Origin of the sequence: Anthropogastromicrobium sp., assembly GCF_037349415.1 — a bacterium.
GTDB classification, from domain to species: Bacteria; Bacillota; Clostridia; order Lachnospirales; family Lachnospiraceae; genus Anthropogastromicrobium; species Anthropogastromicrobium aceti.
Genome location: NZ_JAXWCK010000007.1, coordinates 1 through 42,283, shown reverse-complemented (window position 1 = coordinate 42,283; position 42,283 = coordinate 1). Strand labels below are relative to the sequence as shown.

General features: G+C 40.5%; 35 protein-coding genes, 5 tRNA genes and 2 pseudogenes. 5 read left to right on the top strand and 37 right to left on the bottom strand.

Translation table 11 applies throughout. The annotated features are described in order from the left end of the window. The 3 genes and pseudogenes from WJP93_RS00530 to thrC all read right to left on the bottom strand — a co-directional run. Positions 1-429, bottom strand: a pseudogene (locus tag WJP93_RS00530) (hypothetical protein); the annotation flags it as partial. Further along, positions 416-526 (bottom strand): annotated as a pseudogene (locus WJP93_RS00525) (winged helix-turn-helix domain-containing protein); the annotation flags it as partial. The pseudogenes WJP93_RS00525 and WJP93_RS00530, both read right to left, overlap by 14 nt. 145 nt (positions 527-671) lie before the next feature. Continuing rightward, positions 672-2,159: a threonine synthase gene (gene thrC, locus WJP93_RS00520; protein ID WP_227099992.1), complete on the bottom strand. Its 1,488-nt coding sequence runs from the start codon at positions 2,157-2,159 to the stop codon at positions 672-674. 240 nt (positions 2,160-2,399) lie between these two features. Between thrC and WJP93_RS00515 the strand changes: the two genes are divergently transcribed. Continuing rightward, the gene (locus WJP93_RS00515) at positions 2,400-3,293 is read left to right on the top strand and encodes a M15 family metallopeptidase (RefSeq protein WP_337546246.1); all 894 of its coding nucleotides are present in this window, start codon (positions 2,400-2,402) and stop codon (positions 3,291-3,293) included. Between the two features lie 50 nt (positions 3,294-3,343). Here the strand turns inward: WJP93_RS00515 and WJP93_RS00510 are convergent, their stop codons facing one another. From WJP93_RS00510 to WJP93_RS00415, 20 genes are all read right to left on the bottom strand, one after another. Next, positions 3,344-5,128, bottom strand: a complete 1,785-nt coding sequence (locus WJP93_RS00510; RefSeq protein ID WP_337546245.1) for an aminopeptidase P family protein — start codon at positions 5,126-5,128, stop codon at positions 3,344-3,346. A gap of 65 nt (positions 5,129-5,193) precedes the next feature. After that, positions 5,194-6,531: a replication-associated recombination protein A gene (locus WJP93_RS00505; RefSeq protein ID WP_337546244.1), complete on the bottom strand. Its 1,338-nt coding sequence runs from the start codon at positions 6,529-6,531 to the stop codon at positions 5,194-5,196. A gap of 110 nt (positions 6,532-6,641) precedes the next feature. Further along, a complete protein-coding gene (locus WJP93_RS00500; protein WP_337546243.1) occupies positions 6,642-7,277 on the bottom strand; it encodes a polysaccharide deacetylase family protein in 636 nt (211 codons plus the stop codon). Between the two features lie 209 nt (positions 7,278-7,486). Next, complete coding sequence (locus tag WJP93_RS00495) at positions 7,487-8,908, bottom strand: trypsin-like peptidase domain-containing protein (RefSeq protein ID WP_337546242.1); 1,422 nt, start codon at positions 8,906-8,908, stop codon at positions 7,487-7,489. 182 nt (positions 8,909-9,090) lie between these two features. Continuing rightward, positions 9,091-10,392, bottom strand: a complete 1,302-nt coding sequence (locus tag WJP93_RS00490; RefSeq protein ID WP_337546241.1) for an LCP family protein — start codon at positions 10,390-10,392, stop codon at positions 9,091-9,093. Positions 10,393-10,442: 50 nt separating this feature from the next. Next, positions 10,443-11,858, bottom strand: coding sequence for an undecaprenyl-phosphate glucose phosphotransferase (locus WJP93_RS00485; RefSeq protein ID WP_337546240.1), 1,416 nt, complete (start codon positions 11,856-11,858; stop codon positions 10,443-10,445). Between the two features lie 154 nt (positions 11,859-12,012). Then, positions 12,013-12,990, bottom strand: coding sequence for a glycosyltransferase family 2 protein (locus WJP93_RS00480; RefSeq protein ID WP_227100005.1), 978 nt, complete (start codon positions 12,988-12,990; stop codon positions 12,013-12,015). Between the two features lie 24 nt (positions 12,991-13,014). Next, positions 13,015-15,174: a glycosyltransferase family 2 protein gene (locus WJP93_RS00475; protein ID WP_337546239.1), complete on the bottom strand. Its 2,160-nt coding sequence runs from the start codon at positions 15,172-15,174 to the stop codon at positions 13,015-13,017. 33 nt (positions 15,175-15,207) lie between these two features. Next, on the bottom strand, positions 15,208-17,340 hold the full coding sequence (locus WJP93_RS00470; protein ID WP_337546238.1) for a glycosyltransferase family 2 protein: 2,133 nt from the start codon (positions 17,338-17,340) through the stop codon (positions 15,208-15,210). A gap of 38 nt (positions 17,341-17,378) precedes the next feature. Further along, positions 17,379-18,116: an ABC transporter ATP-binding protein gene (locus WJP93_RS00465; protein ID WP_118612071.1), complete on the bottom strand. Its 738-nt coding sequence runs from the start codon at positions 18,114-18,116 to the stop codon at positions 17,379-17,381. A gap of 83 nt (positions 18,117-18,199) precedes the next feature. Beyond that, positions 18,200-19,228 (bottom strand): ABC transporter permease, encoded by a 1,029-nt coding sequence (locus WJP93_RS00460; protein ID WP_118612070.1) that lies wholly within the window; start codon positions 19,226-19,228, stop codon positions 18,200-18,202. Between the two features lie 29 nt (positions 19,229-19,257). Then, a complete protein-coding gene (gene rfbC, locus WJP93_RS00455; protein WP_337546236.1) occupies positions 19,258-19,815 on the bottom strand; it encodes a dTDP-4-dehydrorhamnose 3,5-epimerase in 558 nt (185 codons plus the stop codon). A 36-nt stretch (positions 19,816-19,851) separates the two neighbouring features. Continuing rightward, a complete protein-coding gene (locus tag WJP93_RS00450; RefSeq protein WP_337546234.1) occupies positions 19,852-20,772 on the bottom strand; it encodes a glycosyltransferase family 2 protein in 921 nt (306 codons plus the stop codon). Positions 20,773-20,852: 80 nt separating this feature from the next. Further along, positions 20,853-22,238, bottom strand: a complete 1,386-nt coding sequence (locus WJP93_RS00445) for an O-antigen polymerase (RefSeq protein ID WP_337546233.1) — start codon at positions 22,236-22,238, stop codon at positions 20,853-20,855. Beyond that, positions 22,222-22,485, bottom strand: a complete 264-nt coding sequence (locus tag WJP93_RS00440; protein WP_066562415.1) for an HPr family phosphocarrier protein — start codon at positions 22,483-22,485, stop codon at positions 22,222-22,224. The genes WJP93_RS00445 and WJP93_RS00440 overlap by 17 nt, the downstream gene beginning before the upstream one ends. A gap of 69 nt (positions 22,486-22,554) precedes the next feature. Beyond that, positions 22,555-23,976 (bottom strand): CdaR family protein, encoded by a 1,422-nt coding sequence (locus WJP93_RS00435; RefSeq protein WP_337546230.1) that lies wholly within the window; start codon positions 23,974-23,976, stop codon positions 22,555-22,557. After that, positions 23,966-24,832: a diadenylate cyclase CdaA gene (gene cdaA / locus WJP93_RS00430; protein ID WP_227100011.1), complete on the bottom strand. Its 867-nt coding sequence runs from the start codon at positions 24,830-24,832 to the stop codon at positions 23,966-23,968. The genes WJP93_RS00435 and cdaA overlap by 11 nt, the downstream gene beginning before the upstream one ends. Positions 24,833-24,852: 20 nt before the next feature. Beyond that, entirely contained in the window at positions 24,853-25,854 is a 1,002-nt protein-coding gene (locus tag WJP93_RS00425) for a hypothetical protein (RefSeq protein WP_227100012.1), read from the bottom strand. Continuing rightward, entirely contained in the window at positions 25,817-26,254 is a 438-nt protein-coding gene (locus tag WJP93_RS00420; RefSeq protein ID WP_227100013.1) for a hypothetical protein, read from the bottom strand. The genes WJP93_RS00425 and WJP93_RS00420 overlap by 38 nt, the downstream gene beginning before the upstream one ends. Before the next feature lie 162 nt (positions 26,255-26,416). Beyond that, entirely contained in the window at positions 26,417-26,692 is a 276-nt protein-coding gene (locus tag WJP93_RS00415; RefSeq protein WP_118612063.1) for a DUF6465 family protein, read from the bottom strand. 266 nt (positions 26,693-26,958) lie between these two features. Between WJP93_RS00415 and WJP93_RS00410 the strand changes: the two genes are divergently transcribed. Then, positions 26,959-27,621: a DUF308 domain-containing protein gene (locus WJP93_RS00410; protein ID WP_227100014.1), complete on the top strand. Its 663-nt coding sequence runs from the start codon at positions 26,959-26,961 to the stop codon at positions 27,619-27,621. 61 nt (positions 27,622-27,682) lie between these two features. Here the strand turns inward: WJP93_RS00410 and WJP93_RS00405 are convergent, their stop codons facing one another. The 3 genes from WJP93_RS00405 to WJP93_RS00395 form a co-directional block, all read right to left on the bottom strand. After that, a complete protein-coding gene (locus WJP93_RS00405; RefSeq protein WP_066562633.1) occupies positions 27,683-28,813 on the bottom strand; it encodes an aldo/keto reductase in 1,131 nt (376 codons plus the stop codon). A gap of 126 nt (positions 28,814-28,939) precedes the next feature. Further along, complete coding sequence (locus tag WJP93_RS00400) at positions 28,940-29,173, bottom strand: DUF896 domain-containing protein (protein WP_118612061.1); 234 nt, start codon at positions 29,171-29,173, stop codon at positions 28,940-28,942. 36 nt (positions 29,174-29,209) lie between these two features. Beyond that, positions 29,210-30,484, bottom strand: coding sequence for a glycosyl hydrolase family 28 protein (locus WJP93_RS00395; RefSeq protein WP_337546222.1), 1,275 nt, complete (start codon positions 30,482-30,484; stop codon positions 29,210-29,212). A 157-nt stretch (positions 30,485-30,641) separates the two neighbouring features. On the opposite strand from WJP93_RS00395, the gene WJP93_RS00390 reads away from it, so the two are divergent. After that, on the top strand, positions 30,642-31,727 hold the full coding sequence (locus WJP93_RS00390; RefSeq protein ID WP_337546221.1) for a hypothetical protein: 1,086 nt from the start codon (positions 30,642-30,644) through the stop codon (positions 31,725-31,727). A 62-nt stretch (positions 31,728-31,789) separates the two neighbouring features. Next, on the top strand, positions 31,790-32,080 hold the full coding sequence (locus WJP93_RS00385; protein ID WP_337546219.1) for a cysteine-rich small domain-containing protein: 291 nt from the start codon (positions 31,790-31,792) through the stop codon (positions 32,078-32,080). 23 nt (positions 32,081-32,103) lie between these two features. Here WJP93_RS00385 and WJP93_RS00380 read toward each other — a convergent pair whose 3' ends face one another. Next, on the bottom strand, positions 32,104-32,511 hold the full coding sequence (locus WJP93_RS00380) for a LytTR family DNA-binding domain-containing protein (RefSeq protein ID WP_337546217.1): 408 nt from the start codon (positions 32,509-32,511) through the stop codon (positions 32,104-32,106). Between the two features lie 261 nt (positions 32,512-32,772). Here WJP93_RS00380 and WJP93_RS00375 point away from each other — a divergent pair, with 261 nt between their 5' ends. Next, positions 32,773-34,209 carry a helix-turn-helix transcriptional regulator gene (locus WJP93_RS00375; protein WP_337546215.1) on the top strand — a complete coding sequence of 479 codons (1,437 nt, stop codon included), beginning with the start codon at positions 32,773-32,775 and terminating at the stop codon, positions 34,207-34,209. A 47-nt stretch (positions 34,210-34,256) separates the two neighbouring features. Here WJP93_RS00375 and WJP93_RS00370 read toward each other — a convergent pair whose 3' ends face one another. The 10 genes from WJP93_RS00370 to WJP93_RS00325 all read right to left on the bottom strand — a co-directional run bounded on the left by WJP93_RS00370 (position 34,257) and on the right by WJP93_RS00325 (position 42,108). Next, the gene (locus WJP93_RS00370; protein ID WP_337546214.1) at positions 34,257-35,447 is read right to left on the bottom strand and encodes an SLC13 family permease; all 1,191 of its coding nucleotides are present in this window, start codon (positions 35,445-35,447) and stop codon (positions 34,257-34,259) included. Further along, positions 35,429-36,703: an MBL fold metallo-hydrolase gene (locus tag WJP93_RS00365; protein ID WP_337546213.1), complete on the bottom strand. Its 1,275-nt coding sequence runs from the start codon at positions 36,701-36,703 to the stop codon at positions 35,429-35,431. The genes WJP93_RS00370 and WJP93_RS00365 overlap by 19 nt, the downstream gene beginning before the upstream one ends. A gap of 79 nt (positions 36,704-36,782) precedes the next feature. Beyond that, entirely contained in the window at positions 36,783-37,859 is a 1,077-nt protein-coding gene (locus WJP93_RS00360) for an LCP family protein (RefSeq protein WP_337546211.1), read from the bottom strand. A 22-nt stretch (positions 37,860-37,881) separates the two neighbouring features. Continuing rightward, complete coding sequence (locus WJP93_RS00355) at positions 37,882-38,379, bottom strand: RNA polymerase sigma factor (protein ID WP_337546209.1); 498 nt, start codon at positions 38,377-38,379, stop codon at positions 37,882-37,884. Between the two features lie 179 nt (positions 38,380-38,558). Further along, positions 38,559-38,630, bottom strand: a tRNA-Glu gene (locus WJP93_RS00350). A gap of 29 nt (positions 38,631-38,659) precedes the next feature. After that, positions 38,660-38,733: transfer RNA gene (locus WJP93_RS00345), tRNA-Pro, on the bottom strand. A 7-nt stretch (positions 38,734-38,740) separates the two neighbouring features. Continuing rightward, a tRNA-Glu gene (locus tag WJP93_RS00340) sits at positions 38,741-38,812 on the bottom strand. 29 nt (positions 38,813-38,841) lie between these two features. Next, positions 38,842-38,915, bottom strand: a tRNA-Pro gene (locus WJP93_RS00335). A 7-nt stretch (positions 38,916-38,922) separates the two neighbouring features. Continuing rightward, positions 38,923-38,994: transfer RNA gene (locus WJP93_RS00330), tRNA-Glu, on the bottom strand. Positions 38,995-39,210: 216 nt separating this feature from the next. After that, positions 39,211-42,108 carry an insulinase family protein gene (locus WJP93_RS00325; protein ID WP_337546207.1) on the bottom strand — a complete coding sequence of 966 codons (2,898 nt, stop codon included), beginning with the start codon at positions 42,106-42,108 and terminating at the stop codon, positions 39,211-39,213. Between the last annotated feature and the right edge of the window lie 175 nt (positions 42,109-42,283).

The window sequence follows — 42,283 nt, the reverse complement described above, 5'->3', positions numbered from 1 at the left end:
CATTGTCCGATAATTGCAAAAAGTTTCTTGGCTTTCCCGCCCGACTTTTGTAAAACCGCCTCCATTTTCCTTTGCCCGTTTGTAAAAGCCCTGATAAAATTGCTTTGGAAGTGTATTCTCATACATGCGAAGCGAGCTGTAAAGAAGTGTACCATCCTCCCCAGAAATTTGTATATCAATATCATATTCTGCGGTAAGTTCATCAAGCTGCTGCTCCATCACACTTAGATTTCCCAGCTGATCATCCAAAATCTGCTCTACTTTGTCATTCGCATTGTTAAGTGTATTCTTTTTTGCTGCCTTATAGATATCATCCAGATAAACTGTCTGCAACAAAAACAGCAAAAGCAGGAGAATTGCCAAAAAGACAAGAAGTCCGGCAAATATCCCCCACTTAATGCTCAAATGCTTTCTTTTAAATATGATCATCGAAACGATACCCCACTCCCCTTAACGTTACGATACAGCTTCTATATTCCTCAAGACTGCTTCCAAGACGTTTAATATGTGTATCCAACGTTCGGTCATCTCCGTATCGTCTACCACAAGAAGCCTCGCCATATTAAACCTCCCTGAGTGATCTATATAATGAAATGATACCTAGGGTCTCAAGATCGCAAGCTTTTCATGCAAGCATGATCAGCTTGTGACTTTTCGACCCTAGTATCATATTACAGTCCAAGAAACTCAAGCACGGTCTGCTTCATCTCATCTCTGTCTACAACAGTATTGTGAAGAACGGCTGCGCTGCGAATCTCTTCTACTGCGGCTGGAATCTTTACACCAGAAATGCGGCAAAGCTCGTCAATCAAAGCAAAATCCTCGCCGTTTTCATACTTGCTGTCAATTGCGGACATAACGCTTCTGGCAAACTTATATGGGCTTGCGGTGGAGGCGATCAATGTCTTTGTTGTATCGCCTGTCTCAGCCTTATACTTTTCATATACGGCAGAGGCTACTGCAGTATGGGTATCCATCACATAGCCGTCACTCTCATATACGCTCTTGATCTGTGCTGCAGTCTCGTCCTCATTTGCATAGTTTCCATAGAAATCGCCAAGTCTCTCTGCCATTTCCTCTGTGATGGTATATTTTCCGTTCTTAGACAATGATGCCATAAGCTCTGCATTTACAGCTGAGTCATCACCTGCAATACGATAAATCAATCTCTCTAAGTTGCTTGAAATTAAAATATCCATAGATGGAGATGTTGTTAAAATAAACTCTCTGTTTCTATCATAGCTTCCGCTTCTAAAGAAGTCAAATAAGACCTTGTTATCGTTTGATGCGCAGATCAATTTTCCAATCGGCACACCCATGTTCTTTGCATAGTAGGCAGCTAAGATATTTCCAAAGTTTCCAGTCGGAACAACTACATTTAACAGCTCGCCATCCTTTAACTCACCGTCACGAAGAAGGTTTGCATAAGCGTATGCATAATAAGCAACCTGCGGAACAAGACGGCCAATATTGATGGAGTTTGCAGATGAGAACTGGAAGCCGCCTTCTGCAAGCTCTTTTTCGAGTTCCTTATCACCAAACAGTGCCTTTACACGGCTCTGTGCATCATCGAAGTTTCCGTGAATGCCAACTACCTTTACATTCTTTCCCTTCTGTGTTACCATCTGCTTTTCCTGAACAGCGCTGACACCGCCCTTTGGATAGAATACAACAATTCTGGTGCCTGGTACATCTGCAAAGCCTGCCATAGCAGCCTTTCCGGTATCACCGGAAGTTGCAGTCAAAATAACAATTTCTTTATCACAATTGTTCTTCTTTGCTGCCGTTACCATTAAATGAGGAAGGATTGAAAGCGCCATATCCTTAAATGCAATTGTCGGACCGTGGAACAGCTCAAGATAATATGCGCCTGCCTTCTTTACAGTCGGTGCAATTGCCGGTGTATCAAAACGATCATTATAGGCATTCTTAATACAAGTCTTTAATTCCTCTTCTGTATAATCTGTCAAAAACTGCTTCATAACTTCGTAAGCCACTTCCTTATAATCCATGGCTGAAAGTTCTTCCATTGTCTTATCGAGCTTTGGAAGTGCGTCCGGAACGAACAATCCACCGTCCTTTGCCAATCCCTGCAGAATTGCCTGTGATGCTGTATATGCCTGCTTGTCTCCTCTGGTGCTATAGTATAATACTCCCATCCTTCTCCTCACATTCTGCTGCAGAAGCAGCCTTTTTTGCTATGTTAGACGGCTAACCGCCGTTGCTCACAAGTATATCAGACTTTCTTTACCGCGTCAACACTCTACTATACAACAAAAATGAGACTTTCAAAACTCTTTTTTAAGATTTCTATAAGGTTTTGGCTCTCCCCTTTTTTTCCCTGTTTCTGTCTGCTATACTGGTCGCATCTTACACTTTTCAGAAAGGAACAATATCATATGACTACTGCAACTATATCGAAAAAAAAGACGCGCCGTCCCAGACGCATCCTTTTCATCCTGCTGCCGATTCTCCTTATTCTGGTTCTCGGCTTCAGTATTTTATTCTTTTTAAGTCACCAAAATCTTCTCTTCCAGTTTAGGAATAATCTCGCTGCCACGTTTCATCAACGCAGCCTCCCACAGACCGTTTCCGTCTCCTCATACACCGTCCAGCTTGATGATCTTCTTTCTGATCCGAACTGCACAAAGAATCAGGCGCTGATGCTTATCAATGACGAGTATCCGCTTTCCGATTCTTTTCAGCCGGAAATCTCTTACTATAAAGATACGGATGTACAGATGAATTCATGCATTCAGGACGCTTACGCAGCCATGTCTGCCGCCGTGCGAAAGCTATTTGACGTACCGCTTTATGTGCGGGAAGCATACCGTACCGCCAAAGAACAAGAAGAGAAAACAGAGGAAAACAGCGCGGTTGCCGCTGAAGTCGGCGCAAGCGAACATCAGGCAGGTCTTGCGCTCGATCTTTATGTCCCACAGTTCGGCGGATGGGCTTTTACAAAATCGGCAGCCGGACGTTTTGTTGATACCAACTGCCGGGATTATGGTTTTATCGTCCGCTATCCGTCCTACGGAGAAAAGCAAACTGGCATCCCTTACGAACCGTGGCATCTGCGCTATGTCGGCCTTCCCCATTCCCAGATCATCATGGACGAATATCTGACTCTCGAAGAGTATATTGACTTGTTGGAACCAGGTTCCTTTTATCAGTATGGTTCTTATCTAATTTCCCACCAGAATGGCAGGGTCATCGACGCGCCATCCGGCTGGAAACATGTAACCGTATCCGAAGATAATCTCGGCGGCTACTTATTTACGTGGGAGCTTTAACATCACAGCAAAATTTATGTAAACTTTATAGATTAGAAAGCAAGCAGTCCTTATATTTCTCTCGTGTACTCCTTCAGCCACTCATTCTCCTCTGGTGTCATGTATGGAGAAATCTTCTCATAAACCATCTTATGATAGTCGTTGAGCTGCTTTACATCCTCTGCATTTAAATACTGCTTGTCAATACCGTCAAGGTCAATCGGAACATATGTAATGTTCTCAAAGCCCATAAACTGACCGTACTGGTTCTTCTCACCCTTAACGCAGATAAGCTCATTCTCAGTGCGGATTCCGTACTGATCCTGTAAATAGATACCTGGCTCATCTGTTGTTATCATGCCTGCTTCAAATGGATTGTCAAAGCCTGGACGATACTGCCAGCGGAAGCTGTTTGGTCCCTCATGAACGTTTAACAGATATCCTACGCCATGACCTGTTCCACACTGATAGTCAAGATTCTCCTTCCAGATTGGCTCACGGCAGATTACGTCAAGACTGATGCCGTTGCAGCCGTAAAGAAATTTCACATTTGCCAGATTCAGGTTACTCTTAACTACCATGGTGAAGTGCTTTTTCTGGATATCAGAAATTGGTCCTAACACGAATGTTCTTGTAATATCTGTTGTTCCAGTGTCGTAATGACCGCCTGAATCAACTAAAAGCATACCCTGTGGCTCTAGCTTTGCTGCCGTATCCGGCTCTGCCTTATAATGCATCATTGCTGCATTTGCATTATAACCTGCAATTGTATCAAAGCTGATATCACGATATCCTTCCATCTGCTCACGAAGACTTTGCAGATAGTCTGATACACTAACCTCATCCATCGGAATCTTTCCGACATTCTTCTTTAACCAATACATAAACTTAGTTACGGCAATACCGTCAAGAAGATGAGCCTTTCTTGTATTTTCAAGCTCAATCTCGTTCTTGATAGCTTTCATCAGCTGAGATGGATTTGCCTTGCTTACAATATGAACAGTCTCAGACAGTGCATTTGTGATGCGATAATTTACCTTTCTCTTATCAAGAAGAACACTGCTGTGCTCAGGAATAGTCGCTGCATATGCATAGACGTCCTCATATGGGCGAATGGTAATGCCGCACTCTGCTGCCATCTCTTTAACTGCATCGCTTAATGCATTCTCCTCAACAAACCACATTGCATTTTCTTTTCCGATTACAAGGAAAGAAAGCACAACAGGAACGTGTGGAATATCATTTCCTCTGACATTTAAGATCCATGCAATATCATCAAGTGTACTGATGATGTGATACTGTGCCTCTTCCTTTTCCATCTGCTCACGGACACGTGCAAGCTTAGAAGCAGTTGCTTCGCCATTAAATTCGTCCTTTAAGACATCGGCTGGCTGATGAACAAGTGCCGGACGATCTGTCCACACCTCATCTAAAAGATCCTTATCAGTCTTAAGACTTCCATGCTTCTTTGCTGCGATCTTTGCAAACTCCTTTGCATCATTTGTATTGACTACTCTTGCGTCAAAACCGATGCACTGTCCTTCCTGCAGCTTTTCATCTAAATACTGCATAACAGTCGGAACGCCTTCCTGTCCCATCTTCATAAGGCCAAAGCCTGATCCTTCGATCTGAGCTGCTGCCTGAATAAAGTAGCGTCCGTCTGTCCAAAGCCATGCTTCTTCCTGTCCAATAACTGCTACACCTGCAGATCCAGTAAAACCAGTTATAAACTTTCTTGCCTTGAAGTACTCTACCACATATTCAGACTCATGAAAATCTGCTGTTGGAATGTAGTAATAATCAATTCCCTCTCTCTTCATGATTGCCCGCAACGCGGTAATTCGTTTGCTGTCCATTTTTTCTCCTTTTTCCTTTGCGTCTGTCCGTTCTCATTATTACAATCAGTCAATTTAGCCGATTCTTACTTATTATTTTTGTCTTCAGCCTCTGCATGAAGCTTAGTTAGATGCTGCACAATCGTTCTTTCATATCCATTCTCAGATGGGCGATAAAAATGCTCATTTTCAATGGTATCAGGCAGATACTGCTGTTTCACATAATGGTTTTTATAATCGTGCGCATACTTATATCCATCTCCATGACCAAGCTTTCCTGCACTCTTATAGTGTGTATCCTGCAAATGTGACGGCACTGGCGGTGTCTTATGATTCTGTACATAATTCATCGCCTCTGAAATTGCCATATACGCAGCATTGCTCTTTGGTGCACATGCCACATAAGTAGCAGCATGTGACAATATAATCTGCGCTTCTGGCATACCAATACGCTCAATGGCCTGAGAAGCCGCAACTGCTACGACAAGTGCCTGAGGATCAGCATTTCCCACATCCTCCGATGCACAAATCATGATACGACGTGCTATAAAGCGGATATCTTCACCTGCATACAGCATACGCGCCAGATAATAAACTGCGGCATCAGGATCAGAGCCACGCATACTTTTAATAAATGCACTGATCGTATCATAATGATTATCGCCGCTCTTATCGTAACGCACAGCACGCTTTTGAATACATTCCTGCGCCGTATCAAGTGTGATATGAATCATTCCATCGTCAGAGCGGTCCGTCGTCAGCACTGCAAGCTCAATGCCATTTAATGCGGCGCGTGCATCACCGTTTGCAGCATCACTTAAAAATTCAGCGGCATCATCATCAAGCATAGCATGATAGCTTCCCATACCACGAACAGGATCGCTCACGGCACGCTTAATCAGCTCTTTGATATCTTCCTTTTCCAAATTGTGCAGCTCAAAAATAATGGATCTGGAAATCAGAGCTGGATTTACTTCAAAATATGGGTTTTCTGTCGTTGCGCCAATCAAAATGATTGTTCCATCCTCTACAAATGGAAGCAGATAATCCTGCTGTCCTTTATTAAAACGATGAATCTCATCAATAAAAAGAATAGTCCTGCGTCCGTACATTCCCTGAAGGTCTTTTGCACGCTTTACTACGTCCTCCATATCTTTTTTTCCGGCTACAGTTGCATTAAGCTGTGTAAACTCAGAGCTTGTCGTATTGGCGATCACCATCGCAAGCGTTGTCTTTCCTGTTCCTGGCGGACCATAAAAAATAACGGAGCTAAGCTTATCTGCCTTAATTGCGCGGTACAGCATCGTATTCTTCCCGATGATATGCTTTTGACCAACAACTTCATCAAGTGTTTTTGGACGCATACGCGACGCAAGCGGTGATTCCTTTTGCTGAGTTTCTCTCATATAATCAAATAAATCCATACTCATTGTCCTGTCCATCTCTTACTATTCACGGTGGAGACTGGCAAATCACTTTGCAAGTTTCTTTGTGAACTGTATCCAATCTTAGCACGTTTAGCAGCAAAAAACAACTATGCAAACAGCAATTCCTCAACAGTAACAAATTCATATCCCTGACGCTGCAATTCATCAATCACAATAAAGGCAGCCTGCACACTTGTCTTATAAATATCATGCAATAAAATAATATCCCCCGGCTTAACCTGACGCAAAATATCTGCTGCGATCTGTTTCGTATCTGTGCGCTTCCAGTCAAGCGGATCAACATCCCAGTAAACTGCAATCATATTTTGCGGACAATCTTTTTTATGATCCCATTCTCCATACGGTGGTCTTAAGTAAATAACTTCCTGCCCTGTAATCTCCTTAATTACATCATTTGCTGCCTTTACCTGTGAACATGCCTGACTGCTGCTTAACATATTCAGCTGAACATGACTATATGTATGATTTCCAATTAAGTGACCTTCCTCACTCATACGGCAAATCAACTCTGGATTTTGCTCTGCCTTCTCACCAATCACAAAAAAGGTGGCACGCACTTTTCTTGCCTTAAGCCCATCAAGCAGTAACGCTGTTGTCTTAGCATCCGGACCATCATCAAATGTAATAGCAACCTTTTTTTCGTCCCTCTGCCAGACGATTTGCTCAGACTCTCCTTCTGCCAATACATAAAAGCAACAGGAAATAAGTACTGCTACGGACAAGAGCATTACTATACTCCGAATTTTATTTACTTGTGTTTTGTATATTTTTGACTGTTTGGACATACCAGACTCTTTCTTTATGTCTTACCTATTTTTATGTCACATTCAAGTTTCTAATGCATTGCACTCGAACCATTTGCCTAGATATCGGGACACATACAAAAAGGCACACCAGCCTTCTAAGCTGATGTGCCAATGTAAAATCAAATTTACTGTGCCTTCTGCATCTGAACCTGAGGTTCTTGAGTCTCTGCTTCGGAAGAACCCTCCTCTGTATCTGCCTCAGTCGTATCAGTAATAGTTGAACGATCTGCCAGTGTTACAGTAATCTGAGTCTCTGTATACTGGTTGCCGTTTGGTCTTTGGACTGTGATTGTAACACTCTCACCTGCTGCGTAGTAAGAAAGTGCAGATCTAAGTGTTTCAAAACTAGATACCTTCTGTCCATCAACTGCGGTAATGATATCATTCAGCTGCAGTCCCGCATCAGATGCCGGGCTTCCCTCTGTGATCTTCGTTACCATTGCGCCTTCTGGCATACCAAATCTCTGTACATACTCAGCCGGTACGTCAACGCCCTGAATGCCAAGATATCCTCTCTGATCCTCGTCTACCTGAACCTTTGTCTTCTGGTTCATCATGTTGTTGATCAGATCCTCTACGGAAGAAATCGGAATTGCATATCCCATGCCCTCTACGCCTTCACCTGAGCTCTTTGCAGAGTTAATTCCAATCAGATGACCGTTTGCATCAAACAGTCCGCCGCCGCTGTTACCAGCATTGATAGCCGCATCAATCTGCATCATACTTCTTGTTACATTATCATCAGATGTAGTTACGTCCTTGTTAAGTGCACTTACATGACCAAATGTGGTAGTCTGACCAAGACCAAGTGCATTTCCGATTGCCATGACACCCTGACCAACCTTAACATCATCAGAATTGTCAATAGTAGCAACAGAAATTGCATTTAAGGTATCCTCTGGAATGTCAGACAGCTTTACTGCCAAAACTGCGATATCTGCATCAGAATCGGCACCCTTTAAGTTTGCCTCTACCTCAGTTCCATCAACAAATGTGACTTTTCTTTCCTTGGTGGAAGCTGTATAGCTGTAATACATTGTGTTGCCTGATTTGTCATATACAGCAACATGGTTATTTGTGACGATCAGAAGCTCATCCTCTGTCTTTCCGATAATTACACCTGAACCATATGCCTCAGACTCCTGTGTTGATGTCTGGTTCTGATTCTGACCATTTCCATAGAAGAAATTAAAGAGATCAGAACCACCGTTTGATGTACTGGTAACTTCAATTACATTTGTTACAGAAACAACCTGCGGCAGGCACTGTGCGGCCAGATCTGAATAATCAGTAAGGGAAGATGCCACAATATCAGGTGTTGTCTCATCCTTTGAAAGATTCATTGTGGATGCTGCCTGAACGGTATTTTCTGTGTTCTGTGTCAGAAGTGATCCGCCCCAGAAGCTTCCGCCAATAACTGCAACACCTGCAAGAACTGCTGCTGCCTTGTGCAGATTTCTTCTTGACTTATTTTGTCTTCTCTGCTTTCTATTTCCTTTATTTTCATTATTGTTGTCATAATTAAAATTGGTTTCTGGATACATCATAGTAGAACCTCCTATATAATAAGCCTTGCATTTAGCTTGGCTTTGTTTCTTTGTTATGTCTATATACTATCAGTGATCTGTGTTTAAATTGTGTACTTTTCTTTAAGCATTCGTGAAAAAAAGCCCCATATACCACATATTTGTGATATACAAGGCTTTTTAACTTTATATCGTTTCTGTATTTACTGTCCGACTCCAAATGCTTTCTGAATGGTATAGCTAATGTCTTTTACTGTCTGGGATGGTTCATATCCATCATCGCCAAACAAATATGTGTGAAGCTTCTTTACATCTCCTGCCAGATCAGTGCAGACTAATGAATCCTTTACGCCAAAGACACCAAGCGTTCCAAGTGTCAGATCATACGTATACGGGAATCCTTCTGTATCAGTAATACTATAGCTGTTTACATCTGCTGCCAGAGCAAACAATTCATCATTCGACAGCGTTGTATTGATATTTGGACACGCATAGCGCACTGCTGTAAGAAGTGCTGACGGTGACGCTACCTTTGCCTGCTGAAGCATCTTATCGATTACTTCGCGCTGACGGCTTGTTCTTCCCATATCCATACCTGTCGTATAACGGTTACGACAATATGCAACTGCATATACACCATTACAAAGCTGATAACCTGCCTGTTCCAGCTGAGGCTGCCAGATACCTGTTGCCTCCTCGATCTCCGTGATGTAACCTGTAATATATCCCTTTTCAACTTCTTCCGGAGTGATATCAAGATAAATGCCGCCGATCGCATCAATAACACGAATAAGTGCTGCCCAGTTAACTACAACAACATCCTGAATCTGAAGATCAAGATTCATATTGATCATACTGATCATATCAGTGTCGCTTCCCTTTGCAAACTCAGAATTTGCAAGGTCAAATTCATCTCTTGAATACATCTTAAGAAGTGTATCACGATAAATAGACACCAGCTTAACTTCCTTTGTTTTTACATTGATGCTGCAGATCATCATAACGTCAGACTGAACACCATTTCCACCGCCAAGATTAGCCTGATCTCTTGCATCAACACCAACTAATAAAATATTCCAGTAACCATTTACTGTTTCCTGATGACTTAAAATATCATCGACTGTCGTAGCCTGTGTAACCTCACTTACATTGATCACACTTCCAGGCTTTGCAGATGAAGACTCTGGCACACTTTCCTGCTCACCAGATTTTTCAGACTCTTTTTCCTGTTCCTTGCTTTGCGGCTCCGTCGTGGCTGTCTGCGCCTCCTCCTGCTGATCATTATCTCCATTATTTGCAAACGTTGCTACGTAAATTTCTTTCTGATTAATTGTTGAACGCTGCATCGTGTTGAGAATACTAACTGCATAACAGCAAATAGAAAGTGCACAGACAAGAAGGAACTCTGTAATTACTAAAAGAGTTCGTCTGACTCTTCTTGCCTTAGCAGCCTTTTTTCTCTGCTGCTCTCTTTTGTTTTTCATTGAGGAACGTTTTTCAGCCATTTTCTTATTATGCCTTTCTGTAGCCTGCCATCTATACAGGTACTATTTTTTTAATATGCATTCTTATTGACAAAGCCTTTAAATACAGTCAAGAATAAAATCCGGATATCAAAGCTGACACTCCAGTTTTCAATGTAGAAAAGATCAAGTTCAATGCGCTTACGAATGGATGTATCTCCTCGAAGACCATTCACCTGTGCCCATCCAGTCATACCTGGACGAACCTGATGCTTAATCATGTAACGTGGAATCTCTTCCTTAAACTTATCGACAAAAAACGGTCGTTCCGGACGCGGACCAATCAGGCTCATATCGCCCTTTAAAACATTAAAGAGCTGTGGAAGCTCATCAATACTTGTTTTCCTTATAAAGCGGCCAACCGGAGTCACTCTCACATCGTTCTTTGTCGTCCATTTGCTTACCTCCTCGGAAGCCTTCTGAACAGTCATTGAACGAAACTTATACATTTTGAATGGACGATTGTGAAGCCCGACACGCTCCTGCTTAAAAATGAGCGGTCCCGGTGAGCTTAACTTTACTGCAATAGCAGCTGCCAGCATAATTGGTGAAAACAAGACTATGCAAAGCAGCGATCCTACAATATCCATCGCACGCTTTATAAATGCATTTCCTGCCTCCATAAGCGGTACATGGCGTATATGGATAAGCGGAAGGCCAAGAAAATCAACCGTATATGGCTTCGTGGAGATGATATCGTTATAATCTGGAACAAACTCGGTGTGAACACCTGATTTCTCACAAACATGAACTATCTCCTCGAGACGGTCGTATTCCTTTAGCTTCAATGTAATGATGATGCTCTCTGCAATATTTTTTGAAAGATATTCCTCCAAAGACTCTATTGGACCAAGAACTGAAATGCCCCTCACTGACTCATTTGTGTGTAAATGATCATCTAAGATACCTAGAATATCATATCCCCACTGCTTATGCGTCATAACACGTTCAATATAAGCCTCTGCTGCCTGACTGTAACCGACAATCAATACTGGTTTTCGGTTGAAGCGGCTGTTTCCAAGCTTCATCAGGATGAATCGGAATATATTTCTCCAGACAACCATAAATATTGTATTTAAAATGGTCATCCATAAAATCATCATTCGCGAAAAGCCAACAATCCAGTTGTAGCCATCTGTGTTTGAGATTACAAAGAATACGGCAAATAAAATCAATGCACCAATAATATTTACTTTGCCGATTAAAACTGCCTCTTTTCTTCTTCCTGTCATGCGAAACGAACCATATATATGGAAGAACGCATACAGCATCAGATAGCTTATAACAATAATCATAAGCGGCGGCCAGTAATTACGGCTGTCAAATGGCGCCAGATTATTTTGAAGTGCAAACTGGATCAGATAACTGATCACGTAAGATACGGTCAGCACAATTGCATCAATCACAACACTTACTGCCGTATAGGTTTGTTGTTTTCCTGTATTCATAAAAACCCTTTCAGGAACTGCTTTTTAAGCAGCATGTAAGCCTTTGATAAAGAAAAACTGTCAAAAGCCGTACCTATCATACTTGAAAATTGCCAAAAGTACAACCCCAAATTTCCTGTATTTTGAAATTGTAAGAAAAACGTAACTATTCTGCTTATAGCTTTCGCTTTGCCAGCTCTATAATATACGTAATTGTATTTTCCCACAGTTCCTTTTGTATCTGCCAATAATTTCGTATATCTCTTCCTCTAAAAAATACCTTTTTACATTTTTTTCTAGTTGAGATTCCTTCCTTTAATCCATCGACATAATCCTTTCCAAAGCCGATCTTCATAAAGAAACACCATTTTACAAAATATCCTGCTGCCAATGCCGGTGCATTTAAAATAAGCTGTGGCAGCGGCATATTCTTATAGTTGACATACACTGAATTTCGTGCAGAAAGCTTTACCTTGAAACTATTATATTTAGAACCGCTTGTTCCACTGCCCACATGGTATACCTTTGCTGTCGGACAATATACATTTCGATATCCCTGAATCTTCGCCCTATAGCCAAGATCTAGATCCTCTAAATACGCAAAATGCAGTTCATCAAATAATCCTACCTTTGCAAACAGTTCTCTTCGGTACATAGCAGCACCTGCACAAGCTGAAAAAACTTCAGCCGGCTCACGATAGTCACCAACTGGCTGACCCACACCTCGCTGAAATGCCCAGCCAAGACAAGTGTAAAGATCACCAGCATCATCCATCTTTTCATGGTCATGAAACTGAATCATCTTGCAGCTTACAGAAAAAATATCATCAGCTGATTCCATTGTCTTTATCAGTTCCTCTACCATCTTCGGGAAGGAACGTGTATCGTTATTTAACAACAGTACATATGGTGTCGTGCACATGCCAATTCCCACATTGACACCTCCGGAAAAGCCAAGATTGTGTCTCATTACTGCAATCTTTACCCACGGATAATGTTCTCTTATATAAGAAACACTGTCATCCTGCGATGCATTGTCAATCACAAGCGTCTCAAAATCCTTGCTTGTCTGACGCTCCAATGAAGAAAGGCAATCATCTAAAAAACGCTTTCCATTATAGTTCGGAATGACAATCGTTACTTTCTTTTCCATTCTGCTACCCATGCCTTTCCACAATTATTTTTTTGATACTGAATATTCTCCTCGCGCAATCAGCTGCTGCTTACGCGCTTCTTTTATAGTATGGTTAATTTTGTAATACTCCAGATAAGACAAATTCGGGTTATAATATGGATCAACAAAAGTTGACAAAATATCCCACTTTGAATTTAAAAGCATCATCTCGTTTCCAAAACGAATGAAACGCTCTGTCGTATCTTCCATACCTCTTGATTTTGACTCATAGTGGAAAAGTTTTACATCGGCATCATATACAATAAGATAACCAGCTTTTCTTACCTTCAGACAAAAATCAACATCATTAAACGCAACCTGGAACTCATCTTCAAGTCCGCCTACTTCCTCATATACTGATCTTTTTACAAGAAGACATGCTGCTGTAACTGCTGACACATCCTGTGAAGAAATAGCTCTTCCCATGTAACCTGGATCATCCTCATGAATACCCTTAAAGACATGATCTGCCAGTCCGCCAGCGCCTACCAAAACACCGGCATGCTGAACGGTATGATCATTGTATAACAGTTTTGCACCAACAATACCAACCTCAGGACGCATGCAAAAGCCTAACATACTCTGGAAAATATCAGGTGTTATAAGCTCAACATCATTATTCAGCAGCATGATATAATCACCCTTTGCAAACTTAAAGCCAAAGTTGTTGATTGCAGAGTAATTAAAGCCAGCTTCCCAATACACAACCTTTACGTTGTCATGCTCCTTTTCAATCTTTTCATAGTAAGCAAAAGTCTCCGGCAATACACTATTATTTTCAATGATAATAAACTCATAATTTTGATAGTCAGCACGCTCAAAAAATGAATTTAGGCATACATCTAAATCGTCTGTGTGGTCCTTATTAGGAATCAGGATAGATACAAGCGGTTCTTCTTTTAATGTAAACTTTGTCTGATACCAGCCATCAACAGCACCTTCCTGTGCACGTGCGTTCCATCCAATACGCTTATAATGCGCATTTAATGCTGCCTTTCCTGCATGAATTGCATACATCTTGTTTCCCTGATTTGCTGCGGTTGACTGATTTGAGCAGCGCCAATGATACAAAATGCGCGGACAGTGATAGATTTTTTTGGTGTTCTCCGTCAGACGAAGCACAAAATCATAATCCTGTGCGCCATCAAATTTCTCGTTCAGTCCTCCTACAGTGTCTACAAGTGATTTTCTCACTGCAAGAAAATGGCACATATAATTATTTGCATGGAGCAAATCGATATTAAAATCAGACTTGAAATGCGGATAAAAATAATGAGCTGCATACTCATCTGTCTTATCCTCATCACTGTAGAATACATCAATCGTCTTGTCTTTATTTAGTGCATCCGCATAGCAAAATAGTGCATCTGGCTCCAAAAAGTCATCATGATCCAAAAAAGCAATAAACTCACCTGTTGATGCGGCAATACCAGCATTTGTGTTTTGTGCAATTCCAAGATTTTTTTCAAGACGAATCACCCTGATACGCTTATCTCTCATTGCCCAGTTTTCTAATAGTGATGTCAGATGTACATCCTCTGGAGATGCATTTACAAGACACAGCTCCCAGTTTGCATAGCTTTGGTACATCATAGAACGCACCAAATCCTTTAAAAATTTTGCCGGAGTATGATAAAGCGGAACAACAACAGAGAACTTCGGTGCATACGAAAACTTTGTTTTCCTCTGCTCAAAAAGCTCCTGTCTGCTTACACGCATAATACGAAGCCATGTATCGTAATCCGCATACTCATTTCCTGTCAGCTTCTTTTTCAGCCAAATCAGACTTTTCTTTGTACTTACGTACTGTGCCTTGCTTTCCTTTAAAAACTTTCTTGCTGCAATCAATGCTGGGTTTAATGGAAGGCTCTGCTCAGAAATAACATTTCCCTGTGCATTCTTTTCCTTAAAATAAACTGTTACCAGATGCTGACCATGAAATGGAATCTCAAGAAAGATTCCAACATGGCCTGCCTTTGGATCGCCATATTTAGCAAGACCTACATCTGGTCTTGCTGCCCATGTAACGATTGCATCAACTGGTGTCTTTTTCTCATCGGTAACTGTAATTTCAATTTCATTCTCCGCAACAGATGACACAGCCCAACCAGTTGCAAATATTTTTCCGTTTTTTACAAATATCGAATCAAAACAATATTCCATTGCTTTTCCTTTCGCGTTTGATACCATCCTGCCTTATGGCAGCTTGTAATAACCGTTTTTCAGTGAAAGATTTCTATTGTAATAAGGATCAGTGCCCATTACATGCTTCCACTTATTTTTCATATATTCTGCTTCTCTTGCCAGTCTTGCCTGCTTCTGCGGTGAATCCTCATAGCCTCTTGAACGTGACTCATAATGATACAGATGTGCAAATGCATCATACACAACAAGATATCCTGCCTCGCGAAGCTTCAGACACAGATCAACATCATTGTAGGATACTGCAAGATGCTCGTCCATACCACCAACTTCTTCATACACCTTCTTACGAATAAGAAGACATGCTCCGGTTACTGCAGAAAGATCCTGTGAAAATGAAGCTCGTCCCATATAGCCTGGATCATGCTCTGGGTATTCCAAAAACTGATGGAATGCCACTCCCTCAACACCAACTATAACACCAGCATGCTGGACTGTATCATCCTCATATAACAGCTTTGCACCTACAGCACCTACATCTGATCTTCTTGCATAGCCAACCATGCTTACAAGAAAATCTGGATCAATTACCTGTGTATCGTTATTTAATAAAAGAAGATATTCTCCATTAGCTTTTTTAGCTGCAAAATTTTGAATTGCTGCATAATTAAAGCCATGCTTCTCAGAATGACGTGCATCATCCATCTTCCAGGTCTCTACACGTATGCGCTCATCCTGTTTCTTTAACTTTTCATAATAGTCAAAAGTTACCTGATCCTCACTATTATTTTCGATAATAAGAATCTCAAAATTTGTATATTCTTTTGTAGCAAGAAGTGATCTCACACAGCGATCAAGATCCTCTGTATGGTCTTTATTAGGAATCACAATTGTCACAAGAGGACGCTCTGTATACAGATACGTTGTCTTATAATACCCTGGTAAAAATGTATTGTCAACCTTCGCCTCAATTCCATGACGATCATAATATTCCTGCAGTGCACGCTTTCCAGCCTCAAATGCATATGATTTGCTGTCTGTATTAGCAGAAGTGGAACCCTTATGGCAACGCCAGCTATAGAGAATCTTTGGAACATGAACAACACTCTTACTCTCATCAATACAGCGAAGCACCAGATCAAAATCCTGCGCACCATCAAAATTCGGGCGGAAACCGCCGACTTTTTTTATAATAGATGTCTTCACTGCAAAAAAGTGACAGATATAATTGTTTGTGTGAAGAAGATCTGGATTATAATCTGACTTAAAATGAGGAAAATAATGAAGCTTTCCTTCCTGATCTACCTTATCCTCATCACTGTATATACAATCAGCATCACCATTTTCGTTTATTGCTTTTACAAATTCAAATAAAGCATTCGGTGACAGAAAATCATCATGATCAAGAAGTGCTGTATAGCTACCTGTCGCAAGCGCCAGTGCCTCATTCGTATTTCCTGCAATTCCCAAATTTTTTTCCAATTTACGGTACTTGATTCGTGGCTCTTTGCTCATATATTTACGCACCTGCGCATCAAGTTCTTCATCCTCTGGGCTTCCATTTGCAAGGCACAGCTCCCAATTTTCGTAAGTCTGCTTTTGTACACTTTGAATCATATCGTCTAAAAAAACTAAAGGTGTGTGATACAGCGGAACAATAATTGAAAACTTCGGATGAAGTGCAAAATGAGTAGTCTTTTCTTTCAGGCGCTTAGCAAACCCTGGATACTGCTTCTCGTACCAGATTGCGTATTTTTTTTCCTCTGGTTCAAGATCCATATATTTTTCCTCAAGACAGAAATCTTTAATGCTTTTGGCACGCTGCAGTCGACGAATACGACCCTTAATGCCATGCTGATAGCGATAAGCAGCCAAAAGACCTGGACAGTCAATAAGCTGCTCTAATACATCCTCTGGATGTTCCTTACTTGTAAATACCGCGTAGCAATTTGTCATTTCCCCCGGCTCAAATGAAAATGTAAGACCATATTTGTCAAAGGACGCATCCTGATAAATGACCTGTCCTACATCGGCACGTTTTACGCGGCTTACCTGAGCATCAAGGATGCTTCCATCCTCCTTGCGAATGGTAAGACACACCTCGTCTCCTGCCATTTCTGGTGCCGCCCATCCAGCACAAGTCACTTTTCCATTCAGATATACCACTGAATCTAACGAACTTCTCATACCAATCCTTTCTGCCCGAAGCTTTGCATCTGTTTTTGTTACAGTCTGTAGGCGTCACACACTTCCTTAACATCGCCAAACATCTTCACCGTATGGTTTTCAAGCCATACAACACGGTTGCACATTTCACGAATCTGATCCAGATTGTGTGATACATATAAAACTGTAGTTCCTCCCGCCATCAATTCCATCATACGTGCGTGGCTCTTTTTCTGGAAATTTTCATCGCCAACAGAAAGGATTTCATCAACGATCAAAATTTCAGGGTTGACAACCGTTGCGATTGAAAAAGCCAGACGCATCAGCATACCTGATGAATAATTTCGAATCGGTGTATTGATAAATTCACCGAGTTCTGAAAATTCCAATATGTCGTTATAGCGTGATTCAAGAAATTCCTTTGAATATCCTAAAACCGCACCGTTTAAATAAATATTTTCCTTTCCGGTCAAATCGTAGTCAAAGCCGGAGCCAAGCTCAAGCATCGGCACAATACCACCTCCGCGATAAACGCTTCCCTCTGTTGGTTTTAAAATTCCGGAAATGATCTTTAAAATTGTACTTTTTCCAGCTCCGTTTCGGCCTATTAAACCGATTACCTCGCCTCTTTTTACATCAAATGACACATTCTTAAGCGCCCAAAAATCCTTATATTCCACCTGGCGCTTAAGCATCTTTGTCACCATCTCCTTAATACTCGTAACCCTGTCGTTTGCCATGCGAAAACGCATAGACACATTTTCGACGCGGATTATGCTGTTATTTTCATCTGCCATTTTTATTAACTATGCCTTTCCATAACCTGCAAAAACCTTCAAAAGCTTTCAAAAGCCTTCGAATTGTAATGATCTTTATAAACTTAGATATACAGTACAAACTGATCCTGCGTCTTTTTAAATACTGTGCCGCCGATTATAATCATGACAAGTGAACAAATCGCACAGATAAAATACTCGCTGATTGCAGGAGAACATCCATCAATAATAATAGTACGTACAAACGTTACATAATGATACAGAGGATTAAACTGCATCACCTTAGCCAGCCATCCTGCACCACTTCTTTCCAGCATACCTGTACTGTAGATGATCGGTGTTGCATACATCCACATGGTAGAAATAACTCCCCACAAAAACTCAACATCATGGAAAAATACCATGAGGCTTGACAGCAGAAATCCCATGCCAACTGCAAAAGAAATCACGAAAATAAGTGCAAGCGGCAGCAAAAGAATTGACCAGCGAATATACAAACCATTAAACAGACCATAGAAAATCGTAACCAGAAGAAGCGGAACCATTGAAAGCACCATGTTGATGCTTGCAGACAGAACCTTTGTAACCGGATAAATATATTTTGGCACATAAACCTTTGTAATCAAAGATGCATTGCTGATAATTGCACGCATTGCCTGATTACAGCAATCATTAAATCCATTGAAGATTACAATACCGCAAAGCAGGTAAATTGCATAGTGCTGAACACCTGCATCACGCACGCCAAGCAGCTTACTGAATACAACATACTGTACGGTCATCATCAAAAGCGGATTTAAAAAGCTCCAAAATACACCAAGCACTGATCTCTTGTACTTAATTTTAAAATCTCTTGAGATCAGCTGCTCCATCAAAAACTCATACTTTGCAAGTGTCTGAATAAAGGAGCCTCCCGCTGTAGTTAAGCCCTTCTTTTCTCTGTTAACCATGTGCACACCATATAATGCAAGCGCTAACAAAACTGCGACCTCAAACACAAAAGCTGTAACAATTCCTGATGTGCTTGATCCAATCTGAGGCCATGCTAAAAAATCCACAAGCAAAAATAAAAGAAATAATGTCGCAACTGCTACTTTACTGACCTTTTTTAAATCATATTTTTTATTATTCATATTCTTTCTTTATCCTGCTATCACCTTTTTTATTCAAAATGGAAGGTATCCTTTAATCCCAACCACTTCTTATCCTTCTCAGAAAGAATCGGCTCTACACCCTCTGGAATCGGCCAGTCAATTCCGATCTCAGGATCATTCCAAAGCACACCGCCCTCATCGCCTGGATGATAAAAATCAGTACACTTATAAGCAAACTCAGCCTCATCAGTCAATACTACAAATCCATGCGCAAAGCCTTCTGGAATATAGAACATCTTCTTATTTTCAGCAGTCAGCTCAACACCAAACCACTTTCCGTATGTCTTTGAATTGGCACGCAGATCAACAGCTACATCAAACACACCACCGCGAATTGCACGAACAAGCTTACCCTGTGGATACTGCTTCTGGAAGTGAAGTCCACGCAATACACCCTTTACTGACATAGACTGATTATCCTGAACAAACTTCATATCTAATCCAGCCTCAGCAAAATCATTATAATTATAAGTCTCTACAAAATAACCTCTCTCATCCTTAAATACGGTAGGCTCGATTACATATAATCCCTCAATATCACAGCCTGTTACTTTAATTTTTCCCATTTTATCTTTTCCTCCTATTTTTTGTTTATGAGATTTTTATTCCTGCCAATATTTTTTATTCATTGTGCAGAAACTAATCAGCTTCTTTGGCAGCTTATAATATTTTTCTCCAAGCTTGTAGCCCACAACCTTGCAGCCTGAAATATATACAAGGCGAAACAGTTGTCCAAACTCATGATGACGAATCAGATAGCGTGCGGTATCGAACACAAGGCGTTTGCCCTCACCAAGTGTCTCCACATTGTGAAATGCCTCCTGATTATCTGCATGTGAAACACCATTATCGAAATTTCTTTGAAACTGCTGAAATCCTGTATAATTGTGTGAGTGAATCACTCTCGCCTCCGCCACATAAGCCACAGAGTAGCCCGCATTGATAGCTGTGGACGCAAAGACCATATCTTCATTAAATATTGCCTCCGGCAAAAATCCACCTAATTCCTCATACGTACTTTTGCGGTACATTGCACATGAATTTGAACAAAAATAAGTTTTAATTCCAAGTGCCTGAATATCTGCCTGTGTCTTTACCCTGCTTTCTGCCGGGTAATTAAAATTTCTGGTAAAGCGTTCAATTGCTGAGTCTGTCTTTTTGGCAAGCTGTCTGGCATATGCTGCTGCTACAAGCGGATCGTCAAACGCTTTTGCTAAATACTCTACCAAATGAGTATCAGCCGGGACTGCATCCTGTGTCATAAACAGCATCAAATCAGCAGTTGATTTTCTTGCTGCCATATCTCTTGTCGCACCATGATCAAATTCTTCTGGTGCAATATGATAAACTTCCATATTGGCTGGCCAGCGAAGATTCTTTGGAAAACCAGCTTCGTCTGTGTTGATCACAATAATGCGTTCCACCGGATGGGTCTGCTTTTCCAGCCGGTCTAAAATCTTTTGAAGCTTTTCATCCGGATAACTCACCGGAATAATTACATCTACTGTTTTCTTTTCTTGCATATCTACCCACATTTCCGCCGTTAAACGGCCTTTTATCGGCAATCCTATTTAGGATACCACAATATAACTTTTTTGTAAATCTACTTTTTTACATATAAATAGAGTGCCCCCGTCAATGCAAACCAAAACCATGTGGTTGGCACGGTAAACCACGACGAGAAGAACGACAATGCTAAATACAGTGCAAGCTGTGCGTAAAACAAATACAAAATTGGATTACTGTTTTTTCTGATTTTTTGTGTGAGTGCTGCACAGACAGCACCAAGAATCAAGCCAAATAAAAATACACCTATTAAACCAAAATCATAATACGCATCATAAATTAATGTCAGTGTATTAAGTTCTTTAATAGTAACAGGCATCTCAAAGGCAACTAACGCAGGAAAAACAAATTTCAATCCTGTAAGTGCAAACACCGGAAACAGCTGCTTTAATCCAAAGGTGTGCTCTACTAAGCCCTGCTGCAAAGCCTGTGTCAGGCAATTAAAATTCGAGTAATTATTTGCAATATACATATACGCATACTGCAAGAAAAGCGGCATATTCTCATTTTTCATCTGAAAAATGCTGTTTAAATAGCCCGGCTCATAATTTCTTCTGATTGTCATGAAAACTGCTGCCGCAATTACAACTGCTGCCGCTGCGCCAAGCATGGCAAACAGCTTCTTTTTATTTACGTTTGGGCGCATCAAAAGAAAAATTAAAATTGGGAGCGCCAGCGTCAGAACAAACTGAAACTTAGAAACGCTCAAAATCGGAATTGAGGCTGACAGCGCATTATACACAATCAGCTGAATCAATTTTCCTTTTTCAAGCGGCTGCCTGTCTTTTTTCTTTTCCATGTACGTTAACATATAAATCAACGTCAGCGAATGCGTAAACATGCAGCTGACTGTAAAATAATGTACACCTGAAATATGAAAATGATCATATGCGTGTGTCTCTGTTGAAAAAAGCGGCACATATCCTAAAATGACAGCTTCAAAAACAAATGTTGCAAATGTCACAAGTGATACAATACGTATACAGCAAAATAAACGATTTTGAAACTGCTCTTTGGTGACTTCTTTTTTTGACATCTGGCATTTGCTTTCTAATACAATCACCAGTTTTGAAAGATATATTTCGATTGCTTCATATCCTGCTAAAAATAAAAGATAAAAGCCACCAAATGAAAGCCACGTCTGATTAGTCCATGAAGACTGCAGATTACTTAGCTGCATAACGCCAAGTCCCTCTCCTGCCGTCCAAAAAACAGAAAGCAGAAAGCGAAACGACACCAAGCTTTGATCTTTCTTATAAAAGTAAAGACCCATCACAGATGCTGCCACAAGAAGTACACAGCCTGCTGCCACAAAAAAATCATTTTTTTCTAACACCATAGCCAAAAAAGCAAAAGCTCCATATATGGCATAAGGCAGAAGCAACTGTCTGCCTCTGCCCTCTATATTATTCGCCAAGACCATTTTCAATCCCCGCTATTACGGCCTTTAACGCTTCTTCTTCATCAACTCCGTCACAGACAACTTCAATTTCATCACCGTTTTTTACACCTGCACCAAGCACGCTTAATACGCTCTTTGCATTAGCAGTAACGCTGTTAAACTGAAACTGAACCTTTGATTTGTAGTTCATTGCGATCTTACATAAGATCCCTGCCGGTCTCAAATGAAACCCTGTCATATTTTTTACTGTTATCTTCTGGCTTACCATACTGATCCTCTTCCTTTCTTACCTCTATAACAAGACAAACTTTTGTCTGTCCGTTTCTAAATGTTTATTTTATTGTGCAGCAGTTTCTTGTGAAGTACTTTCCTGCGTTGTCTCAGTTGCTGTCTGTGATGAAGCTTCTGATGTTTCCTGCGTATTCGTCACTGAAGTACTCTGCGTCACAGTCGTACTCTCTGTCGCTTGCGTCTCTTCTGTCTGTGCTGTTTTATCAATAATGCGAACTGATACAATCAGATCCTGCGTCATTGTATATGCACTGTCCAGCGTAAGAGTAACAGGAACATTTATATATTCTCCTGCTTCAAGACCTCCGACATCAATCGTACCCTGAAGCGTCTCTGGATTAAAACTATCAAGATCGGCCTGCAGTGCCTGAAGCGTCAATGTCAATGCAGGGTCAATCAGTTCGTATTCGTACTCTGGCTTTGTATTTACTAATTGAAACTGACTTGCATCAATCTGAAAGCTTTCCGTCTGGAGCTGTTCTAACTCGATTGTTACAGAAATTGTACCACTTTGCCCTTCAGAAAGTGTAATTCCCTCAGGAAGATACTGTTCAATAGCAATCTCAAAAGTCTTATTGCTGCTTGCCCCGGTAATATCAAGCTCCCTGCTTGGAATACTTACTGTTGAAATGTTAGCGAGTGCATTTTTAGAGCCAGATATTGTCAAAAGCTTCGGTGTGTAGTCTACCTTGCTCACCACATATCCATCTGCTGGTGTTCCACTGCTTCCTGCTATGCTTATACTTATTTCTTTTGCCTGATTTAAGCTTACCGTAACCTCTACTGTACTCTGACTGATTGTCAGGCCGCTTCCTGATAAGGTGCGATTATTTCCATCATATAGTGCAAGCGGTGCTGTCACGCTTCCTCCGTCTGTAATCGCGCTTAGATCTACATTTGCCTTGACCGCCGCCAGATTCGAAAATGCACTTGTCGGACCGCTTACAGTTACACGAGACGGATCGCTTGAAAGTGTTCCAACCTGATATCCTTCTGGAAGCTCTTTTGTAGTATTAAACTGCACAAGGTATGTGGCCGATTTTAATGCATCAAGCACAACCTTTACATACCCTTGTGACTGTGGATATTCCCAGCTTTGAATATATGTGGCAGATGATGCCTTTGTAATTTCAATACTGATCTTGCTGGCTTCCGGTGCTTCCTTAACATCACCAATCACTTCTGTAAGATCCGCTTTTACTGTAAAATCATCGGCAGAAAGATATCTTAAACGGCTTCTATGAAGCTTAACTGGAATTGTGATAGCATTTGGTTTTGAAATTGCCACCATATTTTTCTCAGCCAAACCGCCTTCTTCATATGTGATCGGAACACTTACACTGCTTGTTATAACTGGATCCTGTGTATTGTTTAACACTAGCCACAAAAGGACTGCCAGTACAAACCCCAAAAGCTTAAGTGGAAAATTTTTGAGAAAAAGTTTTTGATTTTGACCTTTATTTTTCATGTCTCTTCCTTCCTTTCCTCAGCCTATCCCACACAGTCTGCGTCTTTTCACTGCTTTTTGTTCCGCCAAGCAATTCTCTGAGCTTGTCACTGTTAACATTTCGATACAGCTGTCCGTCCTTTGTCAGTGATACCTGTCCTGTCTCCTCTGACACAATAACTGTCAAAGCATCCGTCACTTCACTGATGCCAAGACCTGCGCGATGTCTTGTTCCAAGTTCCTTACTTATCGTTTTATTTTCCGATAAAGGCAGATAACATGTAGCAGCCGTGATTCTGTTTCCGCGAATCACAACAGCTCCATCATGAAGCGGAAGGTTGTGCTCAAAGATCTGCACCAGAAGCGGTGCACTTACAATGGCATCTAATAAAATACCAGTTGCAATATATTCGTTCAGCACAAATTTCTGCTCAATGACAATCAATGCTCCTGTCTTTGCACGCCCCATGCTAAAGGATGCACGAACAATCGCATCAATAGTATCATCTGCATTTTCTGCAACTTTATCTTTTGTGCTAGAAAGCGAAAAAAGTTCAAATAAATGATTTGTTCCAAGCTGCTCTAATGCACGGCGAATCTCCGGCTGAAAAATAACAAGCAATGCTGTCGCTACATACGGTGCGATTCTATTAAAAACCATTACAATATTATTCAGCTGTAAAATAACTGCCAGTATATACATCGCAAAAATAGCTGCCGCACCCTTTAACAGGATCCACGCCTTGCTCTGCTTAATCCATAAAATAATATGATAAATAAAATAGGTGAATATAGCAATCTCCAGGACATCGCTTAATGTCATGGAAGCCGCTGACCAGCGTATATAATTTTCATAAAATCCTCTGATGGCTTCCATCCTTCTATCCTTTCTCCTGCTTACGTGCGGAAATAATCATCCAGAGACTGGTCATCATCCAAAAAGGAATCCTCCTCGGACGTTTCGCCATCTCCTGCTTTTGTTATCGTAGTTACTTTTTTATCTGTTCTCGCAACAGAATATTTTGGTATTGCTCTAACATAATACACATAATTTTCATCCTCATATTCAAGAAATTCTGTATGCGTTCCATCTAACAAAAAGAGAAACACATGAAGAACACTCGAAATAAGAACGCCAAGTATAATAGAAATACTTAGATACAACAAATGAACAGTTACACCAAATGCTACATTGCCTACTAGGACAGTCAGAACATAACATGCTGTTCCTGCTGCGATTGCAATTGCCCATGCATAAGAATATGGAAGTTTACGAATCATATAAACAACAACAATTGTAACTACTAGTGCTGCCATTAATAGCAAAATACGTTCATTGCTTCCAATTGCCTTTATAAAATAAGCCGCCTTTTCCATTGATGTCAATCTTTGAGCTGATGCCTCAAGTACTGAACTATTTTGGCGAAGCGTCAAAATCATGCCATATACAAATGTACCTGCCGCTGCCGGAATCACTGCAATTGGTCCACATAAAAGACCAATCGGAATCGCTGCGGCACCTGTCAGATTCAGCATTCCAGCAAGACACATAACTGTGATAAGCACTGACTGTCTTGGCTTAAATATAAAATATGTCAATAACAAAAATAAAAAGAATGCTACGGCAGTCACACCTGCTTCCACTGAAATCATAAGCATATGGACTATTACAAATATTGCTACCAAAATTGAGCAGGCATCAATAGGAATCATCACTGCAATAAGAGTAGCAACCACGATTTCTGCCCAGCTTCTAGGATTCATACTGCCTGATAGCTGACTGTGAATCATATAAAATACAAGAAATGCCAGCAAACATTTTGTGCAGATGCGCACATATGCTTCATAGCGGCCATAAACCTCACTTATCTTTTGCCGTAGTTCCAGCAGAGCTGTCATTGATCTGGCTCCTTTCCGTATAGTAATCCTCAAGTGCCATCAAATGCTGTCTATATTGACGAACTAAAACAGCCGCTGTGCGATAGCGTCTGCTATAACACTGATGAGCCATTGCAAGTACTGCTGTTAAAAAGCCAAGATATCCAACAACCCATATACAGCCGATTCTAATCAGCACCTGCCTTGAAAAAGAAACTGCCTGTGTACCATTGCCCATACAAATAACGCCTATAAGTGTAAGCAACAAATAGGCCATTGTATAGCAAATCCATATTTTAATCATCTGAATGGATACATAATCTTTTTTTCGGTATCCACAGATTTCAATAGAGCGGCGTTCTTCCCTTTTTTGAATCATTGCCACTTGTGTCATCATGCGGATCTTTTCCTCTTTGATCATGCACTCACCTCACTCTACAGATTCTTTTTTTACTCTTTTTATATTATAGCACACATTACTGGATTTTTGTAGAAGTTTTTTTAAAATTGTTAACTATTTAACGCGGTATAAAAAAAATAAAACAGCCCCTATGTTTTCACACAAGGACTGTCTTCTTCTCAATTACAGCTCAATGCTTCCGGTGATCTCACCGTTAATTACATAATGTGCCTTTCCTTCTTCTGGCTTTACATATACCTTTAAGTCAACCAACTCGGAAATCTTTCTCTTCATCTCTTTCTTCCACATTTCCTCAATGCGTGCAGTGATGCTGCTTAACTGAACTTCTTTACCATACCACTGAAGATATACTTCTCTTGTCTTCTTTACTGTAGCCTTCTTTGCTGTTTCTTTTGTCTCTGCAACTGCTGCAGTTTCCTTCTTTGTTTTTGCTGCCATATGTATAATCCTCCCATCTTGATCAATTCATATATAATGTACAAAGCCATTCTGTTAAAACAAAATGGCAATGCACGTGCAACCTTTATTTACATCAATTATAAATTATACTCTCCGCGTTTTAAAAAAGCAACCCATTTTATGAAAAATGGTTGTTTTTTCTAGCTTTATCTACTATAATCAAACTAGTTCTATCTAAGTTTCATAATAAAATCAGGCTGCTGTGCCGGCCTGCTACACGAATGGTACAGAGAAAAGAGGTTATCATGAAATTTTTAAAACAAAATTCCGTTAATCTTTTGATAAGCCTTTGTGAACTGATTATCGGAATCCTGCTTCTCATTGACCCTACAGGCTTTTCAAACGGAATCATTATCGCCTTCGGAGCAGCCTGCCTCGCCTTTGGTGTTGTACAGATCGTGTTTTACTGGAAAAAACCGCTTGCAGAGGCAATCTCGCGTTTTTATTTGATGAAGGGACTTATAAGTATTTCCGTTGGTCTTTTTTGTATATGCTTCTCCCACTGGTTTTTAGAAACCTTCAAGCTTCTTTCTTTCCTGTATGGAATTCTTCTTCTTATTTCTGGATTTTATAAGGTTCAGTGGAGTATTGATCTTCTTCGCCAAAAAGAAAAGCGTTGGTGGCTTGCCGCAGTAAGTGCCGGACTGTCCATTCTGTTTTCTCTTATTATCATCGGGAACCCATTTTCAACTGTTACTGTCACATGGATTTTTTCTGGTGTTGTGCTAATTGCAGAAGCAATTATTGATATTGTGATGCTTCTTTTAATTCGCGTATTTGTAAATGCTAAGTTTCCAAAGATAAAGAAAAAAGAAAAATCTGTCAGTGATGATTCCGTGCAGCAGGCAGATACATCTTCACAGCCAACCTCATCTGAGTCATCAAACGACTCAAATGAAACTCCGTAATTAATATGATACCACAAAAAAGATCAGTCAGCATTACGCCGCCTGATCTTTTTATTATTTCTTATCTAAATAGCTTTTCAACACGCTCGAGCTCTTTGCGAATCTGCAAATGCTGCGGACAATGACGCTCACAGAAACCACAATTCTTGCAGTCTTCAATCAGCTTTCCGCCATCCTTTACATAATTATCGTACATCTTCTTTGCATGATCCTTCAGACCGTATACATTGTAGTATGTAAACATGTTAAAGATCTTTGGAATCTCAATTCCTGCCGGACATGGCTGACAATATTTGCAGCCTGTGCAGTAAAGCTCACTAAACTTCTTTAACTGCTCCATTGCCTCTCCAAGCTGCTGCCACTCTTCTTTGGAAAATCCTGTGCTGTCAGATGCAAGTTTTGCATTTTGCTTTACCATATCAAGTGTCTGCATACCAGATAATGCGCAATTTAAGTCTGGATTGCCCAGAACAAACTTAAATGCAAGTTCATATGTTGCAATTGATTTCTTTCCAGTAAGCTTTGCATAAAGCTCTGTCGGTGCTGCCAGTCGTCCGCCGCCTACAGGACCCATTGCAACTGTTCCAACTCCATTAGATGCTGCATAATGAAGCATTTCCTCATTTGTTCTGTCAAGCAAATTGTACTGAACAAGCATACTCTCCATCGGAATACCGCGTTTTTTTGACTCATCAATAATATACTTAATTGCAAGCGGTTCATCATGGAAGGAGAAGGAAATATGACGAATCAGTCCCTCTTCTTTTGCTTTTGCAGCATCAGCAAGCAAATCCTGTGCCATGATTGTCTGATCAAATTCTTTACGATTAATTCCCCAGAAATGATAAAAATCCAAATGATCTGTTCCCAGCTTATCAAGACTATGCTCCAGTGCACGGCGATAATCGCCAGGCTTCTTACAGACATCTAACGGAATTTTCGTTGATAACAATACCTTATCACGGAAGCCCTTAACTGCTCTTCCGACAGCTTCCTCACTATTACAATTGCAATATTTTGGTGCAGTATCAAAATAGTTAACTCCCTGACGATATGCCTCTGCCACCATCTCATCTACCTTGTCCTGATCCACATACATCTTTCCATCCTTTTCATATTCTGGAAAACGCATACATCCAAAACCAAGTGCAGAAATCTTCTCACCTGTATTTCCAAATTTTCTGTAATTCATACTTTTTACCATTCCCTTCTATAAAGTAAATACTGACAGCAAAGCCATCTCTTTAACTGTCAGTATATCATATTCCATTACTTAAAAAAAGAAAAAATTCTTTTCTTTTGATGTAATATCGTAGTATCATTCTTTAATCTTATTCAGCCAATCCTTACGGCGGTCTTTTACGTTAGTGATTGTTCCATCCGGATTTTGAATCTTCATCTGATCAAGAGAACTTCTCATATTTTCGCGGATTGAACGAAGATATTTCTGGCGCAGAGCTTGCTGTTCTTCCTTCTCTTCTGCTGTCAATGTTCCTTCTTTTTGCTTTTTTGCCAACTCATTGATTCTGGCAATTTCCTTTTCTGTTACCATAATTTTCTGCCTTTCTTGGTCTTTTGCTATTTGTTTTTAAGCCTCTATCACTACATTTACATTGATGATCTTCATATTTTCCACTGCATCTGCCTTGAAGCCATCATTTTTTGCCTGAATATCCAGATTTTCAAATGTAAAATCAGACAACTCATATTGTGCCTTATTTGGCTCTACATTAAAATATGTTTCACACTCGCACTTGCAATTTTTCATTGTCACATGATCTGCATAAGACAGCGGAATATCTTTACGATCCTTCAGATCGTAAAATTGTGTCCATGGATTAATATTGATAAAATTTGTAATGTTGCCCTCAATATTCTCAAGCGTAATATACTCATAATGCTGCGGTGTATCTGGGCGCATCTTTAACCATAAAAGATTACTTCCGCTTCCTACCTTAATGCGGCGCAGCAAAATATTTTTGTTGTGTACCGACTCTGATCCACATGTCAGACAACCATGGCAGAAACCATACACACAATCCTCAACAAGAATACGCTCATTAGCACCATTATCAGGCGCAGTATCTGCCCACGGACCCTTTCCGCCCTTTAATACAACAGAATCGTCATTTACCTCCAAATAGCAATTCTTCACCAGAATATCGCTGCACACATCAATGTCAATTGCATCTGTGCTTGGCGCCTTAACAGGCGATGCCGGTGAAAAAATACGACAGTTGAGATATTTGACATGATCACAGTGATAAAGATGTGTTGTCCAAAAATGTGAATTTTGCAAATTCAAATCTGCAATAAGCACATTTTTACAATTTGACAAATACACAAGGCGCGGACGCTGTTCGTCCTTATTCGTGCACTTTGGATTCCAGCTGCGGCGAAGCCAGAATGCTTTCCAAGAGCGCATACCGTTTCCATCAATAGTGCCAGGTCCGCACATTACAAATCCATCTAACCCATCTGCATTGATTAGTGCTGAAAAATATAGACAACTCTCTCCCTCAATTCTAGTCTCGCAAATCGGATAATCAGAACAGTCATCGCTTCCCTTTAACATACCGCCCTGTGCTACGTATAAATGAACGCCCTGCTTAAAAAATAGTGCACCTGTCAAATATGTTCCTGATGGAACAACAATAACACCGCCGCCCTCTTTCGCTGCCAGATCAATCAATGCCTGAATTTCCTTTGTGTAAAGCTTTCCATCATCAAGGATACCATATGCAGTCAGAACATACTGTTTTCCAATTTTCTCCAATGAAGGTACATTTGTATCATAAAACCATCCATCTATTGGAGTGCCGTCTGGGAAAGTTTCACATACATTTATATTTTTGGTTTCCATGTCAGATCCTTCTTTCTTTTTTTCGCTCTTATTTTTATTCCCACTTCATCTTACCATGACTCGAAAAATTCTTCAAGCATTTCCCACGATTGGCTTGATGCAAAACAAAAATAGGAGTACAATTAAATAAAAAAATAGTGAAGGTAGGTACATTTTCATGGAAAAAGTATGTGAATATGAAGGATCTTCTCTCTGGGGCATGAATGGCGGTCAGCCAGAAAGTCCAGATGGAACCCTTCTTGTCTACGCAAAAAAGCCTGATTTGGAGGACAAAGAAAAGCAGATCACCGAGATCTGGATCTGCGACCGAAATACACTGGCAAACGCACGCTGTGTCTTTACAGTAAGCTGCGGCAACCACAATGGTCCATCTGCCACTTTTACAGATAATGATCACATTGTTTTTCGTGATATAATAAATGGATTTAGCGCATTTCGTGTCCTGAATATTCATACAGGAGAAGTTGTTTATGGACCAATCTTCGGTAAAGAAAGCCACTGTGCTGAAAATGGTCAGTATCCATTCTCCATCTCAGAGGAATTTCTGGACAAGAACCCCGATTACCCAGAACTTGATACATGCGGTATTTATCTGCTTGATTTAACAACTGGAAAGATTCGCCGCGTTGCCGATAAAAAGACTGTTTATGACATGGTTGTAAAAAGTGGCTGTACACCAAATGCTCACACAACTTCAATGAGCCACGTACAGTTAAATCCATCTGCGACAAAGGTGATGATGCGTTTAAGCGTTGCCAACTGCCCTGTATTTGGTGCCCTTGGCTGCATTGACCTTGAGACTGGTAAGACACATGTCATTCCAGACAAACCAGTTCATCAGCTTTGGTTTGACGATGATACATACATGGCAACTCGTCAGTACTATGACGGTTCAAAGATTGAGATGGAAACGAGCCGTATCCAGCGTTTTACACCAAACGGAGAATGCATAGAAACGCTTGGTGGAATTGGAAATCATATTGATGGTTCTCCAGACCGCAGCTACTTTGTCGGAGACCGCGCTTATCCTGGCTACCCAGCAGACATTTTCCTGTATCGCCGCGGCGAGACCACTCCTATTGCTACATTTGGTGGACAAAACTTCCAAAACTGTACTTGGAAACTTCAGATTCATCCAAACCCAACCTTCTCACGCGATGGAAAACGAATTTACTTTAACCACCCAGTTAGCGAGAACCGCGCAGAAGCTTGTTTTGTTGAAATCGATGAGCTATTAAAATAATATTTGCAAAGATAAATTTATTTTATAACAAAGTAATTTCTAAAGATACAATATCACTTAATATGAAAGGTTTTGATATGGAACGACCTAAAACGACTCATTATCAATTTTTCTGCAATCGAGAATGTGAATACTTTCCATGCCATAAAAATGCGGACCCGGACAATTTCAACTGCCTTTTTTGCTACTGCCCACTATACGCACTTGGCAAAAAATGCGGTGGGCAGTTTCGCTACCTTCCAAATGGAAATAAAGATTGCTCAAATTGTACTTTTCCGCACAAACGAGAAAATTATAAGGCAATTACATCACGATATAAGGAAATTGCCGAACTGATAAAAGAAAAAAACTAATTATTATTGCACAGCCACAATACTCAGGCATTGACATAATTTTCATATATCTCTTTTGTCTCTGCCTGATGTGTACGGCTGACTGGTACCATTCTTCCATCAGCCATATAAAGCAACGTTCTTTCAAGGCGTACCACATATTCTAAATTTACGATATAGCTTTTGTGACACTGATGAAAATAATCAGGAAGCAAATCAACAAGATCCGTCAGCTTCTGATAAATGCGAATCTCCCGATTTTTCGTATATATGTACACATTATGCCCTCTGCTTTCCATAAAACATATTTCATGGCAGTCAATGCGCTCCATCGTCTGTCGTATTGGCAACATCAGCTGATCTCGACAAATACGTATCATGCGATCTACCAGATACTCGGCAGGTTCCTCTCTTTTTTCAAGCACTTGTGCTACTATGGTACAATCGCTCATATAAAGTCACCTTCCCCCTCTTCTTTTTTATAATAGTTTTATCCTACAACTAGTTCTATGCTTTTATTATATTCTTCTTTAGTATACAAAGAAACATATATAAAAACAAGCTGTGCCAAAAAGTGTGCCCGTATGTACTTCAAACTTTGTCACACAATCGTCAAAATTTGTTATCAAACAGCAAAATTTGTTATGCCAAACTGTTTGATTATATGGTACAATATACTTTAACTATATAAAGTTTTAAAGGGGGACTTCTTTGTGTCGAAATTCAGTACCTATTTAAAAAGATTAATTGCCGACAGTGGAGAAAGCATCTCTTCACTTGCCCGTACGATTGGAGCAGAACGCACTTCAATTCACAAGGCACTTGCTGACGAGCGAATACTTTCCTATAAAACAGTTCAAGCACTCGCACGTCATTTTAATCTTTCCGTTGATGAACGAAAAGATTTTTTTCAGCTATATGATATCCTTCTTCAAGGCGAGGAAACGTACAACAACCGTCAGGCCGTCTGCCGTTTGTTAAACAATTTGGCATCTGTTGATTTTTCCATGGCTCCGCCGCCAGAGGTTTCTTCTCTAAGTATCTCAGAACGTCTGATCAAGGGTGAATTTGCCGTCCGAAGCGCTATCCGCTCAGTCTTGATCTATGAGATTTCTCATACTGAAAATGCTGAGTTTAACCTTTTTCTTCCACCAAGCTTAAAGTTAACTATCGACTTTATGGAATTTTGGCTTGACAACCGCAGTTTTACAGTAAATGAACTGCTTTGCTTTGAAACAAGTCCAAACGCTGCTGCAAAAAATCTTGAACTTTTGCATGCTGTTATCCCACTGTGTCTTGCCTCTCGTGGTCACTATAAGCCTTACTATTTTCATGAGACTCCAAAAGCAGCATCGCTCTCTCCAATGGGATACTACATTATTTCTCCGCATTATCTGATTCTATTTTCAGAGGATTTATCCACTGCACAAATCCTAGAATCAGAAGACCTTATTTCGTATTACCGTAACTTCTTCAAAAATCTGCTGCTCCAGTGCGAACCGTTAACCCAGTGCAGTTCAGACATGGCAGAAGTGCTAAATGAATATATTTCTGTTGCCGCACCTGATTCTTTGCATATAATTATGCCGCAGCCATGTATCGGTCGCTATATATCGCACAATATAGTTGAGAAATATTTGAATCGCTCCCAACTTCCACTTGATCCATACTTGTCACTAATCGACCAGCACTATTCCTTCCTGCGTCAGGTTGAAAGCAACTACTACACCATTTTTACAGAGGAAGGTTTGCAGAATCTGATTGAAAGCCGTACTTGTGATGACTCGCCAAAGGAACTGATTCCATATCTTGACCAGTCAGATGTCTGTGATTTCTTAAAAAAGCTGTATCAGGAGATTGAGACTGGCACTGTACTTGGACTGATTGCTCGTCCAACACAGCTGCATTTACCAGATTATCTTTCGATCTACATCAACCCTCAGACTGGTTTGCACATTTATACGACATTAAAATTTGTCTTTGGTTCTTACTGCTGCAATATTCATATCACAGAAGAGTCCATTCGCAGTCTGTTCCTTGATTTCTTTCATTCACTTCCAGAGAGCAATCTTGTCTACTCAAGGGAAGATACGCTTTACCTGTTAAAACATCATATCAATCAGTTAGAAGCATCAATTAAAACAAAATAGCAAAAAATGAAGACCGGTCAACAGTTACATTGACCGGTCTTCATTTTTTATAATTGTCCCAATATTTTGGCTGCGGCTAAAAGAATGACTAATAAAATCACATTTGCTGCCGTAAACCAAATAAAATATTTGCCTCGTAGTGATGCATCTTCACGTGAAATATATTTAAAGCTGATTAAACTAGCCATAGAAGCAATCATAGTTCCAAGACCGCCTAGATTAGTTCCAATAATCAATGCCCGATAATTATTTGTAAAGCCCGACAACAAAATTGCTGCTGGAACATTGCTCATTACCTGACTTGCTGCAACCGCTATTATGACCTCCCTTGTTTGAATCAAATTCTGAAGAATACTGCAAAACTGAGGGATTCTTCCAAGATTTCCAATAAAAACAAATAGTGCTGTAAATGTTCCAAGCAACGCATAATCTGCATTTCTAAATAATTTACTGTCGAATGCTGCTGCCCAGGCAATCACACAGGCAAATACTATCCAAATAGAAATTAAGCGGCCTACTGCAAGAAGACTTAAGAAAAATAATATCAGATATATAGTCAGACGAAGCTTATCTGAAATTTTTCTGCTTTGTGTCTTTGCATACACAGCTTTATGTGTTGAACCATCCATGCAATTAGTTTCATTATCTGTCTTTCTTTTTGTATGGATTGCAATCCATATAATCAGAATTAACAGCGACAATGCTGTATACGGAAGCATCAGCAAAAAAAATGATGATGCCTGCAAATTTGCTTTTCCATAAAGATATAAGTTCTGAGGATTTCCAATAGGTGTCATCATGCTTCCCAAATTGGCTGCTGCTGTCTGCATAACTACACAGGGAATCAGCCAATGGCATCGCACCTCTTTAGGAAATCTCTTTAAAATTAGAATGGCAAATGGAACAAATGTAATCAATGCCACATCATTTGTAATCACCATTGATAAGAAGAAGCAAAGAAGTACGAGAATCATGACAATACCAGAAATACTTTTCACTCTGTTTAACAGACTTTGTGCGATATAGTCAAATACCCCTATCTCTCTCATTCCTGCAACAATCACCATCAGACAAAATAAAATAGCAAGTGTGCGAAAATCAATATATGATGCATACGTATCATCTGGATGTACAACAAACATTGAGATAACTGCCAAAATCACCGCAATTGACAGAACTGGTTCTTTCTTCATCACATTCTTTATCATTGTTTTTATTGTCACCAACACTTTTTGCATTTCTCATACCCCTGACTTACTGCATCTGATTCTGTTACCTGGCGCGCATTTGCTGGATTCATATTTCCGCAATTATTTCTGCTGTGATATTTAGATCCAGTAGCAGACAGCCATACCATGTTTCCTACCGGCTGGGTTGGAGCAGCCTGTGTCATCATCTGTAGATCAATATCACTCAGGTAAGAAGACGGAATATATGTAGTAGCACCATTAAATACAATAGTTGCCCAGCCATTGTCATCGCGGTTTAATACCTGTATCTGATTGCCTGGTCCAAGCTCGCCAACAGTACTGCTTGTGTCATTCGGTTCTTCTTTTACAGATACAAAATCAGCAGCATACAATACTTCCCCGTTGCTTGGTACATTATTCCAGGTGATCGTCTCACCGTCTGATATCGCAATAATATTGCCCTGCAGATCTGTTCTAAAAATCTGTGCCTCAATTGATTCCAATTTTTCTATTGTATCTAGGTCTGGATGACCATAGGAATTATTCACACCACATGAAATAACTGCATATTCCGGAAGAACAGCTTCCAGAAAATCCCAGCTTGTGGAGCTTGCAGAACCATGATGTCCTACTGACAGTACATCACAGTAAAGATCTTCATTTGCTGCTATGATATCCTTTTCTTCCTTTGACTCAGCGTCACCAGTAAATAAGAATGACGTATCGCCATAATCAAGACGAACCACAACAGAATTGTTGTTTGAATCATCCCTAATTTGTGTCGGTCCAAGTACAGTAAAGCTGCCCTCGCCAAACTCGTACTCTTGACCCACTTCTGGGTATGTCACTTCCTTATTTTGAGACAACAATGTATTGTAGAATGACGTATAAAGTTTGGAATTATGTTTATAGTCCGGTGCAATGATTGTCTCAGTATCAAATGCATGAAGTGCACCGACAAGACCATTTAAATGATCTGCATCGTAATGAGACGCAATCATATAGTCAATGTCCTCAACACCCTCATCCTTCAGATATGAAACAAAGTATGATGCTGCGTCCGAGTTTCCACCATCATATACAAGTACATCATCACCAGCCTTTGCCATTATTGCTAGTCCCTGACCAACATCAATAAAGTGAACTGTCAATTCTTCCTGAGGCAGATTGCTCTGTGTGTTTTCGGCAGCCGGTACAGCCATCGTCCCCGGCAGCATCATGGTTGCTGCAACGGTGACTGCCATCCACTTTTTCAGCTGCCCTGTCAATTTTTCTGGAAATGTTTTTTCAAGCATGTGTTTCATCTTTGGTGTGTTCCTCCTTTTTTTCGTATGAGACAATCAATATTTAATAAGAAATTGATTGCTTCACACGGTACTAGGATTAGTTTAACACACTCAGATGTGGAATGCCATAAAATTCTTCTGAAAGAGTATACACAGGTTCTTCATTGTTCTCTTCTTTGGTTACTTCTACATACTCGCTCTGTGCCAGATCAATATATGAAAACTCAGTACAAGCAAATGCCTGTTCCATTATCATTGCAACCTCAAATGGTTCATTCGATAATGTGATATCTGCATTCACCGTGGATAAGATTATAATGCTGGCAACCGTTATCTTTTCATAATCATTGTTTTGCTCAGCCATTCGTGAATATAATTGTTTCAATGCCTTAAGAAAACGCGATCCTCTTACACCATTCTCTGTATCACGCACTCTGCACCATGCTACAGTCTGCGGACCATCAAGAAGCTGAACTCCGAGTTCTGTAATCTGCCCCTTTGTTGCAATGCCTGTCGATTCCACTACTTCTGTCAGGTACCCATTTAACTGAGAATACTTTGGATCTAAATCTGCCTCTGTAACCTCTAATTCCAAACCTCCATACATATTAACAAGCTGTGCAAATATTGAAAATGATGCTGTCACTTGACCCTCAATTTTAATTCCAAAATTTCGTTCAATTGCACTCCAAAGATCATTAGTACTCTGATACCACCAGTCGTACTCACTCGCTTCCTTTCCATCCAGCTCTAGGCGACGTGGAATTGAAATAAGTTGAATTTTTCCTTTGCTCGCATCCATCCCTGCCAAAACAATTGCATCTGCATGCGTACCTGTTTTTTTATCTGTGCGACCATCCGTTCCAAGTAACAAATAATATTTCATTTCTTGATTTACTTGCACGGTCTGTGAATTATCTTCCTCTGTACTCTTTTCCACCTGTGCTGCAGGCTGATTTGTATTCTTATTTCTTATAATGTCTGGCATAGCTGTCACCATAAAAAATACAATAATCGCTGCCGCTGCCATTGCAATTTTCGCAAATCTGCCCATCTTTTGCCTATTTTCTTTTTTTGTCTGCACTTTTGCTCTCGCAGCTACCCATATTTTATCTTTCTGTTCTTCCGAAAGCTTTATTTCATCGCACATATTTCTATAATCATCCTGCTTCATGCTGCACCTTCCTTTCTGTTTGTTAAATTCGTGAACTACTATCTGCCTGCGGCTCCACCAGTTCTTCTTTCAATTTTTTTCTCGCTCTAAGTAAGAGTGACCGCACCGTAGATGACTGTTTTTCCATAATTTTAGCAATCTCTTCCGTTGAATAGCCGACATAATAATATAGATAAATTACTGTGCGGTATTTTGTTGGCAATGACATTACACTCTCCCACACATCGCTAATCTGCACACCTACCTTTTCCATATCAATAAGCGATTCGTCCGCTGTCACCTTACGTCTCCACCATTGGCGATGAAGCTGCCTGCATTCATTAACCCCAACCTTAAGTAACCATGACTTTTTATGACTTTCCGACTCAAATGTTCCTGTGTACTCCATTAAATGTACCAATGTATTCTGCACCGCATCCATTGCATCATGTACATTTCCAGTGTAAAAATAACATAGTCGGTACAAATCATCACCGTAGTCATTATAGATTTGACGTACCTCTCTTTCTTCGTGTTTCATCCCTTATCACCTCCGCCTTGTAACGATCAATGCATTGAATTTTCTACTTGTGTTTTATTTCCTTTCACCTATATCATGCAGCTGCCTTAAGAAATGTTGCAAACTATTATAAAAAAGATTCTGTTTCCAGGAAAAATCCGAACAAAAAAGAAAAAGTCCTGCTTTCGCAGGACACATAGCAGCTTGTAGGAGAATCGAACTCCTGTTTTCGCCGTGAGAGGGCGACGTCTTAACCCCTTGACCAACAAGCCATATTTATTTTTTCTTTGCCTATCGGCAATCGAGGCGACAAGATTTGAACTTGCGACCTCTGCGTCCCGAACGCAGCGCTCTACCAAACTGAGCCACACCTCGAGCTAAGCAGCTTGTAGGAGAATCGAACTCCTGTTTTCGCCGTGAGAGGGCGACGTCTTAACCCCTTGACCAACAAGCCATATTTATTTTTTCTTTGCCTATCGGCAATCGAGGCGACAAGATTTGAACTTGCGACCTCTGCGTCCCGAACGCAGCGCTCTACCAAACTGAGCCACACCTCGAGCTAAGCAGCTTGTAGGAGAATCGAACTCCTGTTTTCGCCGTGAGAGGGCGACGTCTTAACCCCTTGACCAACAAGCCTTGCAACGATATATATATTATCATATCTCAATTCTTTTGTCAACACTTTTTTCAAGTTTTTTTAATTTTTTATTTTTTTTGTTCTTTTTCGACACTTTACAACGGCACGCTAATACCACATTCGCAGCAATCATTTGTAAAAACATTTGCGGGATACCATCACTTTTGCGAATTGGTATCCCACGAATAAATTGCCTAGCTCTGAATAGTTACAACTTACAGCGTAATAATCTCGTCAAGACCACAGCCTTCCATCTGCTCTGCACCACCTACAACACAGATACCGCCCTCTTTCATAGCAGTACTAATCTGCTCTGCGGCCTGCGCTAGCTTTTCTGGTGTTGTCTCGAGAATCTGCTGCCAACGTGTGCAGCGCTCTTCCCAACTAATCTGTCTCCAATAGAAGTTATCTGCTGCCTGTCCCTTCATTCTAGGTGTCTGAAGCGGTGACTGATCTGAAACTGTTCCAATGATAAAGCCTGTCAGATCTGGATTTTGTGCCGCAAACTCTTTTAAGAAGCTGCTGCAATCTAAATATTTTCTAAGAGATTCTCTGGCGCTCGGATCACGATACGAATAGCAGTAAAATCCTCCATTTGCTCGAGTAAGCATACCTGTTCCGTAAGCACCGCCCTGAACGCGAATTACATTCCACAAATAGCTCAGGCTCACAATCTTGGCTGCTGTCTGCCATGCACCATTATAATTTCCTGTAATTGTACCGCGCACTGCAAAGGCGATATCGGCTGGAATGATGATTCCCTCTTTTTTGATGCCCCATGGCTTTATTGCAATTGTCTGTGTCTTCAAAAGATCTGGCTTTGACGGCAAAAGCTCCTGCAGCATTTGAACAACATTCGCTGCATATGCATCTGTATTTCCTGTAAGACTGATAGTCAACTGTTCCTTTGAAACTGCCTTTGCATACAGCGCTGTCAATTTTTCAAGAAGACTATTCCAGTTCCAATTTTCTTCCTGAGTTTTTAACCACTGATAGAATGTAACACCACCAGTACACTCTGAAACTACACTTGAAACACTCATCTGCGCTGACACACGACCAAGTGCTGCTGCATGACCACCCATTACTGTCTGCTCAAAGCATCCCATCTTAATCTGACGCAACAAATCAAGAACTGCTTTTTCAGAATTGGCAGTATCAAATCTTGTCTGCGTCAAAATCTCTGCTGCAAGACTAACTGCCTGATCTACATTTGACTCAAGCGTGCTAAAGGATGCGCAAAGCTTTACTGTACAGCAGCTGCTGTCATCCTTTATATTGAAGGTACTGATAAAAAAAGTCATGCTTCCGCACAAAAGACGTACACGGTTGTTTAACTCCTCTACACTTGACTGTGTTGTTTCCAGATTTCCAAAAAGGCGACATAAAAGTCCAAGTGCTGGAAGTTCTGCCTCTGTATAATGGTTTTCATCGAAATAAAGCGTAATATAAGCAATTCCGCTTGAATTAACGCGATGAACCAATACCTTTTGTCCATCAATTACAAGTTCTTCAATTGGCTGCTCTTGCGGCGTGCGGCTTAAATCAGATAACTCTAAATGTGGAAGTGCTGCCAACTGCTCTGGCGTATCTTCGCTGTTTTGCCATGCCTCTAGTCTTTCCTGTTTTGCAATAATCTCTTCTCTTGCCTTCTCACTCCACATTGCAGACTCATCTTCAATTCTCTTTGCTTCCTTTGCTCGGCGCGCTTCTCCTGCTGTTTTAGACGGAATCAATGTAACCTTACAGCGATGCGGATTTTCAAGCAGCTCTTCACGAATTAAATGTTCAAAATATCCCTGTTTCATCTTTTCACGAAGATGTACAAATAAGTCACCAATCTGCAGATTAGCCTCTGGTGCGCCTCCATACAGCCAGCTGTCAAACACCTGCATTCCAAGAATCAGTCCCTGCGGATAGCTTCCATAATCGCGTTCTCTCATCTGGAACTCAAGATTTGCCATAGAAGCTTCTAACTTCTCATGATCAAGACCACCATTTGCTAATGCATTCAGTGTGTCGAAAATTCGCTTTTCTACTTGTTTGCAATTCTCTTTTTTCACATTGCGAGCCTCAATTTTTACCCACGGATTTGCGACACCATCTATTGTATAAAGACGCATTGTTTCTGCAAGTCCGTCTTCTAACACTGCCTTCGTAAGCGGTGCCTGATTATTTCCAGTAAGCACATCAGACAAAATCTGCATTGCTGTAAGCTTTTCGCGCTCTGCATAGGTTCCGATCACACGCCCCCAGGACAGACGAATTTTTCCATCTTCATTCTCATCGGCACCAATCTCATATTCAATTTGCTGCTCACCCGCATCCACTGCTGACTGAAGCGTTGGCGGATCCATGCGCTTTGTCTGTTCAAATGAGGACAGATATTCATCATTGATAATACCAAGAATGGCATCTATATCCATTGCGCCATCAAGATACACATAGGCATTCGACGGAGAATAAAACCGTTTATGGCTTTCAATAAATTCTTCATATGTCAAATCCGGAATTTTTGTCGGATCACCTCCAGATACATAACGATACGGTGTATCAGGAAAGAGCGCTCTATTGATTGTCATATCCATCAGTTCATCCGCATCTGCAAACGCTCCCTTCATCTCATTAAAGACAACACCTTTGTAGCCTGGCTTTCCCTCGCTATCAAACTCATAGTGCCATCCTTCCTGATAAAAAATTTCTGGTTTTGTATATACAGCTGGATAAAATACAGCATCAAGATAAACACGCATCAAATTGACAAAATCCTTATCATTTCGGCTTGCCACCGGATAAAAGGTCTTATCCGGGAATGTCATTGCATTCAAAAATGTGTTCATGGAATTTTTTAAAAGCTCCACAAACGGCTCCTTAACTGGATAATTTTTTGAACCGCATAAAACGGAATGCTCTAAAATATGAAATACACCTGTATCATTCCAAGGCAGAGTCTCAAAGCCAATGCCAAATACCTTATTTTCTTCCTCTCTGCTTATCCATACCAGCTCTAAGCCTGTCTTTTCATGCTTCATCTGGTACATCACTGCATCTAGCTCAGGAAGCGGTACTTCTCTTTCTACGATAAATCCATGAACTGTATCATGTACTGTCATAAAAAGTCCTCCTTATTCTCTATTTTTCTTACCTACTGATTAGTATTATACTGATTCTGACAAAAAAGAGCAAGAAAATTCTGACATTTACTAAAAGTCTCTCAAAATAAAACGCCCCTTGAAAATGATATGCTACCCTCATATAGGACAATGAAATATAAAAGTCCTATATGGG

Excerpts from the sequence above, each read along its gene's own strand:
- thrC (WP_227099992.1), bottom strand. The coding sequence starts at position 2,159 with ATGGGAGTATTATACTATAGCACCAGAGGAGACAAGCAGGCATATACA.
- WJP93_RS00515 (WP_337546246.1), top strand. The coding sequence starts at position 2,400 with ATGACTACTGCAACTATATCGAAAAAAAAGACGCGCCGTCCCAGACGC.
- WJP93_RS00510 (WP_337546245.1), bottom strand. The coding sequence starts at position 5,128 with ATGGACAGCAAACGAATTACCGCGTTGCGGGCAATCATGAAGAGAGAG.
- WJP93_RS00505 (WP_337546244.1), bottom strand. The coding sequence starts at position 6,531 with ATGGATTTATTTGATTATATGAGAGAAACTCAGCAAAAGGAATCACCG.
- WJP93_RS00495 (WP_337546242.1), bottom strand. The coding sequence starts at position 8,908 with ATGATGTATCCAGAAACCAATTTTAATTATGACAACAATAATGAAAAT.
- WJP93_RS00490 (WP_337546241.1), bottom strand. The coding sequence starts at position 10,392 with ATGGCTGAAAAACGTTCCTCAATGAAAAACAAAAGAGAGCAGCAGAGA.
- WJP93_RS00485 (WP_337546240.1), bottom strand. The coding sequence starts at position 11,858 with ATGAATACAGGAAAACAACAAACCTATACGGCAGTAAGTGTTGTGATT.
- WJP93_RS00480 (WP_227100005.1), bottom strand. The coding sequence starts at position 12,990 with ATGGAAAAGAAAGTAACGATTGTCATTCCGAACTATAATGGAAAGCGT.
- WJP93_RS00475 (WP_337546239.1), bottom strand. The coding sequence starts at position 15,174 with ATGGAATATTGTTTTGATTCGATATTTGTAAAAAACGGAAAAATATTT.
- WJP93_RS00470 (WP_337546238.1), bottom strand. The coding sequence starts at position 17,340 with ATGAGAAGTTCGTTAGATTCAGTGGTATATCTGAATGGAAAAGTGACT.
- WJP93_RS00465 (WP_118612071.1), bottom strand. The coding sequence starts at position 18,116 with ATGGCAGATGAAAATAACAGCATAATCCGCGTCGAAAATGTGTCTATG.
- WJP93_RS00460 (WP_118612070.1), bottom strand. The coding sequence starts at position 19,228 with ATGAATAATAAAAAATATGATTTAAAAAAGGTCAGTAAAGTAGCAGTT.
- rfbC (WP_337546236.1), bottom strand. The coding sequence starts at position 19,815 with ATGGGAAAAATTAAAGTAACAGGCTGTGATATTGAGGGATTATATGTA.
- WJP93_RS00450 (WP_337546234.1), bottom strand. The coding sequence starts at position 20,772 with ATGCAAGAAAAGAAAACAGTAGATGTAATTATTCCGGTGAGTTATCCG.
- WJP93_RS00445 (WP_337546233.1), bottom strand. The coding sequence starts at position 22,238 with ATGGTCTTGGCGAATAATATAGAGGGCAGAGGCAGACAGTTGCTTCTG.
- WJP93_RS00440 (WP_066562415.1), bottom strand. The coding sequence starts at position 22,485 with ATGGTAAGCCAGAAGATAACAGTAAAAAATATGACAGGGTTTCATTTG.
- WJP93_RS00435 (WP_337546230.1), bottom strand. The coding sequence starts at position 23,976 with ATGAAAAATAAAGGTCAAAATCAAAAACTTTTTCTCAAAAATTTTCCA.
- cdaA (WP_227100011.1), bottom strand. The coding sequence starts at position 24,832 with ATGGAAGCCATCAGAGGATTTTATGAAAATTATATACGCTGGTCAGCG.
- WJP93_RS00425 (WP_227100012.1), bottom strand. The coding sequence starts at position 25,854 with ATGACAGCTCTGCTGGAACTACGGCAAAAGATAAGTGAGGTTTATGGC.
- WJP93_RS00420 (WP_227100013.1), bottom strand. The coding sequence starts at position 26,254 with ATGATCAAAGAGGAAAAGATCCGCATGATGACACAAGTGGCAATGATT.
- WJP93_RS00415 (WP_118612063.1), bottom strand. The coding sequence starts at position 26,692 with ATGGCAGCAAAAACAAAGAAGGAAACTGCAGCAGTTGCAGAGACAAAA.
- WJP93_RS00410 (WP_227100014.1), top strand. The coding sequence starts at position 26,959 with ATGAAATTTTTAAAACAAAATTCCGTTAATCTTTTGATAAGCCTTTGT.
- WJP93_RS00405 (WP_066562633.1), bottom strand. The coding sequence starts at position 28,813 with ATGAATTACAGAAAATTTGGAAATACAGGTGAGAAGATTTCTGCACTT.
- WJP93_RS00400 (WP_118612061.1), bottom strand. The coding sequence starts at position 29,173 with ATGGTAACAGAAAAGGAAATTGCCAGAATCAATGAGTTGGCAAAAAAG.
- WJP93_RS00395 (WP_337546222.1), bottom strand. The coding sequence starts at position 30,484 with ATGGAAACCAAAAATATAAATGTATGTGAAACTTTCCCAGACGGCACT.
- WJP93_RS00390 (WP_337546221.1), top strand. The coding sequence starts at position 30,642 with ATGGAAAAAGTATGTGAATATGAAGGATCTTCTCTCTGGGGCATGAAT.
- WJP93_RS00385 (WP_337546219.1), top strand. The coding sequence starts at position 31,790 with ATGAAAGGTTTTGATATGGAACGACCTAAAACGACTCATTATCAATTT.
- WJP93_RS00380 (WP_337546217.1), bottom strand. The coding sequence starts at position 32,511 with ATGAGCGATTGTACCATAGTAGCACAAGTGCTTGAAAAAAGAGAGGAA.
- WJP93_RS00370 (WP_337546214.1), bottom strand. The coding sequence starts at position 35,447 with ATGCAAAAAGTGTTGGTGACAATAAAAACAATGATAAAGAATGTGATG.
- WJP93_RS00365 (WP_337546213.1), bottom strand. The coding sequence starts at position 36,703 with ATGAAACACATGCTTGAAAAAACATTTCCAGAAAAATTGACAGGGCAG.
- WJP93_RS00360 (WP_337546211.1), bottom strand. The coding sequence starts at position 37,859 with ATGAAGCAGGATGATTATAGAAATATGTGCGATGAAATAAAGCTTTCG.
- WJP93_RS00355 (WP_337546209.1), bottom strand. The coding sequence starts at position 38,379 with ATGAAACACGAAGAAAGAGAGGTACGTCAAATCTATAATGACTACGGT.
- WJP93_RS00325 (WP_337546207.1), bottom strand. The coding sequence starts at position 42,108 with ATGACAGTACATGATACAGTTCATGGATTTATCGTAGAAAGAGAAGTA.